This is a genomic window from Pseudoalteromonas luteoviolacea H33-S, from assembly GCF_001625695.1.
Lineage (GTDB): Bacteria > Pseudomonadota > Gammaproteobacteria > Enterobacterales > Alteromonadaceae > Pseudoalteromonas > Pseudoalteromonas luteoviolacea_B.
The window spans coordinates 173015-224030 of sequence record NZ_AUXY01000080.1 but is presented as its reverse complement, the minus strand read 5'-3'; the positions used below and the strand labels follow the sequence as shown (position 1 = coordinate 224030).

Here is a 51016-nt window from a genome sequence, read left to right as displayed (position 1 = left end):
CACAGTTTTTATTACAGTCTCGAAAATGCATTTGGGTACTGTTGCTAATAGGTACGAGGTTTTTACTAGACTGCTATTTTTATTTGGTTCATAGATGTGAGTTTATATAAATTAATTTGATTTAATGATAATACCAAAACTAGCAATTATCCTGTTAATTTATTTGGCTGAACTAATGCTTTTTGTATCTAAAAAATAAAACGCCTTTTGGATTTACTGTACTTTTTTATCGTTAAATATTTCTTTTATTAGTCATTTTGGTAACTGTGCGTTATTTTTTTGTGTAAATAAGATATTCAGTCATGTATCATATTAAAAAAAACATAAAGTTACGTGGCTTTAAGGATTGTAAAGCATTAATAAAGTTATAGATGAGCTGTCTTTTTTGTCAGATGAACAGCATGACCCATTTTATATCGAGGGATATATTATTGGCTTGGGTCTAACGCCACAAACCGTATTACCCAGCTTATGGATCACAAAGCTTTTAGGTGAAGAAAACACCGATCTAACTTTACGCTATAGTGCTTTATTGCGGTTTTATCATGCTTGCATGGATAGGGTATTGCGTGGGGATTTTTCTTTACCTGAGGAGTGTAACCTCACAAAGGACAGGCTTGGGCAGGATCTACTCGCGGATAAGCCGTTGCCAAATTATTGTTCGGGTATGCTACAAGCGCTCAGTTTTATTGAAAACATTGCATTAAGTGATAAGCAAAGACACCAATTAGGTGAGCTAACTAAAAAACTCATGGGCTTTAAAAGCTACCTAAGCGCACAGAGTGTATTCAGTGCCTGTGATGATTTTGCTGACTCGGTTATATTTGCTTTTCAAAATTTAGAGTCTTGTATTAGTAAGACGGCTTATGAAATGCGCTTTTCCAAAGAATGCATAGCTGAAGCCGATGAATTAAGTACGCAGCCTAGTTTTGACCGCAACAAAATCGAGAGTCACCTTAATGATATTTTAAGTAGCGATAGTCCTTCAACACTTAAATTCATTCATGAATTGATCACTGTAATTGAACGTGAATTAATCACTGCTAGCTTTATCGAGCAATATGCGAGTGAATTAGAGTGCCTAGATGAAGTACAGCCTTATCTCATATTGAAAGCTAGAAAAGCACAGGTCCATTATAATTTAGATGACTTTGAATCTGCAAAAATTGAGCTTGAGACTCTACTTCAATTGGCACCAAGTGATTATTATAACAATCGCTACCAATTATGTAATTGTTATATCAGGCAAAAAGACTGGGAAGCCGTAAATCGAGTTTTATCTAAATTTGGCAAAGATGATTTCGCTGCTAGTGCTACGCGTCTATTATGTAACTATGCTCAACATGGTAATAACCCGGTTTCGATTGCTTTAAAGCAAGACACAAAAAGGTTATTTCCAGAAATCATAAATCTTGCGGTGAGTAGTACGCTTAGTGATAGCAGCCATGGTTCAGGTGCTTTTAAAGAATATATCAATAAAGGTGGTTTAAAGGCTTGGCGCTCTGTGGAGGGCAGCTTGTTTTGGCTTAAGGCAGATGAAAAATAAAGCCAGTATACGCTCATAACATGAGATGGCGACTGGCTTTGTTTTAGGACTTATTCTTGTAATTTACGCAGCGTCTTGTTCTTGTGATAAAAATTCGTTCATTGTGAGCGGAACAGATGCAAAATACCCTTGAATATACACATTCGGAAATCTTTTCATATATTCATATTGAAAGCGGTTTTCTACGCCTTCTACAATCACTGTTTTTCTACTTTCTTGAGCTGTTTTTATAATGGCATCTAGTCTTGGTGCTTGAGCTGTTTTGTCTTTTACATTAGCAATGAAGTTTTTATCAACTTTCACAGAGTTAAAATAGCGACTTGTTAATAGTTCATGGCTATTTTCCCCTTTACCAAAGTCATCTATTGCGAAACTAAAGCCAAGGTTCGACATTTTTCTTAATGTATTTAAAGCGTTTTGACCGAGTTTTAACTCACCGCTCTCATTCAGCTCAAATGTAATAAATGCTGCAATTGAAGGGGTATCTCTAATCACTGTTTTTAAATAATCTAGTAAGCTATCATCTTCTAAAAGTTGAGCCGAAATATTCATATGAATGGGCTTTAGCTTTTCATGGGCGTCTAATTTTATTTTGAGCATGGTATAGATTTGGTTGATGACAATTTTTGTAAGCTCACTGTGTAACTCAGGTTTGTCTTCAATCATTGGCATGAAAGCTTTAGGGCCTAAATTTTTAGTATTTCTCCAACGAACAAGTGCTTCGTAGCGTTTTGGCTGATCTATGTTTGTTGTTTTGAATATAGGTTGAAATACAAGGTAAAAGTCATCCGGATTAAAAGAAATACTGTTCATAAGCTTTAACAGCACATGTTTTCTGTACATTTCAGCTTGGTAAAGTTTCTCATTATGGAAAAAAGTGCCAGTTGGCGACTCCAGTGCGTACTTCATTGAAAAAGTCAATCTTCTTTGCACCTTATCTATACCATATAGCGAAGATTGCCCGGTTAGGCTCATTGACGAAATCGCGTAATCAATGGGGACTTGGGTGTTATTGACCCATACCTGTTTTGGCAGTTTTTCTAGGATCTCTTTTTGCTTTTCTTCAGCTTCTTGTTGATCTGAACCTGTATCATGGGTAACAAATGCCATCACCATAAAATCTGAGTCATGCAGTGCCAACGCAAAAGGTTGGCAAGATTTTCCAACTTCTTTGAATAGCTGCTGCAAAGTTTCTTGGTTACTTTCTATGGAGTCGAAGACTGGCGTTTTACCTAGCTTGATCAATGACACATGAAACTTAGAGAATTTTCTATCTACCTTCATCAGTTTTTGCATAAAAAATAGGTAGTTAGGTATGTCACTAGTGCCATGATACAAAACGGATTTGCTCAGTGCGTCTTTTGCTTTTTTGAGTTCATTTAAGACCTTTAAATCCTTCTTACGCAGCTGATTTGTTCTTGTGAGTGCAATAAGGCTCAGTACGGCAATGACGATTGCGATGCTTAAATATATATTGTCCATAAAAGATAAATAGTTGAGAAATGTGCATTACGAATTAAAAAACACAAAAATGGATGAAATATGTGTTTTTCCGGTGTTTGGCAACTTTTTACATTACAGTCAATTACACAAGGTCTGTTTTAACGTGATAAATTTGTGCTAAAACTGCAATATTTTAAGGCGTTAGCTGCCATAAGAACGCTTGATGTGCTCTTCTATTTCAAATTCGTGGTTGCGAAATGATTTCAGGAGCTTATAGCTCAAAGGTAGTCTGCGGTGGGGGCGAGACTCTCGCACCTTACGATATGACGGACTTTTGTCTAGGTCTATCAGCCCCATCGCCCATTTTCTAAAGTTGCGCTTTTCAATGGGGTTACAAATCAGTGCTTCTACTGCCGTGTGTCTTTTATCTTGTTTTATATGCTCAAATAGCTGTTCTACTTTTAGTTTTTCACCTTCAATGACCTGCATAAAATGATGTGTATCGTAAAGCAGCATACCAGAGATGCTTTTTAATTGATTCGCACAAGCGCATTGCCTTCTAAGAGACTCCAACTCTTGCTCGCTCAATGGAGTTGTAACAGTACTAATATAGATAAGCTCAATTAATTCCATAAGACGATTGAGTTTGTTGCGATATTTGAAAGATAGTCACAAACTGATAAATTCGCACTAAAAAAGGAGGTTTATTGCTTAAAAAATTGAGGGCGAACCCTCAATTTTATCTAAAGGCCTATTTTGTGTGAAACAGTGACTTCACACGGTGCAGAGTTTTGGCCAAATGCTGATTGTACGAATAGTTGATCACCAGGTTTTAGGTTAGATAATATTAACTTAGTAGTGTCATAGCGGCGTTTCGCAACTTGATCATCCCATACAGTTGAAGCGTCTTTATTTACATCATAATAGATGCGACAACCACCAGTTAATCCATCATTTGTTACCCAATCAAAATTGATGTTGTAGTTTGAAATGCTGTAATTAAACTTAGCGTTTCGGTTTTGTCCGTAACTATCTGTGATATCAATGTATGTCCATCTTGCTTGTGGTACACCCGGGCGAGGCTTTTCGGTTACACTAACACCTAAATTTGAGTCTGCGTAAGCAGTAGAGGCTGCTGAAAACGCAGCAATGACCAGCATAAGTTTTGTAAATTTCATTGTTAAATTTCCTTTTAGTTTTTATGTTTTTGGATGGTGAATATGATTTTATTAATTTACCCAAAAACAGAAGCTAGGCTAGCATGGATGTGTTTATTTTACATTAAATTAATTTTAACTTTTTATTTTCATTTTCAAGTGGGTATATTTGACGAAAACTGTAATCCAAGTGGATAAATGCGTTATCAGTTTCATGCATGAATAAAGCAGTAATTTATTGAAGTTTATAGTATTCCATCTTTACTTTAACAAGCCTTTCTCCTACTTTTTGAGTAGTAACAACTTCGACTAAATATAAAGGTGGGGCGTTAATGCTAGTGCTATCTACCCAGACAATATTATTGATGTGTGCTGTGGGGATTGTTGCCTCTGCGACTGCGCTGACCTTTTTATGGATGGCAAACCGAGATATCAAAGCAACCGTATTTTGGGCTGTCGGCCCATGGTTGCTTGTTGCTAATTTTGGTTTGTTTGCGGCGCAAAATGCCTTGCCTTATTTTTTTAAACACATAGCTTCCAATTTATGTGGCCAACTCTCTCTGATAATGATGCTAGTTGGCTTGTATTACGCTGTTGATAAACGACCGCCGTGGAAGAGGCTAGCCGTATATTTATGTAGTTTTCTTGTGTTGATAACGGTTTTCACTTTTTGGCACGATTCTTATACATACCGTTTAAAACTGGCTGTTTTCACAATTCTGTGCACATCTATTTGGATGGTTAAGGTGATGCTTGAGCATCGCAGGAATAGGTTTGAAGTATCTGGTGCATTGGTTGTTTTAGGGCTAGGTTGTTTAAACACCGCTGGGATATTTAGAATTAGTGCGCCAATTAGTGATGGTGCGATGAATATTTTGACGGACACTAGCGTTTATATACAGTTGTTTTTTATAACTATCATGGTGGCTCAATTAATATTTAATTTTGGCTTTGCGATTATGGTCGGTGAATTACATAACTTTGCAAACAAGCAGGCGCAGCAAGCGCTGCTAAATACAAATCATGAATTGGCGATAGCGAAAAAAAGAGCTGAAGAGGCATCTCGTCAGAAGTCTGAATTTTTAGCGAATATGAGCCATGAGATCCGTACACCAATGAATGGTGTAATAGGTATGTTGGACTTAATAGAAAAAGAGGGGCTTAGCGAAGTTCAACATAACTATGTAATCACAGCAAAGTCGAGCGCAGATTCATTAATGGTTGTGATCAATGATATTTTAGACTTTTCTAAGATAGAAGCTGGTCGACTAGAGATAGAAAAGGTCGAATTTGATGTGGTGACGCAAAGTGCTGCACTGGTGCAAACGCATGCACATGCGGCGCATAGTAAAGGCATCGAATTGGTTCTCGAGACCGAGCATGTCAATAATCGCTGGCTGGTTGGCGACCCTGTTAGGTTTAAACAAGTGCTGGGCAATTTGATCGGTAATGCTTTGAAGTTTACGAGTGAAGGTGAAGTCGTTGTTACGCTAAGAACTGAGCCAAAAGCTGAGCACGTTAGGTTGATAGGCGAAGTGACTGACACCGGCATAGGTATTGAACAAGAAAAGCAACAGAAGCTATTTCAGTCATTTTCACAGGTTGATGCGACTACAACCAGACGCTTTGGTGGCACAGGTCTTGGTTTAGCCATTGTTAAAACCTTATGTCAGCTAATGGGAGGAAATGTTTCAGTCCAAAGCAAACTAGGGGTGGGAAGCACATTTCATTTTGAAGTCCTGTTACAGCCGACTCCGCGTGAATCGACGCCACTGCCTGTGCAATTCAATTCAGTCATTATTGCTGAAAGTTGTGTTACGACTGCCAACATTATGAAAAGTATGATTAGCAAACAAGCAAAGTCGGTCGAAGTGGTAACGAGTTTTGAAGATCTAAAATTGAGTGTAAATGATGACACAGATCTTGTTGTGATCAGTCATTTAGTAGCGGGTAAAAAAGCAGAGCGCTGGCTGAAAAAGCTTAAAATTGATAGACCGATCACCGCTATCATTTTAACTTTACTCAATGATTTGAAAAGTAGTCAGCATTATCTAGACCTTGGGTTTGCACGTCGTGTCACTAAACCTTTTACACAAAATGACTATGAGCACTTTTTACAGTCTTTGAGCAAGGGGCAAGATAGTGTTCAAAGTATGGATGAGGCAATCAGTACTTTTGCGGGTGAATGGGTGTTGCTTGTTGAAGATAATCCAGTTAATCAGCTGGTTGCCCAAAAAATGCTGACCTCTTTGGGGCTTAAAGTGGAGATGGCAAATAATGGCCAAGAAGCAATTGATAAGCTATCAGAGAGTGAAAACCCATATCAATTGGTTTTGATGGATTGTCAGATGCCTTACATGGATGGTTTTGAAGCGACAAAACTGATTAGAGAAGGAGAGGCTGGCAAAAAATTTAGAGCAATCCCAGTTTTGGCATTAACGGCAAATGCGATGAAAGGAGACAGAGAGGCCTGTATTGAGGCCGGTATGAATGACTATATTACCAAACCCATATTGCTTGAAGATTTAACTCAGTCATTGTCTCAGTTTCTCTCTCATGAAAAGGCACTTTGAATTATATTTTCACTTCTTTCAATCTATTTTCTTAACAACCTACAGCTGTTTTTATTTCTCATTATTTTTCTATTTTCCCTCTTGACCTCAAGTCGACTTTAAGTGGCATAGTTTTCCAATCATTTTGATTTTTGTGTTTATTTGGAGGTACATATGTACATGGGAGAAAGTGCACTTCATCTTATTGGTTTGTCGTTATTTTTGGGAGTTGGCGCGACTTTATTTATGGATATTTGGAGCGTGTTTGTAAAGCGTGTTTTTAACGTGCAACCATTAAATTATGCATTGGTAGGGCGGTGGCTGGGGCACTTGTTACACGGACAATTGGTACATGGGAGTATAGTAAAAGCTGCGACAAAGCAACATGAAAGCGTAATTGGATGGGCCGCACATTATGTAATTGGTGTTTTTTTTGCGTTTATCTTCATTTTATCTTCGTTGTGGATACACGTGTCACTGCTCAGCTCTGTAGGCGCCATTGTGTTTGGGGCACTCACTGTTATTTTTCCATATTTTATCATGCAGCCTTGCTTTGGCATGGGGATCGCGGCAAGTAAAACGCCACAGCCAAGTAGCGTGCGTCTGAAAAGCCTTATGGCTCATGTGTCATTTGGTGTTGGTTTAAGCCTCTCATTATTTTTTATCACCGTGATTTATCAATAGTGGTTAAGCGGTGCTTATTGAACACATATTAAAGCTGCTTAGAGATATTTATTTGTTTTAAATACGTTTTTAGTAAAAAGGATTACATAATGAAAAAAGAAAAAAATCACATTATCGTAAATTACCCTCATAGCGGACGTTATCTTGCGTCTGCGGGTAATTTGTATCGGATAATGATTGATGCAGAGCAAACTGAGGGACAGTTTTCTCTAATTGAGTCGCTGATACAGCCGGGACAAGGCGGCCCATTTCATACGCACGCCAATGAACAGGAATCATTTTTAGTGATTAATGGGACTTTAACTATATTTGACGCCGAGCAAAGTTATCAAGCAACGCCTGGTACATTTGTTTTATGCCCGGCAGGCACGACACGGGGTTTTAGAAATGATACCGAGGAGGAAGTAAAAGTATTGATCTTATACACCCCTGCTGGCATTGAAAAAATGATAAAGATTGAAGGGGAAGAGTTGGAGCAGGTTGATGATTATCAGGCGAATAGAGAAGGGCCACTTTCCTGCCCAGTTCTTAATCAAGAATTTGGTATTGTAGAAGACAAGCAGCCACTTCCAAGTCCAATGTAAACGATACAGGTTACATGGCTTTACTTATTGGACAGTTAGGTCTTTTTGCGATTTATTTGTCAGCTTAGCGTGGTATATTCGTCATTGAATATATCACAAAACTTAGACCCTAATTAAGGAAGCTGCATGATTGATCTTCGCTCAGATACAGTGACACAGCCTTGTAAAGATATGAGGCGATTAATGAGTAATGCCATGGTTGGTGATGATGTATATGGTGATGATCCAACGGTGAATGAGTTGGAACAATATAGCTGTGTCAAACATGGTTTTGAAGCATCTTTATTTGTAAGCTCTGGAACGCAGGCGAATTTATTGGCAATTCTTGCGCATTGTGACCGAGGTGATGAATATGTGTGCGGCCAAAATGCACACAACTATAAATATGAAGCGGGTGGGGCTGCTGTACTTGGCTCAGTGCAGCCGCAACCTATTGAGAATTTGCCGGATGGGAGTATTTGCTTAGATAAAGTGGTTGCTGCAATCAAACCAGATAATTTTCACTTTGCGAAGACAAAAATGCTGAGTTTGGAAAACACCATAGGCGGCAAAATCTTAAGCCTTGATTACTTAAAAAAAGCCAGAACATTAACGAAAAAGTATGCGTTAAAGCTGCATTTAGATGGTGCCAGAGTGTATAACGCAGCAGTTGCATTAGATGTTGATGTGAAAGAGATCAGTCAGCACTTTGATTCCATGACAGTATGCTTGTCAAAAGGGCTGGGAGCACCTGTTGGTTCATTATTAATGGGCGATAATGAGTTTATCGAAAAAGCGAGGCGTTTGAGAAAAATGCTAGGCGGAGGGATGCGCCAAGCAGGGATTTTGGCTGCAGCGGGGATCTATGCGCTTAAAAATAATGTAGATAGATTAGCTGAGGACCATGAAAATGCGCGATATTTAGCAAAGCGTATTAACGAACTCCCCGGCTTTGATAGCACGGGGTATGAAGTGCAAACTAACCTCGTATTTTTAGATGTAGACAGTAGTGTGGATATGCAGGCGTTTACTGAGATGATGTTCAGTAAAGGAATTAATATTACCCCGGGCTATCAAGGAATGCGCTTTGTGACTCACTCTGGTATAAGTAAAGATAAAATAGACGTTTTTATTGATGCAGCAAAAACCTACCTACGGGCAAACTAATCAACAGTATTAGAGGCTGTGAGGCTGCGTATATTCAAGTGTCATTAATAGCCTTATCAAGTAAATTGATAAGGCTTTTTATTCTTAAATATCGATAACCATATGATACTTATAATTAAGTTTTAGAGTTCAGTGTGTTGTTAGACTTTTATCTCCTCATTGCTATGTAAATAAATGTAAATACAGTGTCTGAAAAATACCAATCTTTGTCTGAATATTGATGTGCTTTACAACAGTTTAAAACGGCTTTTCGGTATGCGCTTAATTAAAATTTCCATATTGTTTTATGGAGGCATACATAATGAAAAAGGCATTTATTTTGTCAGCACTGGCGGCTTTGAGTCTTAATGTTCACGCGACAGATTTAAGTAAAACGTACCTAGAAATCGGATACTCAAAGTCAGATTTTAAAGAAGAAAAATACTTTGATAAAACTGACTACGACTTAGTGGGCCATCAGCTGAGTTTAAGCTATGAGTTTGAAAACGGTATATATGCAGGACTACATACTAAAAGACACCGAGAAACATTTCTAGTTGACTTGTTTGACCAAGACGTAGAGCTTGATGAAAACCTAGTTGAACTGGGTTACGTTGCGCACGAAGCTCAAAGCGGTCGCTTCTCTATAGGTGCTTTTATTGGTGCTTTAGACTTGAGTGTTGAAGACAACAGCAATGATGCCGATCTGTATCGTGTTTATACTGAGTATGACCACTGTTTTAACCAGTATTTTTCTGCTTTTGCCAAGCTTGGTTATGAGTCTGTCGATGGTGAAGGCGCAAGCAGTGAAAATGGTCTCTGGACAGAAGTAGGTATTAGAGCACACTGGGGGTCATCAAGCTTATCATGGGAGTTTTCTCAGGGTGAAGTTGTTGAGCAAGTCGCTTTTGTCTACCGTTATTCTTTCTAATTAATAAAATGATTCTCTCTGGGACTGGTGTAAAAAGCTGGTCCATTTCCTGTTCTAACCACTTCGATACTCGTCGTCAATCCGTGAAGGCGTTCAATTTTATAGCTTGATAATGATTGAGACATTTTGATACAGACCCGTTGCTTTATCTCCTATACCATTTTTGCAAGCGTAAAATGAAGGAGTAAAGCAATGAAAAGTAGGCTATTTATAATTGTATTGTCAGTTGTTGGATTAAATGTACAAGCGGCTGAACTCAACAAGACATTCATAGAGTTTGGCTACACACAAAGTGACTTTGGAGATAAATCGAAAGTAGAACCTGATGGGATCCAGTTGGGTTTTGGCTATGAATTTGAGAATGGTATATACACAAGTCTCACAGTAAAACGCCAAGGAGATACTTTAGAAGGGGACGTCAGTAAGTTTGATCTTGACCTAGACGAGAACTTATTTGAGCTTGGCTATATTGCCTATGAAACAAACAAGGGTAGGTTCTCGTTCGGTGCAGGTATCGGAGAAATGGATTGGGATATGCGCCATAGGAAATTAGAAGGTGATTTTTATCGCCTTTTTACTGAGTATGAGCACCGCTTTAATCAACATTTTTCTGGATACGCCCGTTTAGGATATGAGTACTTCGACCCTAAAGGTGCAAAAAATAATGACGGTGCATGGGCTGAACTTGGTGTGCAAGCACATTATGGCGATTCAAGTGTTGTGCTGAGCTATTTTGATAGTGCGGATATTGATCAACTGGGTGTTACATATCGCTACTCTTTTTAGTAAAGCTTTTCAGCGCTGAAGCCGTGATTAATGAATGCGGCTTTTTGGTATGACTAAGGTCGCTATAAAACTCTGAACATAGAGTGACGTTTTTTTATTCATAGTTGAAATGTTTGTCATCCAATGTATACATATGGCACTAGTATTTTTAATGTGCTTTTCTAAGTACGCAATATGCCATATGCAGAAGGATAAAACATGAAAACAATTGGTTTACTGGGTGGTATGAGCTGGGAGTCAACAGCTAACTATTATAAGTATATTAATCAAGGTGTTAAATCAATTTTGGGAGGTTTGCACTCGGCTAAGATTGTGATGAAAAGCATTGACTTTGCCCCTATCGCAGAGCTGCAGCAAGCTAATGAGTGGAGCGTGATGGCTGACACGCTCACCCAAGATGCCCAAGACATTGAACGTGCAGGGGCTGATTTCATCCTCATCTGCACAAACACAATGCATTTAATTTTTGATGAAGTACAGTCTGGGCTCGGCATTCCTCTCATCCATATCGCGGACCCAACTGGAGAACAATTAAAACAAGATGGAAAGCGCAAGATTGGGCTGCTCGGCACGCAATTTACTATGTCTGAGCCATTTTATAAGGACAGGCTTAAAAATATATTTGATATTGATGTAATTGTGCCTGGCAAGGGTGACCAACAAGTGGTTCACGATATAATTTATAACGAACTGTGCTTAGGTGACATTAAGCCAGAATCTAAACGAGTGTATTTAGACGTTATTGCAAAACTTCAGTCACAAGGGGCTGAGGCAATCATCTTGGGATGTACAGAAATTGCCTTGCTTGTTAACGAAAATGATACAGAGATCCCACTCTATGATACGGCTATATTGCATGCAAGTAGTGCCGTCTCTGCTTCACTAACATCATGAATATATTTGCTTTATATAAATTCACCGTGCGATATGGAATGTTTTATATTCCTCTATTGATTTTAATTAATATAAAATTCAAAAATTAGAGCTTTTATTTTAATTTTGTGTAAAAATTTACTCGTTTTAAAAGGAGTAATTATGGAATTAAAATATCTTTCATGTGTTGTGGCAGCTATGGTCACGAGTTCTTCAGCGTTGGCATTTACTCAATTGGGTGGTGCTGGCGTGATGCCAATTGGTCATGAATGGCTAACACGCACCTCTGCATTAGAGCTGATGGGGCAAGATACGCGAGTCAGCGATAGCCAAGATCCAAGGTTAAATTGGCATAATGGCTTAGCGAAATCTATTGATCTAAACGTAGCACAACACGAAGTTGAAAGGATCTTATCTAACACAAACGATGACGGGACTTATTGGTCTGGTTATGATGCTATCTTCGCAGCCATTGTGGGTGAAAGATGGGTTGATATTGCCGGTTTTAATGTCACGAATGCCAGCGCTGATCCGACAGGACCAAACTGCTTTAATGCCGTCGCGCAAGAGCCTGCAGATTTGCAGCAAGACCATTTTATGCGCCGTTATGACGACATTGGTGGGATTGGTGGAGTAAACGCAGCAAAACGCGCGCAAATCCGGTTTATAAATCATTTTGTTAATGCTGCTACTGCCGAGTCTAAAAATATCAAGGTATGGGATGGCGGCGGTTATGCCAAAGCGGTTGAAGTTGACCACAATTACTTTTTATTCGGTCGGGCTGTTCATTTGTTTCAAGACTCATTCAGTCCTGAGCATACGGTACGTTTAGCGGTTGATAATTATGAAAAAATTTGGCAAGTCAAAGCATACCTCTGCTCTGAAGGGGCTGAACAGCATACTCATGATACAAAAGAAGCAATTAACTACCAAAGCGGTGATGTAATCTGGAAGCCTGAGTCAAGAGGGCAGAGCGGCTGGCAAGCCTATAAACCAAGCAATATAAAGCCGGTTGCCTTGGTGTCTTTAGAAGCCAGTAAAGATCTATGGGCGGCTTTTATCCGCACTATGGTCTTACCGCATGAAGAGCGCAAAGCAAAAGCTCAGTTGGAGGCGCAGCAGCTGGTGGATAATTGGTTATCATTTAATGAGCAAGCCATGCTTAATTGGTATGATGATGAAGCAAAGCGCGACCATACTTATGTATTGGCACCTGGCGAGCAGGGCAATGGAAAATCTTTAGTCGACTGTATGACTGAGCTTAAAGTAGGCACCACAGATCAGCTGGCCCGCGTCGCACAACTCGAAGAAGAACGTAGGCAATGTTTGTATAATATAGAAGCTGAAGCGGGTTACAGTGATGTCAACGATCCATTGATTAATATGCCATATAATTGGAAGTGGAAATCTTTAACATGGAAAACGCCACCAGCGGATTGGCAGCCAAATCAGCTTGACGCAGATACTGGTGAGGTTGTTCATATCCATAATGCCAGTAACGGTAAAGCCATCGGTTCTCAAAGCGGTGAAGTGAAAAATGCGCTTTTATACGTTGAGCAGGCAACGCCAATCGACTTTATTTTGGTCAAAGGGGAAGGGGATGAGTCTTATTTTAGGACAAAGCAAAATGCAGAGTTGTTTTTAAGTTATAAAAACAACTTTGCCGGTGATGCTAAGCTTTGGACATCCCCTGACAAAGCCTCTTTTAAAATTGAAACGTATGGCACCCGCGTAAATTTGAAGAATGATTTTTGGCAGCAATATGTCTGGGCCTATATTGAGTCTGGTCAAGTGCATTTATCTCGTAAGGGAAATGCAAGCAATGAAAATGCGCAGTGGTTGTTAGTTAAGCAATAATTTTAGTAAGCCCAAAGCAGTGATTAAGCTTTGGGCATTTAATTAATAGTAGAGAAATGAATCACAGTGGCACTGTGGATCTTCTTTGAGTAAATCAGCATGTAAATCTATCTTCCTTTGACTTCGCTCATCCCAAACCGTCACGACTTGATTACGTCTATCGACAATTAAAACTTCAACAGGGTGATCTTGATATTCTAACCATTCACCTTTTTGTATGTCTTCAATATTCATTAATTTCACTCCAGCACTTGCGAAGCATAGTATTGAGCATCTTTATAATATTGCTAACAAGTGAACATCATTAAAATTTGCAAAGAGTATTACTTACCACTTTGTTACAAGATGAATGAATGCATTATGTAAAAAAGCGCATTAAGTACGTTTAAGTGTAGTTAGTAGAAAGAAAAAAGCCCAACATAAAGGTGATCCTCGTTGGGCTTTGGTCGTTAGTTTTCTGTGTGTCCACTCAACATGGGCAAAATTTGGGATTAGAAGTTATAGGCAACGCTGAGCTTTATGCTGCGAGGCAAAATATAACGTCCATTAGCTGCAGCTGGGTTACGCGGATCACCTTCAGTTAGGCCTTGTTCATCAGTTAAGTTATCGATGGCAACTTGCACCTGTACTTGCTCCATTGGCTCAAGTGTCAAACCTATGTCAAACTTTTCATAGCCATCTAACACAGCACTTGGCGTGTTTTGAATGTCGCTGTAACGTGAGTCCACTGCTGAGATAGTGCCGTAAACTGTCGCGAACATATCGCCAAGTTCAAATTCATAACTTGGTGTAATACGCAATTGCCAATCAGGGATACGTTGTGACTTGTTGCCCGTCAGTGTGGCATCTGGGCTTTGTGCGACTTCACTGTTTTGCAAGGTACCATTCAAGTTGACGCTGAAGCCTGATTCATGGTTGTAGTTAAAATCTATTTCAATACCATGTGCTTCAGTGGTAAAGCGTTGTGCAGGCAGATCAGGACGAATAGAGAACGACTCGCCCTTCACTTCATTTGCAAAAAGCGTTGCGAAGAAGTCCATATTTTCACCCATGAACTTGTAGCCGACTTCACTTTGTGCCACTTCTTTTATCAGCTCATCGCCTGCAGAATAATCATCAAAGTTGTCTCTGAAATCGTCAAAGTAAGGCATTTTAAAGCCTTTGTTGAAACGCACAAAAACGCCACTTTGATCATCTAATTTGTAATCAGTACCGACAGTCCATGATGTTTTGCGTGCGCTGTAGTCAACCGATTTAGTGATCACGCCGTCAAGACCTTCATCAACGGTATAATCTACTTGGTGGCGTTCATTACGAAGGCCTAAATCAAAAGTTAAGCTATCAGTGGCTGCGTAACTATGGGTCGTATAAAAGGCAAGGGTCGTTGCATCGCCATTGCTGTTAATGTCGTAGTTAAAACCACACCCTTCAAATGAATCGTTACATGCAATGCCTGTCAGCATTTCACCGCCTTGTTCTAAAACATGGTATGCGGTATTGCCTAGGCTCCACCAATCTTTGGCTGAGGTCGTTGCTGTGTAAATACCAAAGGCACTGCTAATGACGCCAAAATCTTTGCTCAGTGCTAAGTCATTGGTAAAGGCTTCAATATCTTTGAGTACCACCCAACGGCCATAGTCCTGAACACGCGTGTCGGCGCCATATTCTTTACCTGTTGCAACACCCGTGGCGCTTACGCCATTGTCAGCAACTTCTGATAAATTCATGGCATTACCAGCAGGGACAAGACCATAAGTATTTGCTTTACCCTGGGTTAAACTAAAGCGGTCGATAAAATGCCAGTCATTACCAAGCTCAAGGGAAATACTACCGCCTGAGACATGACCGTCCCAGCCTCGACCTTCGGCTAAATCAATATCAACTTGGCCGTTTCCTGCAGAAACAGTAGCTTGACGATTTAATGTGCCTAGCTGCGTATATTCAGCATCAATCCCAGCTTCATTGAGTGGTGTAGGAAGATACCAAGCACCTGTGTCATCAGTTTGGCGAGTGTAGACGTTGATTTCACCATTCTCTAATTCTTTGGTAAGTTTAATGGTAAATTGGTGGCCTTTTTCAGAAGTGAAGCCCGCGTCGCGGATCCCTGATGAGCGTTTGATGTAGCCGCCCACCATGTAGTATAAGTCTTCGCTGACTTCGCCACTTAAGACGCCATCGATACGCTGCAGGCCATAATCTGAAGTGGTGTATTTGAAGGTGCCTTCAGTGTCTGCTTGACCACGCTTAAGTCGGAAGTTAGTGGTTAATCCCGGTTGTCCGTTAGACAATACTGGGTTTGGTCCGCCTCTAAGCCCTTCCATCATTGAGATGGTTTCATCAAGGCGGAAAATAGACGAGTTTTCCAAAAATGACAGCGTTGGAGCTGGGTAAACCGGTGAACCATCAAGGCTGACTGTTAAAAATGGAGCGTCTCCACTTGAAGTGAATCCTCGAACATTGATGTTAGCACCAGACTCACCACCAGAGCTTTCTACCCAAACACCTGGGATGGCTTTGAACAAATCAGCTGTACTTTTTGGAGCGAGTCGCTCAATGAGAGATTCATCAACATTAGTAACGGCATATGCGGCATCTACTTTACGGATCCCCATACCACCTGGTGTACCAGAAATAACAATGGTCTCGACCTTGTCTTTGGCTTTATTTTGTTGCTCAGCGTTGGCTACATTTGAATATGTAATTGCGGCCATAACCGCTGCTGCAAGTGCAGAATACTTCTTGCCTAAGTTCACAGGAGCTGCTCCCTTGGTTGTGTCATATGTGTTGTCATAATGGCCGACTTGCGCGCCGGCATCGCTTTTCGCCACAAAACTGAACTAAGTTATTTTGTAATTCAGCGTATTTTTAATTGGTTTGCACTGGGCGTTATTCTAAAATAGAACTTTATGCAAACGTTTGCAATAGGGTGTTGCGATATTTTTTTACCTTGGGTTTACCTTATGCCGCATGTGCATGCTTTTTTATAACTTAGGAGCTATACATGGAGATAACAAAAACAAAGGGTTAATAAAGAAACACCTTTAAACGAAAATAACTGAGGCGACCAGCCTTTCTTTGTGGATGAATGCGCTTGGTTAGTTTAATCTAATGGCTTGAACAGTATTGTGGGTATCAGCCCATAAAGTCATGCCAAAGCATTGTAAAATGCGCTTTGATGTAGTGGATGGGCTATGCAACAAAAAAAACTAAAACTGGCAGATCTGGCTAAGTTGGCTGGTGTTTCAACGTCGACAGCGTCACGGGCCCTGAATGATAATCCTTTAATTAAGTTAGAAACACGTGAGCGCATTCAGCAGCTCGCAAAAGAGCATAACTTTAGTTTAAATGCCGCAGCGAGCCGGCTCCGATTGCAAAAAACCAAAGTTATCGCGGTGTTGATTAATCTTGATTCAGAAACAGAGCAGTCCATTGATGACCCGTTTTTACTCAAAGTGGTGAGTGATATTAATTTGGCGGTTAATCGTCAAGGGTACGAGCTGTTATTGTCTAACTCATTTATGGCTGGAGAAGATTGGCACGGATACTTTATCGACGGACGCCGAGCAGACGGAGTCATTGTGGTCGGTCAAGGCAAGCAGCAGGCGTTAATTGAGGCCGCATCTAAAGCGGGTATGCCATTGGTTGTGTGGGGCGACCCAAAAACCAAGGCGGATTATGTCATTGTGGGCAGTGATAACTTCCTTGGTGGAAAGATTGCAGCGGAACATTTGATGTCAAAAGGATGCAAAGCGCCTTTGTTTTTAGGTGAGCCTGAGCATGCTGAATTGGGTGAGCGATATAGCGGTTTTTGTACTGCAATCAAGAGTGCGGGTCTAACAGAGCAAAGCCAGCTATTGAAAATAGATATTACCAGCCAAGCAGCTTATGAGGCGATAAATCACAAGTTACGTAACGATGGCCTTGATTTTGATGGTATTTTTGCTTGTAGTGATATGGTCGCATTAGGTGCGATGAAAGCACTAAAAGAACGGTACGTGAGTATTCCCAATGATGTACACGTCGTTGGGTTTGATGATATTGCAATGGCTGATATTAGTTTTCCGTCACTGACAACGGTTAGACAGGATACCAAGCAAGCCGGTGAGCTCTTGGTGAGCAAGTTACTTGCTCAGTTAGACGGTGAGCAGGTTGCTTCTAGTCAACTGGAAATCACATTGATTGAACGCCAATCTAGCTAGTGTATTGGTGTCAATCAAGTGTGAAAATCTAGATAAAGAGTGGTCGAGGTCATTAACAGCCGTTATTAAATTTTAAAATGCAAACGATTGCATTGTTCGCATATGAGCGCTAGACTGATTTAAACTTACAGTATTTATGAGTCTTTCAATGCACAATATGCGAACTATTTTGGCTATGGGAGCCTGCTACTTTTTATTTGCAATATTGCTCAATAGCGTTGGTACCGTTATTTTGCAAGCAATCAACACGTTTGGTGTGTCTAAAGCGCAAGCGGCGTCTTTAGAAGGGTTTAAAGATTTACCCATTGCAATTGTCTCCTTTTTGGTTGCTTCATTCATTCCTCGAATAGGCTATAAGTTTGCACTTTTAGGTGGCTTATCTTTGGTCACTATCATGTGCCTGATAACGCCTATCGCTGGTAGCTTCTGGGCGCTCAAAGCATTATTTGCAGCTGTTGGCTGTGCATTCGCGATTGTCAAAGTATCTGTTTATGCCTTAATTGGCCAAGTCACCGACTCCACTAAGTCACACTCAAGTTTATTAAACACCATTGAAGGTGTATTCATGGTGGGCGTACTGAGTGGTTATTGGGTATTTGCTGCATTTTTGAGTGAGGATATTGCCTCGAATAATTGGTTGAACGTTTACTACTTATTGGGTGCGCTATCAATTATCACTATGTGCTTTGTATGGTTTGCCAAAATTGATAAACCGACAAATCTGAAACTCAGTCAAGACAGTGCGAAAAGCGACTTTTTTGATATGTTGCGCTTAACTTATCAGCCACTTGTCTTGGTATTTGTGATCAGCGCGTTTTTGTATGTGTTGATTGAACAAGGTGTGGGCACATGGCTACCAACCTTTAATAACCAAGTACTCAATTTACCCGTTGATGTGAGCGTTCAGCTAAGCAGTATTTTTGCTGCGAGCTTAGCTATTGGCCGTTTGGCTGCGGGCCAAATCCTGAAAAAAGTTGATTGGTATCTCTTTTTAAATATCTGCCTTGCAGGTATGGCGGTATTGGTTTTATTGACTTTACCGATGACCAAAGACTTGCCACAAAACCAAGTCACGAGCGTATTTGATGCGCCTACCGCTGCGTATTTAATGCCATTAATAGGATTGCTCATGGCGCCTATTTACCCGGTGATCAATTCAATTATGCTAAGTAGCCTTGAGAAACACCGTCATGCCGCGATGACAGGGCTTATTGTGGTTTTCTCAGCCCTTGGTGGAACGACAGGCTCATTAATTACAGGCTTTGTATTTGAATATATGAGCGGTCAGCATGCCTTTTATATGTCATTAATTCCAATGGCAATTATCACAGTTACCTTATTTCTATTTAAAAAGCGTGCTCAACAAGTAGCGTGCTCGTCAGCAGTTTAAGTCGAGGATTAATAATGAAGTTTGAGCATAGTCGTTTGTTTAAAGACGTGCAATTGTCAGGCATTTTCACTGACAGTAAAACGTTTGCTGATGCTATTCCAAAGCCATCTTGGCAGGCCGTATGTGACTTTTATGACGAGTTGCAACCCAAAGATCTAAAGGCATTTGTTAATGTTCATTTCGAGTTCGCACCAGCGCCAGAGCTAGAAACTCTCGACACGGTTGAGTCTGTCCCTGATTACATCGAACAGCTTTGGAGTAGGTTAACGAGGGAAGCTGGTGAGAAAGACGCTAGCTCGCTTCTTGCTTTGCCTAAGCCATATGTTGTGCCAGGCGGACGATTTAACGAAATTTATTATTGGGATAGCTATTTTACAGCACTTGGGCTGATGGACTCGGGTCGAGAAGCGCTTGTAGAGAATATGCTGGATAATTTTTGTAGTTTAATTAATTCGTTGGGGTATGTTCCGAATGGTAATCGCAGTTACTACGCAACCCGCTCCCAACCACCTGTGACCGCATTAATGGTTGATTTGCTTTGGGATACAAAGCACACAGATCCACAGTGGTTAAATAGAGTGACGTCAGCGTTGAGTAGTGAGTATGAATTTTGGATGAAAGGGCAAAATAAGCTATCGTCTAGAGAGAATACCCATGCCCGTGTTGTGATGATGCCTTGTGGTGGTGTACTTAATCGCTATTGGGATAATGAGTCTCTGCCAAGACCTGAGTCTTATCGAGAGGATTTGGAAGATGCCAAACATCTTACTGCAGAGCAAAAACTTGCGTTTTATCGAAATATACGTGCTGCTTGTGAGTCTGGGTGGGATTTCAGTAGTCGTTGGTTAAGAGAACCAAGTGACTTAAAAACCATCGCCACAACAGATATGGTCCCAATCGACTTAAATGCTTTGCTCTATTTTTTAGAGTCGCAATTGGCCCGTTGCTACCTTGCTTTAAACCGCCATGCTGAATACAGAAAAATGGACAAAAAGGCGAAATCGCGCGCAGACTTGATAGGCCAGTATATGTGGGATGAGCAAGCAAGCTGGTATGTTGATTATGATATTGCTAGCAACTGTCAGCGAGACGTTCAGACGATGGCTGGCACTACTGCACTATTTTTTAACTTAGTTACAGATGCCAGTCACGCGCAGCGAATGTCTAAGAAAATCATGTCTGATTTTTACAAGGTTGGTGGGCTTGTTACCACACTTAACGAAACATCTCAGCAATGGGATAGCCCAAACGGATGGGCACCGCTTCAGTGGTTTGGTGTAAAAGGTTTATTAAACTACGGCTTTGATTGCGAAGCAAAGCAGGTTGGTAAGAGCTGGTTGAGCACATTAGAGTCTAACTTTGCTATTAATAAATGCTTGTTAGAAAAATACAATGTCATTGATTTGAATAAAACAGCGCAAGGTGGAGAATATATAGTTCAGCAAGGCTTTGGCTGGACTAATGGCGTTGCTTGTAGATTATATAAGTTGTTTGGAGATAGGTAGTTTTTTATCCTTCTTTTAGGTAAGCCCCGTTTGTGGGTTTACCTGAAAATACCATTACCCTTAACTAAGTCATTGTATTTCGAAAACTTGTATCTTCGTCATCACTTTATATCGTTAATCTAAATGCTAGGATACGTATGGAATGAAAAAAGCATGGTGTTTTAACCAATTTATTGGATACCAAAAAAGAAAAAAGCGCCTTAAAAAAGGCGCTTTGGCTCACAATCAAGAGACATACACATTATACCCGGGAGTATTAGTGTGTGTGTTCGCCTCCTTTTTCAATACCTAACCAAACTAGTCTTTCTGGCGTGAAATCTAGTTCTATTTCAACTTTTACTTCTGCCGTTTCAAGGTCATACCCTAATACGTGCTGTGCATTTGAGTCAGATACATAAGCAATGTTTTCAGCGCCTGAGAATGCGATGCTAAAAACGGCACCTTCAGGGATAGCTGTCAGCTCATGCTCATGCACTTTTACTGAGTGTGCAACTTCCCAATGGTGCTCATCACCTTCTGCGTGTTGTTCGAAAATAGTGAGTACACCTGCTGTATCTAATACCACAGCATGAGAGCCATCATAGTTGAAGCTACCACCTGCAAATCTGTAGTTTTCTGTTGCTGACCAATCGATCTTTTCAATTTCACCGTGTTCTGCATCAACAACAACTAACTCAGTACCGGCAACACCAATAAACTGATGACTATTCTCATGTCCAATTAGTAAACCAATACGTTGGTTTTCAGCGAAGCTGTCAGGGTTAACAATTTTAGTGGCAACAAATTCACCGTTTTCTTCTGCGATAACGACAACACCATCACCACATGCAAAAGACACATGCTCGTGGTTCTGCGCACTACCGTGAAGTGCAGGGCACGTTACATCAAATACTTTTTCCTGATCAAAATGGTCATCATGTTTATGATAAAGGCCAATTTGCGTTGGTAAAGTTGACTCTGTTTGTGGGTCACGAATTGTACTAAAAGTATATTCACCGCGTGATTGCGCTGCACCGTGCATGTTTGTTTCGTAGTGAATTTCAGCTACTTTGTCTTTGTCACCACCGATGTAGGCCTCAGAAAATACAACCACTTCTGCGTTGACCGCGTCTTCACCACTACCATCGAAGAAAATTGCAGTGCTGCTTTCGCCATTTGTTACATGAGCAGGTTTTACATGATCGAAAGAAACATCGCTAAGCTTTGGCTCTTCCTCATAAGGATGTATGTGGTCGCCATGGTCTTCTTGCCAAATGCCGCCATCGATGAATTCAACACGGCCTTGTTCAGACTGAACAAGCACTGCATAACGGCTGTTTTCTGTTGCGTAAACTCTATTTGCATAATGACTTGATGTAAGTTCACCAGCAACTTCTTTGTGCTCAATATCCAAAACATGTACTGAGTTTATGCCAGGAGAAGTGATTAATAAGCGACCGGCTTCACTTACTGAACCGTGGTCATGATCGTGTCCTTCGTGGCTGTGATCGTCATGACCCTTGTCTTGCTCGACTGTTTCTACAACAGGAGCGTGTTCTACGATTGTTGTTTCTGTGCCACCACAAGCTGCTAGCAATGCTGTTGCAACTGCAACTGAGAGTAATTTGTGTGTGTGTTTCATATTTCTTTCAATTATTAGAGTAGTAAATTAGCAGGAAATTTTAATAGAGACGCCTGCAAATGGAATGTTATAAAATAACAATTTGCGATTATGTTATACTATAACGTGAACCGTGCGCAAGGAAGAATTTGCATTAATCTTAAATTTGTACCTTAGTGGGTACTAAAGCATGGACTGCTGAATAACGAAGATATGAGTGACAAAGGAGTCATTTTTTAAGTGTTCAAAATTGCGTGAAAGTGGATGTGCTAAGGTGGAGAGAGATTGAGCAAAGCACGAATGTGCCAAATTAAGTAATTATTCAGATAAAAATAGGACTCTAATTGCAATAGCGACAAAAACGACGATCACAAGAATAACCTCTATTTTATGTACTATTGATTTTGTTTTTCTACTTTTCTTTTGCTCTTTAGAAGTCACTTTTAATTCCTCGTTGGGGTGGCGCTTTTCATAGGCTGCATTCGCTTTTTTGGCAAATTCAGATCGTTTCTTTGGGCTTAGACTCTGATTCATTGAGCCTTGATAATCAACAACCTTTCCTTTTGCCGCCCTTGCTCTAGGGGCACTACACATGACTACCTCTGATTGAAAGCCATAAATACAACCATGACAACCGTATTTAAATTTGGTTGAACTACTCACTACTACTTTAACATTATAGTACTTTCATCCTGTAATGTCGTTTAATTTTTCTAAATAAATAAGATTTATGTCCGATAATATAATAGTGGGGTAGAACTTAATGTTTAGAAAGGATGCGAGTTTGGGCGAAAAAAGGAATATGCAGTATAAGGGGAGCACCTATGTTTAAGAATATTATCAACATATTTGTCGCATATGCATTGCTTGTTGTATTCGTTGGATGTGACAAGGTGGATAAAAACCACCAATCGGATTTTTATCAAGTGAGTCAAGCACCAATAGATCATGGTGTCTTCTCAGCTCGTGGGGATTTTCTTGCTTTTGTATCTCAAGATCAAATAATCGTAGCGGATGCTCAAGGCGGGGGGACTATGGCGCAGTTTGCACTCAGTGATATACAGGTCACAGACATCGCGTTATCAGTAGATAACAGATTATTGGCAGCCAGCTTTATGACGTACGTGGTCGTTTGGGATTTGGTTAAACAAGAAAAACTCGGTCAATTCAAGGTTGTCGGCGAGTCAGAGTATGCAAAAACATCAAAAGTGGCTATTTACGATAATCCAATGATTTTGCTCATTGGAATGACTGACGGCAGCGTTAATGTTATTGATTTTAAAAACAAGCTGACTAAGCGTGTTAAGCACCATGACGCAAAGATCAGCTTTCTAACGCTTGGTCCACAACGTCAACTCTTGTTAAGTGCAGGACATGATGGCTTGGTTAATATTTCTGATGCAAGGACATTGCAGCCTAAATTTGAGCATAAATTGTCAAAGCGTGTAACCAGCCTAGCTTATAACTTAGAGCAAAATTTGCTGTTTATTTCAGATTCAATGAATGAGCAATGGGTGTTTAAGCCATTTTCAACACAAGACTATTCGATAAAGCTTGCCTATCGTGAAAGGTTTCGCTGGTTTCGGGCCTCTGCGATATCCCCAGATGGCCAGTATTTGGCGACCGGTTCCAGTAAATTTTGGTGGACATTATGGCATGTAAAAACTGGGCAAGAAATTGACGCTTTTGCCATACAGGCAGTAACGTCAACGGCAATGATCTTAGATATGCACATAGATAGAGCAAATAAACTTGTGACACTCAGTAGTGATGGCATTGTTGAATATTGGGAAATCAACACCTTAATAAACTCGACTGATTGATGGCGTAAACTTTGCTTCTTTTGCCTAGAATTTGCGCATCACAGGGTGCTGCGTCAACAATAGGGGACAATAAACTGTACAAATAGAACAAAGGCTATACTATTTGCACAGATTATTTATTGCCCTTGAATTTAGAGAACCAGAACCATGTTGTTAAGACTAATCCCGTTGCTTTTAGTGCTGTTATTAGTTGGGTGTGATGATGAAGTAAAACTCAGTCAAGGAACAATCAGCCAGCTTGGAGATAAAGGGGTACTTATTGGACACTTTTCACAAGATGGCAGCAAACTAGTCACTATAGATAGTACGAATGCGCTGACTGTTTGGGACAGTAGTTCAATGGAAGCTTTGTTTACTGTGCCACAAGACAAAATGCCAGATCTCACTAGAGAGGTTGTCCTTTCTAAAGATAACAATATGCTGATCGTCGTAGGGGATAATCAACTTAAATTTTGGTCATTAGCCACTAAAAAGCTGGTTACTAAAGTGAATTTTTCCGGGGTGAGTGGGTATGCGCATATTACGTCAGTCGCATTATCGCCCTCGATGGACAAAATTATTGTTGCTATGTCTGACGGTACCGTCAACATGGCGCATCTACATACTCAAGTTAATAATCAATTTGCGCCGCACACCCGCCCTGTAATGCATGTGGAATGGGATGCTAAAGGCGAGTTATTTATGACCGCGGCGCAAGATGGCAAATTGGCGCTTTGGCGCTTTGGATCGCCAGACCCGGTGTTCACTAAGGAGTTCAATCATAGGGTAACCAGCTTAGCTGTTAGAAAAGATTTTTCTGAATTTTTTGTATCTGATGCCTTGGATAATCAAGTGATAGCGTCTTTGATTGATGGCGCTGATAAAAGTGAGCTTAAGTATATGGCTCGCTTCAAAGTATTTAGAAAAGCGTTATTTATCGAGAAAAGTGGCTTGTTGGCAACATCTTCGTCTAAATCTCAACTGACGATTTGGGATGCCAAAAGCGGCAATGAGCTGGGAACATGGCAGATCAATACGGTTAATTCGGGGGCGACTATTGTTGATATGTATGCGCCAAGTAAAGAAAAACTAGTGACTTTGAGTAGTGATGGCTTATTGGAAGAGTGGGCGCTAAATATGTTGGCAAACCGAAAATAACACTGTTTTGAGGTTTGTCAGTTGAATTAGGTTTTAATTAGGTACAGTTAAATGAACAGATGGATTTTGTTTTTACTCTTACTTTCGGGGTGGGTGAAAGGTATGCCAGCACAGCTCGATGCCAGTCAATGTGAGCGCTACGCCACAGAGCTGGCGCTGTTGCAAAGCTCTAAGAAGATGTCAGATACAGATCAGGCGCGCATTTTTCGCCTTACAGAGCGAATAGAGCAGTATTGTCAGTCTCCAACTCAAATTGTCAATGTAACAGAAAACCACAGCAACCTTCCCGTATTTGGAGCTAGTCAATTTCGTGACCCTAAGGTGTATTCAAAGTGGCAAGCTTTTTATGAAAAACCGATTATTTGCCATGATGGGGAGCAGACCTTTCAAAGTGCAGTGAGGTGTGCTGAGCTAGTTGCAGAGCAAAAGCAGGCTTTTGAAGCGCTGTTGGCTCAACAAAATAAGTTAAGTGAGCAAGCTGAGCGAGCACAGGTTTTTGCAAAACCGCCTGTCATTAGTGGATCTGTTGCTTCTTTGAATTCTATCGTTCCCCACTCACATGAATTGCCCAACACGCTTGACGACAATATAGAAAAACAGCCAGATCATTTTACCCGTTTTGGCTTTTGGTTAAGTATCGTATTGTGTGGTTATATTGTAATAGAACTCGCAAAACGGTTTCTCAGCAAGGATTATAGCACCAGCTACTCATCAAAAAAGAGAAGCTTTAAAAAGACTTATGACGTACTGAGTAGTAAGTTGGATAAAAAGAAATACATCATAGTGCACCGAAGTATGAGTCCATTGCTAGAAGAGCTGGATATTGATGGTGTGGTGCTATCGCCATTTGGTGTTTTTGTGTTTATTTGCTCTCAGCATGTTGGTGAAATAGAAGCAAACTTACATAGTGAAATGTGGCATGTGACGAAAGAGGGAAGTGCTCAGTTTTTCTTGAATCCACTCAACTCATCAAAAGTACGAGCGGGTAAACTTGCAAAATACATTGGCGCCAAAAGTGGTGTTAGGCACATGGTCGCTTTTAATAATGGTTGTCGTTTTTACCCAGGTCGTCCCGCCAATTGCTTTGAAAATTCGCAAGTCGCACTTGAAGTCATGCGCTATACCCAATTTTTATATAGTTATGAGCAGCTTCGTTATTTTGAGCAGCGTTTGTATTCGGCGAGCCACGTAGTAGCCTCTGGGCAGGAAGTGATTAGTTAGCTCATGCTTTTAGATGAAAAAAATAGTCTATTTATTTGCTAAATATTGTTATTTTTGATGCGTCTGAAATGAAATAGAGTTACAATTATCGGCCTTTATCATAAGGCACCCTCTAATTTATAGTTACAAAGGTTTCTCAAGTTTCGAATGACCGATCTTACAACTCATGAGGCTTCTCGGAAGCGCTTACTTATTGCGCTTGCATTGACTTGCACGTTTATGGTTATCCAACTAATTGGTGCATATTTTGCCAATTCTCTAGCCGTGCTCGCAGACGCAGGACACCTATTTGTCCACAACAGCTCGTTGCTTATCGCTTTAATCGCATCGAGTATTGCGGTAAAACTCGCTAAAAACTTTAATGAAGGTTACAAAAAAGCAGAATACACTGGTGGACTTATCAATGGTATTTTGTATGTTTCTATTGCTGTGATTATTCTGCTTGAAGCGACAGAGCGGATCGAATTACATAGCCAAGGTCATGTTCACGAAGTGAATACATTTTTGATGTCCACCATTGCAGGAGTGGGTTTCTTGTTTCATGGTGTGGCTGCTTGGGTTTTGTATAAAGGCAGAAAAGACAGCATTAATGTCTACGCGGTATTTTTACACTCCTTTTTTGATTTATTATCAACAGTCTCGACGTTTGTTGCAGGCATACTCATTCATTTGACGGGGTTCAATATTATTGATGTGCTTTCAAGTATGTTGATTTCAAGCTTTGTGTTATTTACCGGTTTTAAGGTGATTAAAACATGCTTGACTGGACTCCTTAGCAAAGAGAGCGCACTGCCTAATGTAGACAAACTTGAACAGGCGATTGTTGATACTGAACATGTTGAAAGCGTACATAATGTGACTGTATCCAACACTGACGATGAGCTGATAGTGGGGGCGCATATTGTTTTAAAACATCATTGCACCATAGAAATGCACGATGATGCGTGTCGTTTCCAAGTTGAAGCGCGCTTAAAGCAGCTATTTTCTGTTGAAAAATGTGTGCTGCAAATAGAAAGTCACGATTGTCCCCACCATTAAACTTGGCAAATAACCAGCTTTCCTTTATTTTTTAATAGAATATAAAGAGGAGCTGGTATTGCTAAATCAATTCGTTAAATTACCCAAGGTAATTATTGCACTATTTTTAGGAATAGTTGGCGGCGTTGCCAACCTGCTTCCTATTTGGTTTCTAGACAGCTCAGAGTTTTTGTTTGGACAGCTGTTTGTTATCTTGTGCTTACTTGCTTTAGGCTGGCGCTATGCGGTGATCGCTGTTGCCATCGGTGCACTTTTTTTGCTGTATCGGTGGGGGCATTGCTGGGCCTCTCTTGTATTCCTGTTCGAAATAGCATGGTTACAAATATTTTGTATTCGTGCCAACAAGCCCTTGTTCATTCGAGGCTTGGGCTACTGGGTGCTATTTGGTGTGCCCATTTTGTTTATTGTCGGCAAATTTGTACTAGGGCTGACATTATTAGTGATTTTCACCGCACTTGCTAAGTATCTGATTAATGCTGCGGTCTACCTTGCAATTGTCGACTTGATATCGCTGTTTCTATTCAAACGTGTATGGCAAGCTAAGTCTCTCTATCAAATTCTTAACTACATGATCAGTCAGTTGATTATATTGGTGGTGCTGATCACAACAATAGTGCTTACCAACAGTCATTACAAACGCATAGAGTATGAAGTCACAGCTCAGCTACAAGATGCTTCCGGCAGTGCATTAAAGCAAATTGATGATTATCTTGAAAGCTATCGGCGAGCGATTATGGTCGCGGCTCAGGATATTCAATCGGGTGTGGATAAACAGCAGGTGATCAGACGACTGGTAGAGACCTATCCAAATTTTAGAACGGCTATTGTGGCTGATCACAGCGCGATGGTGACACACTTCTACCCTAAAGCGTTGCAAGTCAGTTTGATAGGCGAAGTGCCATCAGTTGCTGACCGTGAATACTTTCTTCAAGCACCTTATTATCCTAATGGTTATGTGTCTGGGATTTTCCAAGGTCGGGGGTTTGGTAATGACCCTGTCGTGGCTGTATCTGCCCCCTTGTACGAGGAGGGCGAGTTCCAAGGGATCGTTGAGAGTTCCCTATATTTTGAGTCTTTTGAGCAGTTTATTCCTAGGGTACTTGCGCAAAAAGGACATCTACTGATTGTTGATCATGAAAACAACATCGTTTATAGCTCTTTAAAATCTGACTTTAACATTTTAGATAATATTGCAGATCAGCAGCTACAAGAATTGACTGAAACAACAGACCAAATCTTCATCAGCAACAATCGAGATGTGTACTACAAGCAGAGTATGCAATCTGATATTTTCCAGTGGCGGGTAATTAGCTTAATTGAGCGTAAGCATGTGAACTTAGCTGTCGCGTCCGCTTGGATACAGTCGTTTATTCTAGCTCTATTTATCATTGCGATTAGCAGCTTTTTAGTGAATAGAATGACGCGAGTATTCACTAAACCCATAGTGGATTTAAGTCATAGTATTAACTCATTTGACCCCAGTAAAAAAATGTCTGAAGTGAATAATAGTACCGATGGTAGTTGTTTAGAGGTCATTATTTTACAGCAGCAGTTTTCACAGTTGGCATTTAAACTATCGATGAGTTTTACCAAATTAAATACGGCCAATGATGAAAATGCGCAGCTCAATAGAAAACTACAAGATTTTAATAAAACCTTAGAGTTGGAAGTACGCCAAAAAACGGAGGAGCTTATCAGCGCACTAGAAAGTGCTAACAGAGCAAGCTCGGCAAAAAGCCAATTTCTGGCCAATATGAGCCATGAAATAAGAACACCGCTCAATGGCATTATTGGCATGTCAGAAGCACTCATACAGTCAGAGCAAGATGACAAAGCAAAAGAGCAATTAGACATTATTTATAAATCAGCTCACAAACTGTTATTGATACTGAATGACATTTTAGATTACTCGAAAATTGAAGCAGGGGCGTTGCATCTTTCTAAGCAAGATACTGACATTAATAAGTTTGTTAAGGATCTTTCTACATCTTTTGAACAGTCCATAAAAAATCCTAAGGTTGAATTCACTTATGTGATTTTGGATACAGTCCCTGAAGTACTTGTCATTGATGATCTGCGTGTTGGGCAGGTTATCAATAACTTATTGAGTAATGCTGGTAAATTCACTGAGGAAGGCTTTATTCGCTTTGAGCTTAATTATCACAACGAGCAATTAACTTGCAGTATCAAGGATACTGGCGTTGGTATTTCAGAAGCTGCGCAAAAAGACTTATTTGATGAGTTTACGCAAGCTGATTTGTCTACAACACGCAAATACGGTGGAACTGGGCTTGGTTTGACGATTTGTAAGCGTTTGGTCTCACTGATGGAAGGTGAGCTGACTTTTACTTCTCAAGAACACAAGGGCAGTGAGTTTTCTGTTGTGATCCCAGCTAAACAAGGCGGTCGAATAGAGCGCTCGGTGCAAGAGAATGTAGGTATCCCCAATTTAGAAGGCATTCGACTTTTATTAGTAGAGGATAATCCGATCAACCAGATTGTAGCGATGCAAATGTTGGCTAAAACAGGCGGCGAAGTTGTAAAAGCACAGGATGGTGTAGAGGCACTGGAAGCGTTAAAAGCGCAAAAATATGATGTTGTGCTCATGGATTGCCAAATGCCGAATATGGATGGGTTTGAGTGTACACGCGCTATTCGTTCAATGCCTGAAGAATACGGCAGACCCTACATCATTGCTATTACCGCTAATGCATTCAGCGAAGACAAAGCCAAGTGCCTGCAAGTGGGCATGGATGACTTTGTCGCTAAGCCTATTGAATCGTCTGAGCTATATCATTGCTTGTTTAAATGGCAAGCAAAGGAGTTATAGAATACGTTTGTGCTTTAAACTGACTTTCCCAATGTAGCATGTTTGAATATATTGCGTTTAGGCATGCTAATACTTGGACTATTTCCTGCCCATTACCCCTAAATCTAGAGGGTGAATATAAATTTACTACCACTCAACTAGTGCCAGATTTATGGCATGCCACTCAGTATTGTTTTTTATTCTTTCATTACTATAAAAGTTAAATTCAGTTAACAGAATGGTCTTTTGTTTTATATAAAATGTTCATTTTATGTTTTTTTGTTCGGTGTTTTAGCATTATTAATAAGCTTTTATCTGATTAAGTGTTGTGTAATAAAGTGTAATAGAACTTACATGCATATATCGGTACATTTCACCCATTTCATTTCATAAATTGGCAATGATTTAGTTTCTTATTTGTTTCTAAAAGTGATTTTTATGTAAATTTATATGTGCTCGTTTGATTTTTATCTTGTTGATTTTATTGTAATTAAATTTAAAAGAGTCTTCATTTGAGTATATAATCTATCTAATTTTGTGTGTGGGCATTTCATTGCTAAAAACTTTATAAAAAGAGTGACCTGATAAGCGCCGTAAACAGTATAAATATAGTTTTAAATTTTTCTTGATGTCTGTTTTTTCAACACTTTGTTCAATAAAAGTTCCTCATTAAGTATGTCGCTTTTATTTATATCTCTGCTATCAGTAATCACATTTTTTAGCCTCATTAAAGTGAAGCGGTAATTAGCTACTTACTGGTCTTTAATTTGCCCAACACATGTCAACAGATAATGAATTGTAATTTTTAAATAGGTAGTTTGATGTCTATTAGTAGTAAATCAATTAATAATAAAAGTAAGCTCAGTCGGCATATTCAAGCCGCACTGTTTGGTGGCGTTGCTCTGAATGCAGGGGGGGCGAGTTTTGGGGTCGAGGCCTTGGATATGTGCCAAATTATGCCAACTTTAGAACAATGCAATAAAGCTCCTGAATTAACATTGGATTCCACGGACTCATTTGGCAACAGTACGGTTCTATTTGATAGGCAATCTCCTGTTTCTATTGGTAAAAATGCTAATGTTGAGGACGAAGGAAAAATACAAAGAGTAAAAATCGCTATTCAGAGCCCTTCAAATGGAGAGAATGAGTTCTTAGAATATGACACTTCAAAGTTAGATGATTTACTCTCTACTAATGCTTCGTCAAGTGAAGTTGTTACCAAGCATGCAATTGAAGTCATAAGCTTAGATGCAAGCCCTTCTAGTATAGAAACATTCATAAAAAGCATAAAATATTTTAACAGTGTTGCTTGGCCTACAGGTACATCACGTACTATAAACGTAGAAGTTGAAGATGATAGAGGATCTAAAGCGAGTCGCAATACGATAATTGATTTACAGGCTGGTCTCGAATTTGATGATTACTTTACAGTGACGGCATCGTCAGTTGTAAATGGTGATAAATTTTTGGTTAATGCTGACCTGTTTCAAGCTGCTGATGGTAGTGGAGTCAATTTAGATGAATTTAACATTGGCATTTATGATCGACGTAGTGGGCTGGGTGTAAGTGAACGATTCGACAACACTGGATATGGCGCATTTTATTTAGATTCAAATAAAGATGGTGAATTAACCGAAGATGAGCTTCTGTCAAACAATAATAATTCATTGAACATTAAGTTGTCAGAGTTAAATGATCAACATGTTTATTTTTTACATAGTGGTAGTGAGCCCGCTCAAGATTTTCAACTAGCAGTTTTATTGTCAGGTCAAACGCCAGCAGGCTCAGAATCAAAGGTTATAAAATTACCTGTGAGCGTGATTGAAGCCGACCAGCCTCCCCAAATAATTTCGTCTTCACCCAAAGCCAGTCAAATTGAACTGTCTCTTACTTCTGAGATGCAAGCAGCGACTGAGCGTGTAATTCAAATTGACCCTGCGGGCATTCCTCATGTTGTTTACTTTGAAGAGGAAACCAAAAAACTCATTTGGAGTCGTTATAACAATGGAGCTTGGGTTGAAATACACTCAGATTTAATTGAGTTTAGTTGGGATACAAGGGTAGTTCCCAAATTGAAGTTTCATTCTGATGGAACAGCTTATGTTTCATACAGAAATGTAGATATGTATGAAAGCCCTACGATTCACCTTTGGCGTTTGAAGCAAACTTCAAGTAGCGTAGAACACATTATTTTAACTGAACATGATAATCCGTTAGTGCCTTCTAGTGGCAATGATATTTTTGTTTCAGGTGTTGGTCCAACTTACGAAGGCTATGATTTTGTCATAGATAAAAACGGCGCGTTATTAGTTCTCGCATTTGACGGTAATAACACGTCAAAATATAACTTATACAAACTTGACGGTTCAGGTAGCCAATTAAGTTGGGCTAGGCAAGAAGGCTTTGAGCTTCCTTTATTAGGTAGAGAAATGGGTCACTATTTTGTCATTTCTGACCTCTCTCTTGTTTATAATCAAAATAGTGACTCTTTATTTTACACTGCGCAAGAATCTCCTCCTGGGTCACCAAGTATAAGTGCTATAGGACAGTTTAGTTCTTCTGAGACTTACACTAACGATTATTTTAATACTGATTTAGGTGGCTTAAAAACAGATAATAATTATTCATACTTTAGTCAATTAGCACAGCATATTGGTAACGACGATATACCAGCAGGTATGCACTCTTTAATCGTAAAGCGTTCACACAATAGTGAAAATAGCGAGACCGAAATCTACTATCAGTATGTTAGCAATGATGAAAGTAAAAAAGTTGTGACAGGACCAATCACGCTGCCTAATGATGGGGATATTCATCAGGTTACTCTGGGTAAACAGCAAGTACTTTTTGTTGACTTAGAGCAGGTTGGTGAAGTCTCAAAAGTCGTCGTAAATCGATTGGTTGATGAGAAGTGGAAGAGTATTTACGAATACAATTTGCCATTTGTCGCAGCTAAAGAGTTTGAAGTGGTTACAACGCCTGATGGTGGGTTGATAGTACTAACCCAAGATGCACAAGATAACAGCGTTGTTCATACATCATCTATAGCGGGGTTAGCTGACATTGAATTAATGGAGGCAATAAGTGCTAACTCGCCGCAAAAACCATTCGAAAAAATTAAACTACATGATAGCGATACTGAGTTGCTGTCTTTTGTGGTAAGCACTGAAGATCTTGCTGTTCCAGGACTATATACTTTACCTGATGGCTTTAACCAAGGCGCTGCAGAGATTGAATTTACTGAAAATGGAAAGGGCTTATCAATTAAGGGGCCAGTAGAAGACATCAATCGAATTCTCGCTGCGCTTATCTTTACCCCAAATGCCGATTATCAAGGCACACCGACCTATATTTATACGGTGCAAGAACTACCAGGTGGAGCGACTATTTCGGGTAGTTTAAATATAGATATTCAGTCGCTCGTTGGGCTTGAGTCTTTAATTACAGCCTCAACATTAAATATCAAAGAAGACGACAAAATGCGTCTTACTGAGGATTTATTTCAATTTGATGCAATTAATGCAGATGTTGTTGAGGACTTTCGTTTTACGCTAGATGCCGGTTCTTTGGGTCCTGTGGCTGTATACTACGATTATGATGGTAATGGAGAGCTACTTGAAAGTGAAAAGCTTACTGGCACACAGTTAAACCAACCTTGGCAATACAGCGATATGCAAAACAGTCATTATTACTTTGTACATGATGGCTCAGAGTCTCCACTGGATTTTCCTGTCACAATCAATATGAGTTTGATTGAGGATTCCAACTTTAAAAGCTCGCACAAGTTATCTGGCACCTTGACGCTGCCTGTGAAAGTAGAGCTTGTCGATGATGCGCCAGTTATTGGTCAAAAAGGGCAAATTGGTGCAACAGAGGTCCCTTTGACCGATGAAATGTTAAGCGCCAGTGAACTTGTCGTCGAAGAGTCAGCCAAGGGTGAAATATTTGCTGCCTACTTTAATCAAGCATCACAGCAGGTAACAATAAAGAAGTTTGTAGATAAGCAGTGGCAACAAGTAGACATAATTAATACGTTAGGAGCGCATAGCAGTACTTCACTGCAAATGCGTTTTGATAATAATGGCTCTTTATATCTAGCTTTTATCTCCAAAGCTGAAGCCAATAGCGCTGATGGTGCAATAAATAAGAGTGCTTTATCAGTTGCTAAATATAACACTAGCTCTGGTGCGCGAGATTATCATTATCAAAGTCTTCAAGATGTTATTTTACTCAGTGATGTATTTGGGTTTGCCCTTGACGAGCATGGCTTACCTTATGTGATGGTACCTAATACTCTTTCAGAGAGTAATGTCGTAACAGAGGCGAGCATTTTCAAACTGAACGATAATAGCACGCCAGCTAAATGGCAAACTGTTTATGCATTCAGTGATAAGTTGTTTGATGATTTTCGATATAGTGATGAAGGACAACTACATCCTGCTGAATTAAAAAGTTTATCGCTAACGATTGATAACGGCACTATTCACTACGCTGCCGCAGCACAAATGAACATGGCTTCAGCTACTTTGGTTGGTAAGATCGTAGAGGACCAAGGTGGTTTAATTCATATTATTCACAATGAATTGGGAGGAAAAGTCAAAACGGCGGATGGGGAAAGCTATATGTCTTCTTCTGCCTATATATCACAGGCGAAGGCAGTTAATAGTGTTTCTGGAGTACATTCATTAACCTCACTCACTGAATTTTGGGAATATACATATGTCGATTATTTTGCTCAAGCATATGATGGTAGCGATACTTATCAAGTAGACAGGTTAAAAATCAGTAATCACGGTAGTGTCGTTGCTTTGGGTAGTGATACTGCCTATGCGGCGGAAGTGACTTCCGAATGGGGAAGTTCAACGACCAGAGTTGTGGTGTATCATGTAGTGGATAAAACGTGGGAGATATACCACGAATTTGAATTACCTTTCGGATCTGATCCTACTTCAGGAGAACTGAAGTTTTCGGGTGACAATCAATTATTTTATACAGTTAAAGATAGTACTGAGCAATTAAGTCGTTTATATAAAATCGGCGATGTAGGTGCCATTGATTGGAGTGCGTCAGAGATAAGCGCCAACATACCGTCGAATATTCTTGCTGGCTTACAAATCCAAGATCCAGACTCAGAAGAAGCGGTATTTACCCTAACCACAGACGGCGCAAATCTACCGGGGACGTTTAGTTTACCTGCCGATTTTGATAAAGGTGCGGCCATTGTTGAATTTACTCAAAACGGCAAAGGGGTCAGGCTCAGCGGTCCGATTAAAGACATCAACCGGGTACTTGCGGCGCTGATATTCACACCTAACAGTCAATACGAAGGCACACCTAAATACACGTACACAGTGCAAGGTTCGTCAGGTGGCACTGAGACCAACGGCGAATTTGACTTAAATATTATTTCTTATACTGAGCTTTCGTCATTTTTTACTTTGGCACCAATGAATGTGCTTGAAGGTGGCAAAGAGCGTATAAGGGTAAACTTATTTCCGTCTATCGATTATCAAGGTGATATATGGGATGACTTGACGTTCTTATTCGATACGCAATCTCTGCACTCTGGAGACATTTACCATGACGTCAATGGTGATGGCACCATTGTTGATAGCGAAAAGTTGACAGAACAAGAGTTGAGCACACCGCGACCTCTGGCTGACATTTTGAATGGAGCATTCTACTTTGCGCACGATGGCTCTGAATCGCCACTTGATTTTTCAATTTTGGTTGACGCGAGCTTGCAAGAAGGCTCAGAACATAGCCAGCGATACTCAAGCTCGGCGACGTTCACTTTACCGGTAACCGTAGAACTCGTCGATGATCCAATTGAGTTTGGTGCGCAGAGCAGTAATATTACGACCTCAGAAATCCCACTGACAGGCGTGATGTTGAACGCCGAGGACTTGTTGATTAAGACAAGTCCATCTGGTGAGATACATGTTATTTATACTGAAGATGTGCAGACCGCCACAAAGCTGTCTTGGCGCAAGCTAGTTGATGGTGAATGGCAGAATGTCATTGATGACCAATTCGGTGGTAGGCTTTCGAGTGAGTTCCAATCAATATCTCCACAACTTGAATTTGCAGATGATGGCAGTGCATATCTAGTCCATATTCAACATGGTTCAAACGACGAGAAAAGTTTGTCGATGATCCATTACGATGCTGAGTCAGGTACTTCAAAGACATATCCGCTCTCCGTAGGTGCAGTTGAAGGCGAGCAGCAAGGCGATCTTCTTGCAAGTCAAACATATGCCCTGACATTAGATGAAAATGGCACACCGTACGTGATGTTCCACCGAGACAATCTCGAGTGGAGTAATCATGTTATTTATAAGTTCCAACAAAATGGTGATGAATTAGACTGGGCTGAATATCGTGATATTGAAGGTGATCTTCATTATATTTATGATCCAGTTGATTCAATGCCGCTTTATCTACCGATAAAGAGTCTGTCCCTTGTGGTTGATGCCCAGAGTGATGTTGCTTATTACTCAGCTAATATGTCCGGGGATAAATATTATTCGGATCAAGCTTTGACACAAGGTGATGCAAACTCGCTTCAGTGGAATAGAGCGATTGTTTTTAAAGATAATGGTTCTAGCTTAGATACTTTAAACGGATTAGGTGGATCTACTTGGAATGTCGGGCAAAACATGTCTGATTCTATTACGTCAATTCATGTTGAGCAAAAGAAAGACGCTTTAGGTAACATTGTAGGTTTACACTCTCTTGTAGAGACTGTAAGTACAGGCAGCGAGAATACACGTATTATAGGTTACAATTATCAGCTTGATGATGGTTCAGACCCGATAAAACTTGACCCGATCACCCTTTCTCGTGACAACAGTAACTTTGTTTTAGGTAAAGAAACGCCATATGTTGTTGAGGTAACCCCGACTGATAATGGTGGCTCAAACGTGGTTATTCAGCATGTGGTTGATGGTCAGTGGGAAGTATATCAGCAATATGAAGTTCCATTCTTAGTCAATAAAGCACCTGAACTGGAAATATCAGGCACTAACCAGTTAGTTGTAAGCGTTGAAGGAGATAATGCGGGTGAAACATATGTCGCTATCACAAAAGACGAGCCAACGAATTGGGCGATGACGCCGATTAATGCGGCCAAACCTGCGCAGTTCTTTAAAGACTTTGTCGTTAAAGACGACGATGCGGATGAAGTTACCTTTAGTGTAAATACAAATGTAGACGGCTTACCGGGTGTGTTTAGCCTACCAGAAGACTTTGACCCTGGTACCGCAAGCATTGACTTTGGCGACCCTAACAGCGCTGACTATGGAAAAGAAGTACGTATTACAGGTACTATTGAAGATGTAAATCGCTTAATCGCTGCGCTGACCTTTACACCAAAAGATGGCTATGAAGGCAAACCTCAATACAGCTACTCTTTACAAAGTAACACCGATGACGAACCGCTTACGAGCAACTTTGATTTAAATATCACAGACGCTAACACTGCGCCAACACGTGTAGTGAATAAGCCGATATATGTTTTACCTGAGCACGAAGGCCATACACAGATCACAATAGAACGCTTAAAAGCGACTGATCCTGATGACAATGATGCGGGTATTTTTTACGAAATTGTAGAGTTGCCTGAAAGTGGCTTATTGCGCCTTACTCACTCAGACGGCGGTTCAGGTTTAGTGGAAACTGATTTACATGTAGGTGGCAGTTTTAGCCAGCTTGACCTGATGGACAACGAAGCGGGTACCAAGCTTGAGTATATTGTCGAAAATGGCATTAGAGCAGGGGCGTTTAAACTGCAGTTGATCGATGGTGGTGAGGATGGTGTTCAACCAAGTGAATCATTCATTGTATCTTTGGTGGATACTAAACCAGCTGTGTCATTGAGCCAAACTGACATCAACCTCTCTGCATTACTGTATGAAAATGCCTTTACCACTATTGAAGCGCCTGAGTTTGATGCACAAAGTGTCACCTTTGGACTATATGAGGTGATTGATGGCATATGTACGACAGATGTGTTCGCTGGTATTTATCTTGATGGTAATGCACTGAAAGCTGATGACTTGTTTGATGCCGGTGACCTTGAAATCTGTGTTGTAGCCAAAGACGATATCTGGGAAGTGAAGCAAGTCTTTACCCTAAACCTTGAAGACAACTTGCCTGTAGAGGCACCTTCAATGCCGGATTTAATTTCAACTTGGGATAAAGGCGTCAGTGATGATGACAATATTACTAATAGTCATTTCCTTCAATTCACAGGCAGTGCAGAGCCAAATACCCGTGTCACTCTAATAAGTGATATAGACGGTGAATTAGGCAGCATTTATGTAGGTGCGGATGGCAAATGGATTATTGCAACAAATGCAGTAGAAACAAATGACTCTCATGAGATCACGGCTGTGGCTCAAAAAGGAAATATCACCAGTCTTGCTTCTGCTCCGTTAGTACTTATTTTTGATAACATCGTTCCGCCATATTTGGACGGCAATTTTACACAGATGTCAAAAGACAGCCAGTCTCTTGCCAATACAAATCATGTTTCTCGAGTCAGCAAACCAACTTATATAGGGGTAGCACAAGGGTTCGATTTTGTAAGTGTATACATAACTGCAGAAGACGGCTCTACTAAATCATTTAATGAAATTAGTGTTAGTGAAAACGGTTCGTGGACATTTACGTGCCCTGAAGAATTACCAGATGGAAGCTATACAATCACTTTCAACGGACTTGATCATGCAGGTAACCAAACCTCATTATCGAGTAGGATGCTCTATGTTGACACTGATGCGAATGACACGCCTACGATATTCAATTGGTTAGGTGAAGACGGTTATATCAACGCGAGTGAGCTGAATACATATCAAATATCAGGGTCAAGCTCGCATACCTTTAGCTCAGAAGATAGATTACTTGCAACTGTGCAAATTGGGCAGAAAAGTTTCGAACAGTCAGGCATGTTTAATAGTCCAAATTGGTCAATTGACCAGTTTGGACTGAATAGCACTCAATTTACAAACGAGACAGAGTTTAAGCTGACGTTACAAGCTGCTGATATACATGGCAATACATCAGAACACGTAGTGCGCACTGCTAAACTGGATGTTTTGAGCCCGTCCGTTGTGATTGAGACATCCCAGTCGTTGGCAGGTGCCAATGAGCCTGTTAGGTTGTTGTTCTCATTTAGTGAGCCTGTTGCGTCATTTACACGCGATATGATTAGCTTACAGAGCAATAAAGGGACATTGGGGCCTGTTGTTAAGCATAGTAGCACTAGCTACTCTGCGATATATACCCCTGCAGCTGGGCATACGGGCCAAGAAGAGTTTAAGATTAATGCAGGTCACTATTTTGATATTGCTGGCAACCAAGGCCAATCAGCATCATTTAAACTCGACATTGACTCTGTCGCGAATGAAAATCACAGCATCAGCTTTGAAAAGCAGACTTACCTTGCCGATGACAATGAAGTTAAGTTTACCCTATTGGGTTTAGAAGCTGGCTCAAGCTATAGCTATGAGCTGAGAAGCAGCGGCGGTGGCGTAATATCAAATGCAGGTGTTTTAGCGAGCAATGAAACCACTAAAACTGTCACAGTTAGTCAGCTTGACGAGCTCAAAGACGGTGAGTTAACACTCTCAGTTGTCGCAACTGATAAAGCGGGCAATCGCTCAGCGGCAAAAACAACCACTGCAACTATGGATAGAACAGCGCCGAGCGTTGTGTCGATTACTGCGAATGACACGCGATTGGCTGTAGATGATAAAGCGATTATTACCATTACATTAAGTGAGCCAAGTGCTGATTTTAATATCAGTAGTCTTAATGCAAGCGGCGGTCGTTTATCAAGGTTTAAAAACCTGAGCGACACCGTGTATCAGGTAGAATTTACGCCATCTCGCAGTGTTGAGCAAACTGGCTCTGTCAGCGTCAATGCCAATAGCTTTACAGACATTGCAGGTAACGGCAACACGTTAACATCGCCGATTGAGTTTGATATTGATACTAAAGCGCCGGGGAGACCAAGTGTTACATTAAATAGTGGTGTATATAACGCTGAAAGCTTGATAAACGCATTCTTCACAGTGAGTTATGAAGGTGATGCAGATGGCTTTGAGTGGACCTTGTCTAATTTAGAAGATCGAATTAGTGGCGGTTATGATGAAAGACCTAGCTCGTCTGGACCGACTTATCTAAAAGAGACGTTAGGTATGTTCGCTGATTCTGATGATTTCTATGATTTGTCGGACGGTATTTATACCTTCACCTTTATCTTATCTGATGATTTTGGAAACGACTCTTATGAAGCCGTTGAAACCATCACCTTAGATAATCAAAAGCCAACGGTAAACATAACTGTAGCAGATGGTGTGTTAGGCACTGAAGGGCGTGTGGTTGAATTTACTGTGAGTGAGTCTGTTACAGGCTTTGACTTAGAAGATATCAGTGCATCGTCTGGCCATTTTGAGGCCTTCACATCTCATGGCAACAACCGTTATACCGCCAAATACATTCCGTTAAATGACGTCAGTGTTGACGTGAGTGTCTCGGTTGCAAGTGGGGCATTTACTGATGCGGCACTTAATGCGGTAGACAGCACAACCAAAACATTGACAGTGGACACTAAAGCGCCAAGCGTACAATCTGTGAATTTAAGCAGTGGTACTTATAATATTCAAAACCAAGCGCAAGCGGGCTTTAGTTTTGTTGGGGCAGAAGTTGGCGCGACTTATCGCTATACGTTAATTAGCTCGGGTGGCGGCACAATCTCTGAGTCAGGCACCATTGAGCAAGCAAATCAAAAAGTGACATTTACAGACTTTGCCAGCTTAAAAGATGGTGATTTAACACTGAATGTGGCTTTGACCGATATTGCTGGTAATACGACAACTGTAGAAACAGTTACTGGACGTTTAGATTCTGTGGCGCCGAGTGTCACTGTATTTAGTACGCCGAATACCAAGTTAAAGCAAGGTGATACCGCGCTTATTAGTATTACGCTCAATGAAGCAAGTGATGATTTTACAGAGACTGATTTAACAGTTGAAGGCGGTTCATTATCTGACTTCAAAGCGATTGGTAGCAGTAATACCCAGTATCAAGTGACCTTCACACCGACACAAGACAGTGAAGGAAGTGGCCGTATTGCACTTAATGCAGGTGTGTTTAATGATGTGGCAGGTAATGCAAATACATCTGCTCAATCTATTGATTTTACATTAGATTCAAAGGCACCATCTGGTTATAGCGTAGTGTTAGACCAAGATGTTTACAATATGAGCTCGCAAGCTATTCGCTTCAATTTCAGTGGCGCAGAAGTAGGTGCTACTTATGCTTATACACTGACTGGTTCTGGTCATGCATTATCAGGTACAGGTACTATTGATAAAGCGAATGAACAAGTTGCTATCAATGACATTAGTGGTTTTAATGATGGTCCATTAAGTCTATCGGTTGAATTAACAGACAGCGCAGGTAATAAAGGCGTTCAAGTTACTGACGCAGCCGTGTTGGATAAAACGGCGATTACTGGACATAGTGTGTCGTTGAGTTCCGATATATATAATGCAACAACAATGTCCGATTTGAGCTTCACGCTTAATGGTGTCGAAGCGGGCGGTAAGTACACTTATACGCTAACGAGCAGCGGTGGTGAGCAAGTCAATGGCTCTGGTGATATCACGAGTAGTTCACAGCTAGTGGCTATCAGTGATTTATCAAGCATCAAAGATGGCCAGCTGACGTTAAGCGTGAGTGTAGAAGACTCGGCTGGTAATGTTTCAACTGTGTTAGAAAAGCAGTTTGAACTTGACTCAGCAGTCCCGTTAGTGAGTAAGCTGGAAGCGTCTGATGTATCCCTCAGTGCAGGTGAAACTTCTGTTATTACGATTACTTTAAGTGAAGCAAGTAACGACTTTGCTCAACAGAGTGTGACAGCGACAGGGGGAACTCTGTCTAATTTTGAAAAGGTGAATGATAGCACTTACCGAGTGGTATTTACACCAAATCAAAATTCAGAAGAGGCGGGTAACATTGTCGTTGAAGCTGGAAAGTTCACAGATCTTGTTGGCAATGCGAATAATGCATCATCGCCACTTGCATTAAATATTGATACTAAATTGCCTAGTGGTCACAGCGTTAAGTTTGACGATACTGTCTATAACGCAAGTGAAGTTAGCTCAGCTAGTATTACGATAACTGGTGCCGAAGTTGGCACAACCTACCATTATGTCATCAATAGTGCACAAGGCGGTACGCCTATTTCTGTAGAAGGAGAAGTGACCTCTGCTACGCAGAAGATTAAAGATATCAACTTGCAAAATCTGCTTGATGGTCAACTTAATGTTACTTTGACTTTGAAAGACCAAGCTGGCAATACATCAGGGGTTGCATCACACACTGCGACACTCGATACGGCATTGCCAGAAGTTGTGAGCTTAACGTCTAATGATATGGAACTTAAGCAAGGCGAAGAAGCGCTGCTCACTATTACGCTTAGTGAAGCTGTTGAGGCGTTTTCGTCAGCACAATTTGGTGTGGTGAATGGTAAACTGTCTGACTTTAAAGCACTTAGCCCAACTACTTATCAGGCTAAACTGAAACCGAGTGATAATGTAGACGGTGAAATACAACTAGTTATTAGCGCTGGCAGCATACAAGACGCTGCGGGTAATACCAACTCAGAAGCTAAGTCATTGTCTATTATGGTTGACACAAGTGTACCGACAGGTCAAAGCGTTACCATTGATCAAGCAGAGATCAATGAAGACAATGACACGGCCTTGAGTTTTACTTTAAGAGGCTTGGAAGGTTCTGGCTTGATCACCTATCACATCAGCGACGGCAGTAATTCAGTAGGCAGTACCTCGCCAATTGCAATTACTGGCACAACGCAGGTGATTTCGGGTATTGACGTATCTAGCTTGGCTGAAGGCAAGTTGTTCTTAAATGTTGTTGTTTTAGATGATGCATACAATGCCGCAGAGGCCATTACTGCAACAGTAAACAAAGCGTACAATGTTGCGCCAACATTATCAGGTACGCCAGCATCGACAATTAATGAAGATTCAGAGTTTGTATTTGAACCACTTCTTAATGACCCTGATACAGACAATGAGCACGTATTTACCATCAACCAAACCCTGCCGTGGGCAACATTTGATGCTAAAACAGGTAAGTTGAATGGTACGCCAACAGATGAGCATGTAGGTATATACGATAACATTCAAATCACAGTGAATGATGGCCGCGAAACGTTTACGTTGCCTGCATTTAGCGTTGAAGTTGTTAACACCAACGATGCGCCAGTGGCACAAAACTTGGCATTCGACCTCAATGAAGCAGAGCAACTCATTGTTGCTAAAGCGCAAGGTTTGATTGATACCGCTACGGATGACGATATTGATAGTGGTGATGTGTTAAAAGCCATTATTGTCAATGAGCCGCAATTTGGTGCGCTTGTACTGAATGACGATGGTAGCTTTACATACAGTCATGATGGCAGTGAAAACCACAGTGATAGTTTTGGCTATCAAATTGAAGATGCTAGTGGTGCACGCTCTGAGCTTCGCACTGTGTCTCTAAATATGAACGCGCAAGCTGATGCGCCAGTAACAGCAGATGACTTTGCTCAAACATTTGAAGACACGCAAATCATAGTCAACTTATTGACCAATGACAGTGATGCTGAAAATGACATGGTGGCTTCATCTGCGGCGGTTATTGTTGAGCCTAAGCTGGGTAGTTATAGCATTGAAAACGGTATTGTTACTTATACACCAAACCTCAATGCCACAGGTCAAGATAGCTTAACTTACACGGTGAAGGATTTAGCGGGTAACACATCAGCTGCAGCGACGCTGATCATCGATATCACGCCTGTAAACGATAAACCAGTTGCCAAATCATTTGAGTTATTGGTTACCGAAGATACGGCGAGTGACAGTATAGACCTTCGTAGCAAGTCTGAAGATGTTGAAGACGTTAACCCAACAGGCGCTATTGCATTAACGGCTACCCCGACGAAAGGTGTTGTCACCCTAGACCAACAGACTGGAAGCTTAGTCTACACACCAAATGCAGATGCCATCGGCAGCGATGCATTTAGCTATACGATAGCGGATAGTGATGGTCTGATCTCAGAGCCTGCAATCGTGACTGTGAACATTGGTGCAGTGAACGATCGTCCTGTCGTAGATAACGATACTTTGGTCATGACAGAAGATGAAGTGGCGACGCTTAATATTCTTGCTAATGACTCTGATGTTGAAGATCAAGGCTTTAACGCTGCAAATGTCATGCTAGAGGATAAAGGCGCGGGCGCAGGTGTTTACGATATGGCCGATGTTGCAGTACTTGCTGATGGCACATTAGAGATAACACCAAAGCAAGATGCCAATGGTCGCTTTAGCTTTACTTATACATTGGTAGACAGCGAGCAATTAAGTTCTGAGTCGGCAACAGTGACAGTTGATATTACGCCTGTTAATGACGCACCAGTCGCGCTTGATAACATGGCGGAGTTGTTTGAAGAAGGTTCACATGAAGTCAATGTTTTAGGTAATGACAGTGATGTTGATGAGAACGATAACTTAGATCTGTCAAGTGTTAGCGTTGTTAAGCAACCGCTAAATGGTCAAGTGCGTGTGACAGACACGGGCGCTATTGTGTATGTACCAAATACCAACTTTAACGGTGATGATACATTTACCTATACAGTAAGAGATGCGGCAGGTGCGCTTTCAAACGAAGCAACAGTCACGATGACAGTGAAGCCACTCAATGATGCACCAGTTGCACAAAGTCAAAGCGTGTCATTAGCAGAAGATGGGTCATTATTGATCACACTTGCTGCTACTGATATTGATGGTGATGAACTGAGCTATCAAATTGTTAGCAGCACCGCATCTGGCTCATTGACACAACTGAGTGTAAATACATGGACTTATGCGCCTAATGCAAACTTCAATGGCCAAGATAGTCTGCAGTTTATTGCCTTTGATGGTCAAGTTGAGTCGGCGCCCGCGCAGGTTACTATTACGGTAGATGCAGCGAACGACGCCCCTGAAATATCGGGAGCCCCAGCTACTAGTGTTGATCAAGACGTTGCTTATTCATTTACACCACAAGCAACCGATTTAGATGAAGACTCGCTTACTTTCAGTGTGTCTAATCTGCCAGTTTGGGCAAGCTTTGACGCGCAATCAGGTACTCTCAGTGGTACACCGGGCCGCGATGATGTGGGCTCGTATACAGATATTGTGATCACAGTATCAGACGGAGAGTTAACAGCTTCTCTTAGCCCATTTGCCATTGAAGTTGGCTATGTAAACGCGAAGCCAGTTGCACAGGGGATGGATGTCTTTGTAAATGAAGACTCAACGGTCAGTTTCAGTGCGCCGGTATCAGATGCAGATCAAGATAGCTTAAGTATTAGTATCACTGAGCAACCTAGTTTCGGGTCTTTAACCGTTCAAGGGCAGTTATTTACTTATGTTCCTGGTGCAAACTTTAATGGTTCTGATAGCTTTAGCTATGTCGTAAATGACGGTGCTGAAGACTCAGTTTCTGCACAAGTGGCTATCTCGGTTAATCCATTGAATGATGCGCCAGTTGCGCAAAATGACGCATTTACATTTAACACAGTGTTACCTTCATACACGCTTGATGTACTTACAAATGACACAGATGTTGATGCAGGCGATGTACTGAGCTTAGTTGGTGCAAGTGCATCAATTGGTAGTGTGACGATTGAAAATGGCCAATTGGTTTATCAACCTCAGGCCACAGTTCAAGATACCGCAGTGATCACTTACATGATTGCTGATCCGCAAGGTGAACAGTCAAGCGCAACTGCAACGGTAGATATTGTTAATAATGCTGCTGGTTCTGCAGGCCAATTAACCTTGACTACGCCGCAGGACAAGGTCGTTGATGCAACAGGGTTATTTACTAAGGTTGACTTAGGTAGTGCGACAGCAACAGATGGTAATGGCAATCCTATTGCGGTTTCGCTGGTGGATGGTAAAACTGTATTTGCACCAGGCTTACACCATGTTTATTGGAAAGCCACTGACAGCAATGAACAGTCAATCGTTAAAAAGCAAACTCTAACAGTTAATCCGCTTATTTCTTTGAGCAAAGACAGCCAAATTGCTGAAGAGCACACACATACGGTTAAGGTATTCTTAAATGGTGAAGCACCTTCTTATCCAGTGACTGTACCTTACACTATTTCAGGTACGGCTGATGGCAACGACCATGATTTAATTGATGGTGAAGTCATTATTAATGAGGGCAATGAAGGAGTAATTAGCTTTAATGTGTTTGGTGATGGTGTAGTAGAGGGTAATGAAACCATAGTGATTACCCTTGCTGATACACTAAACCGAGGGGCAAAATTTGCCAGTACGGTGACGATTGTTGAAGAGAATGTTGCACCAGCATTGTCGTTTGAAACAGTACAAAGTGGCGAATCTCGCTCTTTGATTGTTCAAAGTGGTGGCTTAGTGCAAGTCAAAGCAAGTGCGACTGATGCAAACCCACTAGATTCAGTGACATATAGCTGGTTGGCGGAAGATCAGCAGCTTGGCAATCTGAGCACTGCGGCAGATGTGTTTGAGCTTGACCCTAAGGGTTTAAGTGCGGGCATTTATAAGTTAAGCCTTACTGCAAGTGATGATGGTGTGCCAAGTTTATCTTCGACTGTAGATGTGTATCTTGAAGTGGTTGAAAGCCTGCCTGAGTTAGGTACAGAAGACAGTGATGGTGACTTGATCCCTGATTCGCAAGAGGGTTTTGCAGATACTGACAATGACGGTATTCCTGATTACCTAGATGCGAATAGCGACTGTAATGTTATTCCTGGACAAATCAAAGATCCAAATCAATTCCTAGTTGAAGGTGAGCCGGGTGTTTGCTTACGTAAAGGGGTGACAGTTGCTCAAAACAGTACAGGTGGTGCACAGCTGCTAGAAAGTGAACTACCAGCTGATGCTGAAGCAACAAACATTGGCGGCCTATTTGACTTTATTGCGACTGGTTTGCCAAAAGAGGGAGACGTGTATGGCATTGTTATCCCGCAGCGTAAACCGATCCCTGTGAATGCGATTTATCGTAAATATCGCAACGGCGAGTGGATAAACTTTGCCGTTACTGATCAAGATAAAATCTTATCCGCAGCAGGAGAGCCAGGCTACTGTCCACCTCCAGGTAGCAGTGAGTGGCGAGATGGTCTAAATGAAGGCGATTGGTGTGTTCAGTTGAAGATAGTCGATGGCGGCCCGAATGATGATGACGGTATTGCCAACCGAAGCATTGTTGACCCAGGCGGTATTGCGGTACTCGCAAGCGACAATACACTGCCTCTAGCGCAAGCTGATTCACTTGTAATTGGTGTGTCTGAACCTGTCTTTATCGATGTATTGAATAACGATACAGATGCAGATGGCGATATACTGACAATTACCGGTGCAAGTGTAGACTTTGGTGAGGTTGAAGTTATCGACAACCAGCTAAAATATACACCGCCAATGAACTTTGTCGGTACAGCGAGCATTACATATAGTATTGCGGATGGAAAAGGTGGCACAGCAAGTAGCACAGTAACCATAGAGTTGGTTGTTAACAATGCGCCAGTAACTGCGCCTGATTCAGCAAACACAACGGATAAATCTAGCCTTATCATTGATGTTTTATCAAATGATACGGACCCAGATGGAGATGTGTTGACATTAGTCAGTGCGCAAGCAAACCATGGTAAAGCTACTATCAATAGTGATGGTACACTCAGTTATGAGCCGCTGTTAGGCTTTACTGGTGAAGATGTGGTGACATACGTGGTGAAAGACGATAAAGGCGCTACAAGCGAAGGTATTGTTAAAGTGTCGGTAACGGCGCACCAGAGTGTATCAGCGCAGAATTCATCATCTGGTAGCTTAGGCGGTTTGTTAGTTGTGATGATTTCTGCTCTGGTTATACGTCGTCGCTCAAGCAAATTGCCTGCTTATGCGCTTATCACAACGGCATGTGTTATGAGCTCGAGTGCCGCTGCACAGCAATGGCGTATTCAAGGCACATTAGGACAGGCTGAAGCCCGCGCTGATTTCAGTGCGTTACCTACAAGCACACAGATCACTAATATCGATGACAGCAGTCAATCGCTCTCGGTAGGCGCGTTTTTCCAACTTATGCCAAGCTGGAATATTGGTATGCGTTACATCGATTTAGGGCAGGGCAGAGTCAACTTTAGTGATAGCACAGTGAACCCAGATAGCTGGCAAAAAACGGTTTCTCGTGTTGCGCCTGTGTTACCTGAAGGCTTTGCTTTGCAAACTGGCTTGGAGGTATTTAAGCATAACAAGTTACACGCAGAGCTGTTCTTAGGCGCTTATGGGTGGGATTACAGTATTGAAAGTAAAACCAATACTCGCAGTTACACCGAATACGAGCAAAAAGGCACCAGTGCTTATATTGGCAGTGCAATTGGCTATGAACTCACGGATAACGTGTCTGCGGTGTTAACTTATAGTTATTACCGCTTAAGCGCGAACCGTATTTCAGAGGTTGCTGCTGGCGTTGAAGTGCGCTTTTAAATCACTTTTAAACGAAAAGCCTGCTTAATAGCAGGCTTTTTTTTGCGTGTTTTTTGTCAAAGTGAATGGAAGCTGAGGATTTATGGATATGCGATTTATTGTGAAAGCCGCAATTTAAGTAGTAATAAAGTAATTTAATTAGAGTGGAGAGAGAAAAATAGTGGTGTTTTTGTCTTAAATTTAGGCGGTAATGTCAATTATACATTCATACATGTACCAAATAATGAAATAAAACTCTTTATTGATCAATGCTATTAGTAACTATTCTCATTTTTATGCGTAAGTGAGTTGATAACTATTTTTGTTTAGATTAAACTAGCTTTAGTTGATGTAATTGAGATTGGTTTTCATTCATGTATATTTGTATCTGCCACGGAATAACAGACAAAAAAATAGCGCAGACGATAGATGACGGTGCTCGCTCTATGAGAGACCTAAGTAAAGAGCTAGGTGTTGGCACGCAATGCGGCAAATGCTGTAATTGCACAAAGAAGATTTTGAATGAAAAGCTTATCGACATCGTTGATGTGACCGAGCAAGTTGCATAAAGAATTAAATACGAAAAAGGGCGCTTAATTAAGCGCCCTTTTTTAATGGGTGTAACTTACATTTGTGATTGTAAGTAGTTTTCTTGTCCCATTGTTTTAAGTAGTTGCTGTTGTGTCTCTAGCCAGTCTATTTGTTCTTCTTGCTCGCTTTGGATGTTGTCCAAAGCTTCACGGCTGATATAGTCTTGCTTTTCTTCACACAAAGCGATAGCTGCTTGTAAATCTTTTAAAGAGACTTCTTCAAAAGCATGGTTGGCAGCAATCATTTCTGGCACATTCTCACCAATATTTAATCGACCTAAATCTTGTAAGTTTGGTAGACCTTCCAAAAATAAAATACGCTCAATAAGTCTGTCAGCATTTTTCATTTTTTGGATTGATACTTTGTAATCTGCTTTATCTAATTTCATAAAGCCAAAGTCTTTAAACATACGCGCATGAAGAAAATACTGGTTAATACCAACCAACTCGTTTGCAAGCACCTTATTTAGGGCGACAATAACTTCTCTATTACCTTTCATATTTTAGCCTTCCTATGCAAGTTGAGACTGTAGGTAGTTTTGAATACCGATCTTATCAATTAGACCGATTTGCTGTTCAAGCCAGTAAACGTGGTCTTCTTCAGTGTCGAATAGTAGCTTTTCAAGTACTGCACGAGATTGATAATCCTGCTCTTCTTCGCAGGCTTTGATTGCGTCTTTAACACATGCAACCACTTCAAGCTCAAGTGTCAGGTCGTTTTCCATCATCGATTTTACATCTTGACCGATTAATAAATCACGACGTTTGGTCATGTTTGGCACGCCTTCTAGGAATAAAATGCGCTTAATTAGCCAATCAGCGTGCGTTGTTTCTTCTTCCATTTCGTGGTTCAAACGCTCATACAATTTATCAAGACCCATGTCTTCGTACATACGAGAGTGAATGAAATACTGGTCAATTGCAGCTAGTTCATTTGCCAGTAGTGCGTTAAATGCATCGATGATTTTTTGTTTACCCTTCATAGGATGTTCCTCAAACTCTGACTATGAAGAGTATTCTATCTATATGTACTTACTTGTCAATAAAAATCCTTTAAAATCATAGGTTTAACAATTGATTCTTATTCTCATTATCGTTGTCTTTTATGCTTTTAACTCTGGTTGTAATTTATACAACCTAATCGACGAAGTGTGATGCGAGCTGTAAATAAAGCAATAACCACGATTAAATCATGGTAATAATGCAAATAAAAACAATTTGCATTAAGGTGTTGGTTTTGTTTATAGTTGTCAGGTGTAAAGCAATCTAAGGGGAGCGTAATGGCCCTAATTGAGCAACCAGAATCTTCAATTGATACTCCTTTGGAGTACGCCTTAGCACCATGGCAATATGCAATAAAAACGGGCAACCACGCTTTTCAGCATGGCCAATTTGATTCAGCCAGAGACAAATATCAAAGTGCTTTAAATCTGGCAGGTCATTTACTTGAACGCTTTGTAAAAAGTGAAGCAAGTGATGAGCAATTAACGGCAATAGAGCATTGCTGCCCAGCCCTAGTCGTTGCGGCTCATAATTTAGCTGACTGCTTTTTAGCATTGTCTAAGCCTGAGCGAGCGTGCCAGCAGTTGATAGAAGTACATAC

29 protein-coding genes (1 of these 29 only partly in view) are annotated in these 51016 nt (G+C 40.8%); 20 read left to right on the top strand and 9 right to left on the bottom strand.

Going from position 1 to position 51016, the window contains the following annotated elements:
- Positions 1–385 precede the first annotated feature (385 nt).
- Entirely contained in the window at positions 386–1546 is a 1161-nt protein-coding gene (locus N477_RS15750; protein WP_063363594.1) for a hypothetical protein, read from the top strand.
- 63 nt (positions 1547–1609) lie between these two features.
- On the opposite strand, the gene N477_RS15745 is transcribed toward N477_RS15750, so the two are convergent.
- From N477_RS15745 to N477_RS15735, 3 genes are all read right to left on the bottom strand, one after another.
- Positions 1610–3028: an EAL domain-containing protein gene (locus N477_RS15745; protein ID WP_063363595.1), complete on the bottom strand. Its 1419-nt coding sequence runs from the start codon at positions 3026–3028 to the stop codon at positions 1610–1612.
- Between the two features lie 162 nt (positions 3029–3190).
- Entirely contained in the window at positions 3191–3622 is a 432-nt protein-coding gene (locus N477_RS15740; protein ID WP_063363596.1) for a BLUF domain-containing protein, read from the bottom strand.
- 110 nt (positions 3623–3732) lie between these two features.
- Positions 3733–4167, bottom strand: a complete 435-nt coding sequence (locus N477_RS15735; protein WP_063363597.1) for a hypothetical protein — start codon at positions 4165–4167, stop codon at positions 3733–3735.
- Positions 4168–4478: 311 nt separating this feature from the next.
- Here N477_RS15735 and N477_RS15730 point away from each other — a divergent pair, with 311 nt between their 5' ends.
- The 8 genes from N477_RS15730 (at position 4479) to N477_RS15695 (ending at position 13538) form a co-directional block, all read left to right on the top strand.
- Positions 4479–6719, top strand: coding sequence for a response regulator (locus N477_RS15730; RefSeq protein WP_063363598.1), 2241 nt, complete (start codon positions 4479–4481; stop codon positions 6717–6719).
- Between the two features lie 153 nt (positions 6720–6872).
- The gene (locus tag N477_RS15725; protein ID WP_231098153.1) at positions 6873–7382 is read left to right on the top strand and encodes a DUF2938 domain-containing protein; all 510 of its coding nucleotides are present in this window, start codon (positions 6873–6875) and stop codon (positions 7380–7382) included.
- An 89-nt stretch (positions 7383–7471) separates the two neighbouring features.
- Positions 7472–7966, top strand: a complete 495-nt coding sequence (locus N477_RS15720) for a cupin domain-containing protein (protein WP_063363599.1) — start codon at positions 7472–7474, stop codon at positions 7964–7966.
- 126 nt (positions 7967–8092) lie between these two features.
- Positions 8093–9112: a low-specificity L-threonine aldolase gene (ltaE, locus tag N477_RS15715; RefSeq protein ID WP_063363600.1), complete on the top strand. Its 1020-nt coding sequence runs from the start codon at positions 8093–8095 to the stop codon at positions 9110–9112.
- A 301-nt stretch (positions 9113–9413) separates the two neighbouring features.
- On the top strand, positions 9414–10022 hold the full coding sequence (locus N477_RS15710) for a hypothetical protein (RefSeq protein ID WP_063363601.1): 609 nt from the start codon (positions 9414–9416) through the stop codon (positions 10020–10022).
- Positions 10023–10214: 192 nt separating this feature from the next.
- Complete coding sequence (locus tag N477_RS15705; protein WP_063363602.1) at positions 10215–10808, top strand: hypothetical protein; 594 nt, start codon at positions 10215–10217, stop codon at positions 10806–10808.
- Between the two features lie 198 nt (positions 10809–11006).
- Positions 11007–11702 carry an aspartate/glutamate racemase family protein gene (locus tag N477_RS15700; protein ID WP_063363603.1) on the top strand — a complete coding sequence of 232 codons (696 nt, stop codon included), beginning with the start codon at positions 11007–11009 and terminating at the stop codon, positions 11700–11702.
- A gap of 141 nt (positions 11703–11843) precedes the next feature.
- Positions 11844–13538 (top strand): hypothetical protein, encoded by a 1695-nt coding sequence (locus N477_RS15695; RefSeq protein ID WP_063363604.1) that lies wholly within the window; start codon positions 11844–11846, stop codon positions 13536–13538.
- A 42-nt stretch (positions 13539–13580) separates the two neighbouring features.
- On the opposite strand, the gene N477_RS15690 is transcribed toward N477_RS15695, so the two are convergent.
- Both N477_RS15690 and N477_RS15685 read right to left on the bottom strand, forming a co-directional pair.
- Positions 13581–13772 carry a hypothetical protein gene (locus tag N477_RS15690; RefSeq protein ID WP_063363605.1) on the bottom strand — a complete coding sequence of 64 codons (192 nt, stop codon included), beginning with the start codon at positions 13770–13772 and terminating at the stop codon, positions 13581–13583.
- Positions 13773–14029: 257 nt separating this feature from the next.
- A complete protein-coding gene (locus N477_RS15685) occupies positions 14030–16249 on the bottom strand; it encodes a TonB-dependent receptor (RefSeq protein WP_063363751.1) in 2220 nt (739 codons plus the stop codon).
- Positions 16250–16729: 480 nt separating this feature from the next.
- Here N477_RS15685 and N477_RS15680 point away from each other — a divergent pair, with 480 nt between their 5' ends.
- The 3 genes from N477_RS15680 (at position 16730) to N477_RS15670 (ending at position 20632) form a co-directional block, all read left to right on the top strand.
- The gene (locus N477_RS15680) at positions 16730–17737 is read left to right on the top strand and encodes a LacI family DNA-binding transcriptional regulator (protein WP_063363606.1); all 1008 of its coding nucleotides are present in this window, start codon (positions 16730–16732) and stop codon (positions 17735–17737) included.
- 148 nt (positions 17738–17885) lie between these two features.
- Positions 17886–19127 carry an MFS transporter gene (locus N477_RS15675; protein WP_063363607.1) on the top strand — a complete coding sequence of 414 codons (1242 nt, stop codon included), beginning with the start codon at positions 17886–17888 and terminating at the stop codon, positions 19125–19127.
- A gap of 14 nt (positions 19128–19141) precedes the next feature.
- Positions 19142–20632 carry a trehalase family glycosidase gene (locus tag N477_RS15670; protein ID WP_063363608.1) on the top strand — a complete coding sequence of 497 codons (1491 nt, stop codon included), beginning with the start codon at positions 19142–19144 and terminating at the stop codon, positions 20630–20632.
- A 256-nt stretch (positions 20633–20888) separates the two neighbouring features.
- Here N477_RS15670 and N477_RS15665 read toward each other — a convergent pair whose 3' ends face one another.
- Together N477_RS15665 and N477_RS15660 are read right to left on the bottom strand one after the other, a co-directional pair.
- Entirely contained in the window at positions 20889–22253 is a 1365-nt protein-coding gene (locus N477_RS15665) for a hypothetical protein (RefSeq protein WP_063363609.1), read from the bottom strand.
- A gap of 297 nt (positions 22254–22550) precedes the next feature.
- Entirely contained in the window at positions 22551–22826 is a 276-nt protein-coding gene (locus tag N477_RS15660) for a hypothetical protein (RefSeq protein WP_063363610.1), read from the bottom strand.
- A gap of 230 nt (positions 22827–23056) precedes the next feature.
- Between N477_RS15660 and N477_RS15655 the strand changes: the two genes are divergently transcribed.
- From N477_RS15655 to N477_RS15625, 7 genes are all read left to right on the top strand, one after another.
- Entirely contained in the window at positions 23057–24055 is a 999-nt protein-coding gene (locus N477_RS15655) for a WD40 repeat domain-containing protein (RefSeq protein ID WP_063363611.1), read from the top strand.
- A 147-nt stretch (positions 24056–24202) separates the two neighbouring features.
- Positions 24203–25192 carry a WD40 repeat domain-containing protein gene (locus tag N477_RS15650; protein ID WP_155731916.1) on the top strand — a complete coding sequence of 330 codons (990 nt, stop codon included), beginning with the start codon at positions 24203–24205 and terminating at the stop codon, positions 25190–25192.
- 51 nt (positions 25193–25243) lie between these two features.
- A complete protein-coding gene (locus N477_RS15645) occupies positions 25244–26413 on the top strand; it encodes an NERD domain-containing protein (protein ID WP_063363612.1) in 1170 nt (389 codons plus the stop codon).
- Positions 26414–26560: 147 nt separating this feature from the next.
- Positions 26561–27451: a cation diffusion facilitator family transporter gene (locus tag N477_RS15640; protein ID WP_063363613.1), complete on the top strand. Its 891-nt coding sequence runs from the start codon at positions 26561–26563 to the stop codon at positions 27449–27451.
- Positions 27452–27509: 58 nt separating this feature from the next.
- Positions 27510–30281: a response regulator gene (locus tag N477_RS15635; RefSeq protein ID WP_063363614.1), complete on the top strand. Its 2772-nt coding sequence runs from the start codon at positions 27510–27512 to the stop codon at positions 30279–30281.
- A gap of 800 nt (positions 30282–31081) precedes the next feature.
- The gene (locus tag N477_RS15630; RefSeq protein ID WP_063363615.1) at positions 31082–48844 is read left to right on the top strand and encodes a tandem-95 repeat protein; all 17763 of its coding nucleotides are present in this window, start codon (positions 31082–31084) and stop codon (positions 48842–48844) included.
- 353 nt (positions 48845–49197) lie between these two features.
- Positions 49198–49392, top strand: a complete 195-nt coding sequence (locus tag N477_RS15625; RefSeq protein WP_023397915.1) for a (2Fe-2S)-binding protein — start codon at positions 49198–49200, stop codon at positions 49390–49392.
- A 56-nt stretch (positions 49393–49448) separates the two neighbouring features.
- Here N477_RS15625 and bfr (N477_RS15620) read toward each other — a convergent pair whose 3' ends face one another.
- Together bfr (N477_RS15620) and bfr (N477_RS15615) are read right to left on the bottom strand one after the other, a co-directional pair.
- Complete coding sequence (bfr, locus tag N477_RS15620; protein ID WP_063363616.1) at positions 49449–49913, bottom strand: bacterioferritin; 465 nt, start codon at positions 49911–49913, stop codon at positions 49449–49451.
- A gap of 12 nt (positions 49914–49925) precedes the next feature.
- Positions 49926–50396, bottom strand: a complete 471-nt coding sequence (gene bfr / locus N477_RS15615) for a bacterioferritin (protein WP_039610271.1) — start codon at positions 50394–50396, stop codon at positions 49926–49928.
- A gap of 297 nt (positions 50397–50693) precedes the next feature.
- Here bfr (N477_RS15615) and N477_RS15610 point away from each other — a divergent pair, with 297 nt between their 5' ends.
- Positions 50694–51016 carry the 5' portion of a hypothetical protein gene (locus N477_RS15610; protein ID WP_063363617.1) on the top strand. 184 nt of this gene lie beyond the right edge of the window, so the window shows 323 of its 507 coding nt (coding positions 1–323); it begins with the start codon at positions 50694–50696; its stop codon lies off the right edge, out of view.

Excerpts from the sequence above, each read along its gene's own strand:
- N477_RS15745 (WP_063363595.1), bottom strand. The coding sequence starts at position 3,028 with ATGGACAATATATATTTAAGCATCGCAATCGTCATTGCCGTACTGAGC.
- N477_RS15740 (WP_063363596.1), bottom strand. The coding sequence starts at position 3,622 with ATGGAATTAATTGAGCTTATCTATATTAGTACTGTTACAACTCCATTG.
- N477_RS15735 (WP_063363597.1), bottom strand. The coding sequence starts at position 4,167 with ATGAAATTTACAAAACTTATGCTGGTCATTGCTGCGTTTTCAGCAGCC.
- N477_RS15730 (WP_063363598.1), top strand. The coding sequence starts at position 4,479 with ATGCTAGTGCTATCTACCCAGACAATATTATTGATGTGTGCTGTGGGG.
- N477_RS15725 (WP_231098153.1), top strand. The coding sequence starts at position 6,873 with ATGTACATGGGAGAAAGTGCACTTCATCTTATTGGTTTGTCGTTATTT.
- N477_RS15720 (WP_063363599.1), top strand. The coding sequence starts at position 7,472 with ATGAAAAAAGAAAAAAATCACATTATCGTAAATTACCCTCATAGCGGA.
- ltaE (WP_063363600.1), top strand. The coding sequence starts at position 8,093 with ATGATTGATCTTCGCTCAGATACAGTGACACAGCCTTGTAAAGATATG.
- N477_RS15710 (WP_063363601.1), top strand. The coding sequence starts at position 9,414 with ATGAAAAAGGCATTTATTTTGTCAGCACTGGCGGCTTTGAGTCTTAAT.
- N477_RS15705 (WP_063363602.1), top strand. The coding sequence starts at position 10,215 with ATGAAAAGTAGGCTATTTATAATTGTATTGTCAGTTGTTGGATTAAAT.
- N477_RS15700 (WP_063363603.1), top strand. The coding sequence starts at position 11,007 with ATGAAAACAATTGGTTTACTGGGTGGTATGAGCTGGGAGTCAACAGCT.
- N477_RS15695 (WP_063363604.1), top strand. The coding sequence starts at position 11,844 with ATGGAATTAAAATATCTTTCATGTGTTGTGGCAGCTATGGTCACGAGT.
- N477_RS15690 (WP_063363605.1), bottom strand. The coding sequence starts at position 13,772 with ATGAATATTGAAGACATACAAAAAGGTGAATGGTTAGAATATCAAGAT.
- N477_RS15685 (WP_063363751.1), bottom strand. The coding sequence starts at position 16,249 with ATGGCCGCAATTACATATTCAAATGTAGCCAACGCTGAGCAACAAAAT.
- N477_RS15680 (WP_063363606.1), top strand. The coding sequence starts at position 16,730 with ATGCAACAAAAAAAACTAAAACTGGCAGATCTGGCTAAGTTGGCTGGT.
- N477_RS15675 (WP_063363607.1), top strand. The coding sequence starts at position 17,886 with ATGCACAATATGCGAACTATTTTGGCTATGGGAGCCTGCTACTTTTTA.
- N477_RS15670 (WP_063363608.1), top strand. The coding sequence starts at position 19,142 with ATGAAGTTTGAGCATAGTCGTTTGTTTAAAGACGTGCAATTGTCAGGC.
- N477_RS15665 (WP_063363609.1), bottom strand. The coding sequence starts at position 22,253 with ATGAAACACACACACAAATTACTCTCAGTTGCAGTTGCAACAGCATTG.
- N477_RS15660 (WP_063363610.1), bottom strand. The coding sequence starts at position 22,826 with ATGTGTAGTGCCCCTAGAGCAAGGGCGGCAAAAGGAAAGGTTGTTGAT.
- N477_RS15655 (WP_063363611.1), top strand. The coding sequence starts at position 23,057 with ATGTTTAAGAATATTATCAACATATTTGTCGCATATGCATTGCTTGTT.
- N477_RS15650 (WP_155731916.1), top strand. The coding sequence starts at position 24,203 with ATGTTGTTAAGACTAATCCCGTTGCTTTTAGTGCTGTTATTAGTTGGG.
- N477_RS15645 (WP_063363612.1), top strand. The coding sequence starts at position 25,244 with ATGAACAGATGGATTTTGTTTTTACTCTTACTTTCGGGGTGGGTGAAA.
- N477_RS15640 (WP_063363613.1), top strand. The coding sequence starts at position 26,561 with ATGACCGATCTTACAACTCATGAGGCTTCTCGGAAGCGCTTACTTATT.
- N477_RS15630 (WP_063363615.1), top strand. The coding sequence starts at position 31,082 with ATGTCTATTAGTAGTAAATCAATTAATAATAAAAGTAAGCTCAGTCGG.
- N477_RS15625 (WP_023397915.1), top strand. The coding sequence starts at position 49,198 with ATGTATATTTGTATCTGCCACGGAATAACAGACAAAAAAATAGCGCAG.
- bfr (WP_063363616.1), bottom strand. The coding sequence starts at position 49,913 with ATGAAAGGTAATAGAGAAGTTATTGTCGCCCTAAATAAGGTGCTTGCA.
- bfr (WP_039610271.1), bottom strand. The coding sequence starts at position 50,396 with ATGAAGGGTAAACAAAAAATCATCGATGCATTTAACGCACTACTGGCA.